Annotated in this window: 57 protein-coding genes and 1 riboswitch (1 of these 58 only partly in view); of the genes, 45 read left to right on the top strand and 12 right to left on the bottom strand. The window is 38.5% G+C overall.

The features are described from left to right. The 7 genes from WKH56_RS01185 to WKH56_RS01155 form a co-directional block, all read left to right on the top strand. Window positions 1-1,237 carry the 3' portion of a methionine gamma-lyase family protein gene (locus WKH56_RS01185; RefSeq protein ID WP_033579808.1) on the top strand. Its footprint begins 26 nt before the window's first position, so only the last 1,237 of its 1,263 coding nucleotides appear in the window; the start codon falls outside the window, past its left edge; it ends in the stop codon at window positions 1,235-1,237. A 181-nt stretch (window positions 1,238-1,418) separates the two neighbouring features. Further along, window positions 1,419-1,826: a MerR family transcriptional regulator gene (locus WKH56_RS01180; protein ID WP_014458504.1), complete on the top strand. Its 408-nt coding sequence runs from the start codon at window positions 1,419-1,421 to the stop codon at window positions 1,824-1,826. An 83-nt stretch (window positions 1,827-1,909) separates the two neighbouring features. Beyond that, window positions 1,910-3,244, top strand: a complete 1,335-nt coding sequence (glnA, locus tag WKH56_RS01175) for a type I glutamate--ammonia ligase (RefSeq protein ID WP_013084732.1) — start codon at window positions 1,910-1,912, stop codon at window positions 3,242-3,244. 615 nt (window positions 3,245-3,859) lie between these two features. Beyond that, window positions 3,860-4,015 carry a hypothetical protein gene (locus tag WKH56_RS01170; RefSeq protein WP_342834749.1) on the top strand — a complete coding sequence of 52 codons (156 nt, stop codon included), beginning with the start codon at window positions 3,860-3,862 and terminating at the stop codon, window positions 4,013-4,015. Between the two features lie 147 nt (window positions 4,016-4,162). Beyond that, a complete protein-coding gene (locus tag WKH56_RS01165) occupies window positions 4,163-5,215 on the top strand; it encodes an N-acetylmuramoyl-L-alanine amidase (RefSeq protein WP_048019868.1) in 1,053 nt (350 codons plus the stop codon). A 191-nt stretch (window positions 5,216-5,406) separates the two neighbouring features. Continuing rightward, window positions 5,407-5,548, top strand: a riboswitch (cyclic di-AMP (ydaO/yuaA leader). 162 nt (window positions 5,549-5,710) lie between these two features. After that, window positions 5,711-7,537 carry an APC family permease gene (locus WKH56_RS01160; protein ID WP_028411372.1) on the top strand — a complete coding sequence of 609 codons (1,827 nt, stop codon included), beginning with the start codon at window positions 5,711-5,713 and terminating at the stop codon, window positions 7,535-7,537. 109 nt (window positions 7,538-7,646) lie between these two features. Then, the gene (locus WKH56_RS01155; protein WP_028411371.1) at window positions 7,647-8,624 is read left to right on the top strand and encodes a cation diffusion facilitator family transporter; all 978 of its coding nucleotides are present in this window, start codon (window positions 7,647-7,649) and stop codon (window positions 8,622-8,624) included. A 39-nt stretch (window positions 8,625-8,663) separates the two neighbouring features. Here WKH56_RS01155 and WKH56_RS01150 read toward each other — a convergent pair whose 3' ends face one another. From WKH56_RS01150 to WKH56_RS01140, 3 genes are read right to left on the bottom strand one after another with little or no spacing between them, the layout of a single operon-like run. Further along, entirely contained in the window at window positions 8,664-9,641 is a 978-nt protein-coding gene (locus WKH56_RS01150; RefSeq protein WP_028411370.1) for a glycosyltransferase family 2 protein, read from the bottom strand. Then, entirely contained in the window at window positions 9,638-10,030 is a 393-nt protein-coding gene (locus tag WKH56_RS01145) for a GtrA family protein (protein WP_028411369.1), read from the bottom strand. Before WKH56_RS01145 ends, WKH56_RS01150 begins: the two co-directional genes overlap by 4 nt. Before the next feature lie 20 nt (window positions 10,031-10,050). After that, window positions 10,051-11,556 carry an ArnT family glycosyltransferase gene (locus WKH56_RS01140; protein ID WP_231099268.1) on the bottom strand — a complete coding sequence of 502 codons (1,506 nt, stop codon included), beginning with the start codon at window positions 11,554-11,556 and terminating at the stop codon, window positions 10,051-10,053. Between the two features lie 299 nt (window positions 11,557-11,855). On the opposite strand from WKH56_RS01140, the gene WKH56_RS01135 reads away from it, so the two are divergent. Then, window positions 11,856-12,035: a hypothetical protein gene (locus WKH56_RS01135; protein WP_080968627.1), complete on the top strand. Its 180-nt coding sequence runs from the start codon at window positions 11,856-11,858 to the stop codon at window positions 12,033-12,035. A 67-nt stretch (window positions 12,036-12,102) separates the two neighbouring features. Here WKH56_RS01135 and WKH56_RS01130 read toward each other — a convergent pair whose 3' ends face one another. After that, on the bottom strand, window positions 12,103-13,548 hold the full coding sequence (locus WKH56_RS01130) for a magnesium transporter CorA family protein (RefSeq protein ID WP_034270839.1): 1,446 nt from the start codon (window positions 13,546-13,548) through the stop codon (window positions 12,103-12,105). A 209-nt stretch (window positions 13,549-13,757) separates the two neighbouring features. Beyond that, window positions 13,758-14,375, bottom strand: a complete 618-nt coding sequence (gene lexA, locus WKH56_RS01125; RefSeq protein ID WP_013058778.1) for a transcriptional repressor LexA — start codon at window positions 14,373-14,375, stop codon at window positions 13,758-13,760. A 146-nt stretch (window positions 14,376-14,521) separates the two neighbouring features. Between lexA and yneA the strand changes: the two genes are divergently transcribed. The 8 genes from yneA (at window position 14,522) to WKH56_RS01085 (ending at window position 22,589) form a co-directional block, all read left to right on the top strand. Beyond that, entirely contained in the window at window positions 14,522-14,851 is a 330-nt protein-coding gene (yneA, locus tag WKH56_RS01120) for a cell division suppressor protein YneA (protein WP_028411366.1), read from the top strand. A 53-nt stretch (window positions 14,852-14,904) separates the two neighbouring features. Then, a complete protein-coding gene (locus WKH56_RS01115; protein WP_028411365.1) occupies window positions 14,905-15,573 on the top strand; it encodes a YneB family resolvase-like protein in 669 nt (222 codons plus the stop codon). Window positions 15,574-15,642: 69 nt separating this feature from the next. Further along, window positions 15,643-15,873: a DUF896 domain-containing protein gene (locus WKH56_RS01110; protein WP_013058775.1), complete on the top strand. Its 231-nt coding sequence runs from the start codon at window positions 15,643-15,645 to the stop codon at window positions 15,871-15,873. 167 nt (window positions 15,874-16,040) lie between these two features. Next, complete coding sequence (gene tkt / locus WKH56_RS01105; RefSeq protein WP_013058774.1) at window positions 16,041-18,047, top strand: transketolase; 2,007 nt, start codon at window positions 16,041-16,043, stop codon at window positions 18,045-18,047. 149 nt (window positions 18,048-18,196) lie between these two features. Further along, entirely contained in the window at window positions 18,197-18,637 is a 441-nt protein-coding gene (gene sirA, locus WKH56_RS01100; RefSeq protein WP_028411364.1) for a sporulation inhibitor of replication protein SirA, read from the top strand. 90 nt (window positions 18,638-18,727) lie between these two features. Further along, on the top strand, window positions 18,728-18,940 hold the full coding sequence (locus tag WKH56_RS01095) for a YneF family protein (protein WP_013058772.1): 213 nt from the start codon (window positions 18,728-18,730) through the stop codon (window positions 18,938-18,940). A gap of 90 nt (window positions 18,941-19,030) precedes the next feature. Next, window positions 19,031-20,794, top strand: a complete 1,764-nt coding sequence (locus tag WKH56_RS01090; RefSeq protein WP_048019870.1) for an ABC transporter transmembrane domain-containing protein — start codon at window positions 19,031-19,033, stop codon at window positions 20,792-20,794. Next, a complete protein-coding gene (locus WKH56_RS01085) occupies window positions 20,784-22,589 on the top strand; it encodes an ABC transporter ATP-binding protein (RefSeq protein WP_048019871.1) in 1,806 nt (601 codons plus the stop codon). Before WKH56_RS01090 ends, WKH56_RS01085 begins: the two co-directional genes overlap by 11 nt. A gap of 22 nt (window positions 22,590-22,611) precedes the next feature. Here WKH56_RS01085 and WKH56_RS01080 read toward each other — a convergent pair whose 3' ends face one another. Then, a complete protein-coding gene (locus tag WKH56_RS01080; RefSeq protein WP_013084718.1) occupies window positions 22,612-22,788 on the bottom strand; it encodes an aspartyl-phosphate phosphatase Spo0E family protein in 177 nt (58 codons plus the stop codon). A gap of 139 nt (window positions 22,789-22,927) precedes the next feature. Between WKH56_RS01080 and WKH56_RS01075 the strand changes: the two genes are divergently transcribed. From WKH56_RS01075 to WKH56_RS01065, 3 genes are all read left to right on the top strand, one after another. Next, window positions 22,928-23,635 carry a cytochrome c biogenesis CcdA family protein gene (locus WKH56_RS01075; RefSeq protein WP_033579815.1) on the top strand — a complete coding sequence of 236 codons (708 nt, stop codon included), beginning with the start codon at window positions 22,928-22,930 and terminating at the stop codon, window positions 23,633-23,635. A gap of 211 nt (window positions 23,636-23,846) precedes the next feature. After that, the gene (locus WKH56_RS01070; protein WP_013058767.1) at window positions 23,847-24,404 is read left to right on the top strand and encodes a DUF2179 domain-containing protein; all 558 of its coding nucleotides are present in this window, start codon (window positions 23,847-23,849) and stop codon (window positions 24,402-24,404) included. 103 nt (window positions 24,405-24,507) lie between these two features. Next, on the top strand, window positions 24,508-24,999 hold the full coding sequence (locus WKH56_RS01065) for a CcdC family protein (protein ID WP_013084715.1): 492 nt from the start codon (window positions 24,508-24,510) through the stop codon (window positions 24,997-24,999). Window positions 25,000-25,030: 31 nt separating this feature from the next. Here the strand turns inward: WKH56_RS01065 and WKH56_RS01060 are convergent, their stop codons facing one another. After that, the gene (locus tag WKH56_RS01060; RefSeq protein ID WP_028411360.1) at window positions 25,031-25,456 is read right to left on the bottom strand and encodes a DUF2621 domain-containing protein; all 426 of its coding nucleotides are present in this window, start codon (window positions 25,454-25,456) and stop codon (window positions 25,031-25,033) included. A 276-nt stretch (window positions 25,457-25,732) separates the two neighbouring features. On the opposite strand from WKH56_RS01060, the gene gabT reads away from it, so the two are divergent. The 3 genes from gabT to WKH56_RS01045 all read left to right on the top strand — a co-directional run bounded on the left by gabT (window position 25,733) and on the right by WKH56_RS01045 (window position 30,063). Next, a complete protein-coding gene (gene gabT, locus WKH56_RS01055; RefSeq protein ID WP_028411359.1) occupies window positions 25,733-27,088 on the top strand; it encodes a 4-aminobutyrate--2-oxoglutarate transaminase in 1,356 nt (451 codons plus the stop codon). 148 nt (window positions 27,089-27,236) lie between these two features. Then, complete coding sequence (locus WKH56_RS01050; protein ID WP_028411358.1) at window positions 27,237-28,607, top strand: sigma-54 interaction domain-containing protein; 1,371 nt, start codon at window positions 27,237-27,239, stop codon at window positions 28,605-28,607. Window positions 28,608-28,638: 31 nt separating this feature from the next. Continuing rightward, the gene (locus WKH56_RS01045) at window positions 28,639-30,063 is read left to right on the top strand and encodes an NAD-dependent succinate-semialdehyde dehydrogenase (RefSeq protein ID WP_028411357.1); all 1,425 of its coding nucleotides are present in this window, start codon (window positions 28,639-28,641) and stop codon (window positions 30,061-30,063) included. 36 nt (window positions 30,064-30,099) lie between these two features. Here the strand turns inward: WKH56_RS01045 and WKH56_RS01040 are convergent, their stop codons facing one another. Further along, complete coding sequence (locus WKH56_RS01040) at window positions 30,100-30,342, bottom strand: hypothetical protein (RefSeq protein WP_028411356.1); 243 nt, start codon at window positions 30,340-30,342, stop codon at window positions 30,100-30,102. A gap of 123 nt (window positions 30,343-30,465) precedes the next feature. Between WKH56_RS01040 and WKH56_RS01035 the strand changes: the two genes are divergently transcribed. Continuing rightward, entirely contained in the window at window positions 30,466-30,633 is a 168-nt protein-coding gene (locus tag WKH56_RS01035; RefSeq protein ID WP_165573659.1) for a hypothetical protein, read from the top strand. 116 nt (window positions 30,634-30,749) lie between these two features. Further along, complete coding sequence (locus WKH56_RS01030; protein WP_013084711.1) at window positions 30,750-31,235, top strand: metal-dependent hydrolase; 486 nt, start codon at window positions 30,750-30,752, stop codon at window positions 31,233-31,235. Between the two features lie 36 nt (window positions 31,236-31,271). Here the strand turns inward: WKH56_RS01030 and WKH56_RS01025 are convergent, their stop codons facing one another. Both WKH56_RS01025 and WKH56_RS01020 read right to left on the bottom strand, forming a co-directional pair. Further along, a complete protein-coding gene (locus tag WKH56_RS01025; RefSeq protein ID WP_342834716.1) occupies window positions 31,272-32,426 on the bottom strand; it encodes an ATP-binding protein in 1,155 nt (384 codons plus the stop codon). A gap of 290 nt (window positions 32,427-32,716) precedes the next feature. Further along, complete coding sequence (locus tag WKH56_RS01020) at window positions 32,717-34,144, bottom strand: cryptochrome/photolyase family protein (RefSeq protein WP_080968624.1); 1,428 nt, start codon at window positions 34,142-34,144, stop codon at window positions 32,717-32,719. Window positions 34,145-34,309: 165 nt separating this feature from the next. Here WKH56_RS01020 and WKH56_RS01015 point away from each other — a divergent pair, with 165 nt between their 5' ends. From WKH56_RS01015 to WKH56_RS00960, 12 genes are all read left to right on the top strand, one after another. Next, on the top strand, window positions 34,310-35,167 hold the full coding sequence (locus WKH56_RS01015; protein WP_048019874.1) for a hypothetical protein: 858 nt from the start codon (window positions 34,310-34,312) through the stop codon (window positions 35,165-35,167). 251 nt (window positions 35,168-35,418) lie between these two features. Beyond that, the gene (locus WKH56_RS01010) at window positions 35,419-36,111 is read left to right on the top strand and encodes a copper homeostasis protein CutC (RefSeq protein ID WP_342834715.1); all 693 of its coding nucleotides are present in this window, start codon (window positions 35,419-35,421) and stop codon (window positions 36,109-36,111) included. 262 nt (window positions 36,112-36,373) lie between these two features. Continuing rightward, the gene (locus WKH56_RS01005) at window positions 36,374-37,738 is read left to right on the top strand and encodes an aspartate aminotransferase family protein (protein WP_048019875.1); all 1,365 of its coding nucleotides are present in this window, start codon (window positions 36,374-36,376) and stop codon (window positions 37,736-37,738) included. A 1-nt stretch (window position 37,739) separates the two neighbouring features. Beyond that, window positions 37,740-39,260, top strand: coding sequence for a pyridoxal phosphate-dependent decarboxylase family protein (locus WKH56_RS01000; RefSeq protein ID WP_243495100.1), 1,521 nt, complete (start codon window positions 37,740-37,742; stop codon window positions 39,258-39,260). Continuing rightward, the gene (locus tag WKH56_RS00995) at window positions 39,238-40,992 is read left to right on the top strand and encodes an IucA/IucC family protein (protein WP_063248373.1); all 1,755 of its coding nucleotides are present in this window, start codon (window positions 39,238-39,240) and stop codon (window positions 40,990-40,992) included. The genes WKH56_RS01000 and WKH56_RS00995 overlap by 23 nt, the downstream gene beginning before the upstream one ends. Then, a complete protein-coding gene (locus WKH56_RS00990; RefSeq protein ID WP_310884070.1) occupies window positions 40,989-41,582 on the top strand; it encodes a GNAT family N-acetyltransferase in 594 nt (197 codons plus the stop codon). Before WKH56_RS00995 ends, WKH56_RS00990 begins: the two co-directional genes overlap by 4 nt. Further along, complete coding sequence (locus WKH56_RS00985) at window positions 41,561-42,850, top strand: lysine N(6)-hydroxylase/L-ornithine N(5)-oxygenase family protein (protein WP_063248371.1); 1,290 nt, start codon at window positions 41,561-41,563, stop codon at window positions 42,848-42,850. The genes WKH56_RS00990 and WKH56_RS00985 overlap by 22 nt, the downstream gene beginning before the upstream one ends. 3 nt (window positions 42,851-42,853) lie before the next feature. Continuing rightward, window positions 42,854-44,008, top strand: a complete 1,155-nt coding sequence (locus WKH56_RS00980; protein ID WP_221832095.1) for an MFS transporter — start codon at window positions 42,854-42,856, stop codon at window positions 44,006-44,008. Beyond that, window positions 44,005-45,810: an IucA/IucC family protein gene (locus WKH56_RS00975; RefSeq protein ID WP_221832097.1), complete on the top strand. Its 1,806-nt coding sequence runs from the start codon at window positions 44,005-44,007 to the stop codon at window positions 45,808-45,810. The genes WKH56_RS00980 and WKH56_RS00975 overlap by 4 nt, the downstream gene beginning before the upstream one ends. A gap of 284 nt (window positions 45,811-46,094) precedes the next feature. Beyond that, complete coding sequence (gene purU / locus WKH56_RS00970; RefSeq protein WP_063248368.1) at window positions 46,095-46,997, top strand: formyltetrahydrofolate deformylase; 903 nt, start codon at window positions 46,095-46,097, stop codon at window positions 46,995-46,997. Between the two features lie 268 nt (window positions 46,998-47,265). Next, entirely contained in the window at window positions 47,266-48,060 is a 795-nt protein-coding gene (locus tag WKH56_RS00965) for a thymidylate synthase (RefSeq protein ID WP_013058746.1), read from the top strand. Beyond that, window positions 48,057-48,542 carry a dihydrofolate reductase gene (locus WKH56_RS00960; protein WP_016765324.1) on the top strand — a complete coding sequence of 162 codons (486 nt, stop codon included), beginning with the start codon at window positions 48,057-48,059 and terminating at the stop codon, window positions 48,540-48,542. Before WKH56_RS00965 ends, WKH56_RS00960 begins: the two co-directional genes overlap by 4 nt. Before the next feature lie 294 nt (window positions 48,543-48,836). Here the strand turns inward: WKH56_RS00960 and WKH56_RS00955 are convergent, their stop codons facing one another. Beyond that, window positions 48,837-49,055, bottom strand: coding sequence for a hypothetical protein (locus WKH56_RS00955; RefSeq protein ID WP_048019884.1), 219 nt, complete (start codon window positions 49,053-49,055; stop codon window positions 48,837-48,839). Window positions 49,056-49,286: 231 nt separating this feature from the next. On the opposite strand from WKH56_RS00955, the gene ilvA reads away from it, so the two are divergent. The 7 genes from ilvA (at window position 49,287) to WKH56_RS00920 (ending at window position 56,059) form a co-directional block, all read left to right on the top strand. After that, window positions 49,287-50,558 (top strand): threonine ammonia-lyase IlvA, encoded by a 1,272-nt coding sequence (gene ilvA / locus WKH56_RS00950; RefSeq protein WP_013084697.1) that lies wholly within the window; start codon window positions 49,287-49,289, stop codon window positions 50,556-50,558. 161 nt (window positions 50,559-50,719) lie between these two features. After that, on the top strand, window positions 50,720-50,971 hold the full coding sequence (locus WKH56_RS00945) for a YpmP family protein (protein ID WP_013058743.1): 252 nt from the start codon (window positions 50,720-50,722) through the stop codon (window positions 50,969-50,971). 169 nt (window positions 50,972-51,140) lie between these two features. Beyond that, on the top strand, window positions 51,141-51,983 hold the full coding sequence (locus WKH56_RS00940; protein WP_048019885.1) for a DegV family protein: 843 nt from the start codon (window positions 51,141-51,143) through the stop codon (window positions 51,981-51,983). Window positions 51,984-52,133: 150 nt separating this feature from the next. Beyond that, window positions 52,134-53,750 (top strand): ATP-binding protein, encoded by a 1,617-nt coding sequence (locus WKH56_RS00935; RefSeq protein ID WP_168761227.1) that lies wholly within the window; start codon window positions 52,134-52,136, stop codon window positions 53,748-53,750. Between the two features lie 24 nt (window positions 53,751-53,774). Continuing rightward, window positions 53,775-54,353 carry an SCO family protein gene (locus WKH56_RS00930; RefSeq protein ID WP_028415127.1) on the top strand — a complete coding sequence of 193 codons (579 nt, stop codon included), beginning with the start codon at window positions 53,775-53,777 and terminating at the stop codon, window positions 54,351-54,353. Window positions 54,354-54,589: 236 nt separating this feature from the next. Further along, entirely contained in the window at window positions 54,590-55,474 is an 885-nt protein-coding gene (locus WKH56_RS00925; protein WP_048019887.1) for an SGNH/GDSL hydrolase family protein, read from the top strand. A gap of 12 nt (window positions 55,475-55,486) precedes the next feature. Continuing rightward, a complete protein-coding gene (locus WKH56_RS00920) occupies window positions 55,487-56,059 on the top strand; it encodes a YpmS family protein (protein ID WP_028415126.1) in 573 nt (190 codons plus the stop codon). Window positions 56,060-56,091: 32 nt separating this feature from the next. On the opposite strand, the gene WKH56_RS00915 is transcribed toward WKH56_RS00920, so the two are convergent. Continuing rightward, window positions 56,092-56,847, bottom strand: coding sequence for a DUF4397 domain-containing protein (locus WKH56_RS00915; RefSeq protein WP_014458542.1), 756 nt, complete (start codon window positions 56,845-56,847; stop codon window positions 56,092-56,094). A gap of 214 nt (window positions 56,848-57,061) precedes the next feature. Here WKH56_RS00915 and WKH56_RS00910 point away from each other — a divergent pair, with 214 nt between their 5' ends. Continuing rightward, window positions 57,062-57,223: a hypothetical protein gene (locus WKH56_RS00910; protein ID WP_168761226.1), complete on the top strand. Its 162-nt coding sequence runs from the start codon at window positions 57,062-57,064 to the stop codon at window positions 57,221-57,223. Then, window positions 57,213-57,638, top strand: coding sequence for a hypothetical protein (locus tag WKH56_RS00905; RefSeq protein WP_230624675.1), 426 nt, complete (start codon window positions 57,213-57,215; stop codon window positions 57,636-57,638). The genes WKH56_RS00910 and WKH56_RS00905 overlap by 11 nt, the downstream gene beginning before the upstream one ends. Window positions 57,639-57,671 lie beyond the last annotated feature (33 nt).

Here is a 57,671-nt window from a genome sequence, read left to right as displayed (position 1 = left end):
ACGCATTCGGGAACTTGCTGCAAAAGTAGAAAAGCAGATTAAGCCCGTACATGAGAAAATTGACGAGCGTATTGAAGCAAATCAATTTCGAGTGCTGCAAAGCTTTCAGCAAAACCGAGTGAGTGATTCACATTTTAATCCGACAACGGGGTATGGCTACGACGATCTAGGCCGCGATACGTTGGAGAAAGTATATGCGGACGTTTTTGGAACAGAAGCATGTCTAGTGCGTCCGCAAATTATTTCAGGCACGCATGCAATCGGCATTTCGCTGTTTGGTGTACTGCGTCCTGGAGATGAACTATTATATATAACCGGAAAGCCTTATGACACGCTTGAAGAAATCGTTGGCATACGAGGAAGCGGTGTAGGTTCTTTAAAAGAATATAACATTAGCTATAAATCAGTAGATTTAACTGAGGAAGGTCAAGTGGATTTTGAAGAAGTGAAAGCGTCTATTCATGAGCATACAAAGATGATAGGCATTCAGCGTTCAAAAGGGTACGGCATTCGTCCTTCTTTTACAGTCGCTCAAATAAAAGAAATGATTTCGTTTGTAAAGAGCATTAAGCCTGACGTTGTTGTATTTGTTGACAACTGCTACGGTGAATTTGTAGAAACAATCGAGCCAACGCATGTAGGAGCGGATTTGATGGCGGGGTCGCTTATTAAGAACCCTGGTGGAGGTCTCGCTAAAATCGGTGGCTATATTGCAGGACGAAAAGACCTAGTGGAAGCTTGTTCATACCGAATGACAACTCCTGGAATCGGTGCAGAAGCTGGAGCGACGCTGTATAGCTTGCAAGAAATGTATCAAGGGTTCTTCTTGGCGCCGCACGTAGTAGGTCAAGCCTTAAAAGGAGCGGTTTTCTCATCCGCTATGTTTGAAGAGCTTGGTATGCAAAGTGAACCGAAGTGGGACAGTGAACGAACAGATTTAATTCAATCCGTTCAGTTTGATGACCGCGATAAAATGGTGGCTTTTTGTCAGGCAATTCAATTCGCTTCGCCAATTAATTCACACGTAACGGCGTATCCTGCTTATATGCCAGGGTATGAAGATGATGTGATTATGGCAGCAGGAACGTTTATACAAGGAGCGAGCCTCGAGCTTACGGCAGATGGTCCTATCAGGCCGCCTTATGTCGCTTACGTGCAGGGCGGATTAACGTATGCTCATGTAAAAGTAGCAATATGCATGGCGGTAGATCAATTACTGACAAAAGAACTTTTATAACATAGAAAGATTATTTCTCCCCGTTAAGAAGGCAAAAATAAGCTATAAAAATAAACGAAGTGCTATTTATTTGTATAGAAAAAATGTTCAGAAAAATTTATGTTAGAATTACTAACATTCGGTTGACAGGTGAACTAACATAGCATACAATGTAAATAGTTAATCCAAAGGAGGAACTGAAATGAGTGACAACATTCGAAGAAATACGCCACTTTTCCCGATTGGAATTGTGATGCAGTTAACTGAGTTGTCTGCTCGCCAAATTCGCTACTATGAAGAACATGAATTAGTTGCACCGGTAAGAACAGAGGGAAATCGACGACTATTCTCATTTAACGATGTTGATAAGCTGCTTGAAATCCGCGATCTAATCGAACAAGGTGTAAACTTAGCAGGTGTAAAACAGCTGTTTCATCTTCAAAAGGAGCAAAAAGGGCATAAGCAAGAAGAAAAAGTTGTGGCAGAAACAGCAAAGCCAGAATTAACGGACGATGAGTTGCGAAAAATGCTTCGTGCAGAACTTATGCAAGCAGGCCGTTTTAATCGAGCAACTTTAAATCAAGGAGATATGTCCAGGTTCTTTCATTAATAAAGTTATCAATATTTATGCCGTTCGTATATGAGGGGTATAGATTATAAATATTATATAGAGATTTAGGGGAGGATCACACGATGGCAAAGTACACAAAAGAAGATATTTTCCGCAAAGTTCAAGAAGAGAATGTAAAATATATTCGTCTTCAGTTCACTGACATTTTAGGAACAATTAAAAACGTTGAAATTCCAGTAAGTCAATTAGAAAAAGCGTTAGACAACAAAATGATGTTTGACGGTTCTTCTATTGAAGGGTTTGTACGTATTGAAGAATCAGATATGTACCTATTCCCGGATATTGATACATTTGTTATTTTCCCTTGGACATCTGAAAAAGGTAAAGTAGCACGTTTTATTTGTGACATCTACAATGCAGATAGAACTCCGTTTGATGGCGATCCACGTAATAACTTAAAACGTGTGTTAAAAGAGATGGAAGAGTTAGGATTTACTGATTTTAACCTTGGACCTGAGCCAGAGTTCTTCTTATTCAAATTAGACGAAAAAGGCGAACCTACATTAGAATTAAATGATAAAGGTGGCTACTTCGACTTAGCGCCAACTGACCTTGGTGAAAACTGCCGTCGTGACATCGTATTAGAGCTTGAAGAAATGGGCTTTGAAATTGAAGCATCTCACCATGAGGTAGCTCCTGGACAACACGAGATCGACTTCAAATATGCTGCTGCATTAAAAGCTTGTGATGATATCCAAACGTTCAAACTTGTTGTAAAAACAATTGCACGTAAACATGGCTTACATGCTACATTTATGCCAAAACCATTATTTGGTGTGAACGGTTCAGGTATGCACTGTAACGTTTCATTATTCAAAGATGGCCAAAACGCATTTTATGATGAGAACGGTAATCTAGAGCTAAGTGATACTGCTCGTCAATTTATCGCAGGTATCATCAAGCACGCACACAGCTTTACAGCAGTAACAAATCCTACTGTAAACTCTTATAAGCGTCTAGTACCTGGATATGAGGCTCCTTGTTATGTTGCATGGTCTGCTCGCAACCGTAGCCCATTAATCCGTATCCCAGCTTCTCGCGGCGTAGGAACTCGTGTTGAAGTACGTAGCGTAGACCCAGCTGCTAACCCATATTTAGCAATGGCTGTTCTATTAAAAGCTGGTTTAGATGGAATCAAGAACAATCTTGAAGCTCCAAAACCTATTGATCGTAATATCTATGTAATGACAAAAGAAGAGCGTGTTGAAGAAGGTATCGTAGATTTACCTGCAACATTAGCTCAAGCTTTAGATAGCTTCCAATCAAACGAAGTGATGGTTTCTGCATTAGGTGAACACTTAGCAGAGCACTTCGTTGAAGCGAAAGAAATCGAGTGGGATATGTTCCGTACACAAGTTCATCCTTGGGAACGTGACCAATACATGAGCCAATATTAATTTTTAAAAGTCGGAGAGATCGTTTGTACGTTCTCTCCGACTTTTTTTGTTTTTCACAATGAATAAATAACATTCTGCATACGTAAATTGAATAATATAGCTTGTTTATAAAAAAGCTGCCTGTCGTATAATTTACAGGGAGCTTTTTTATTGTTTTGTTACATACAAGAAAGAATTTGTTTACATGAATCAAAAAGGATGAGCTTTTTGTCTCATTGAATCTATAAGTAAAAGTAGTGTATAACAGATAGTGAGATTGTTTATGTGTTCACTCTGCACTGTATTTCAGTATAACTTCAGAGAGTTTTCAGCCAATCATAGTATCGTTAGAAAATACTGTTGGAGAGGAATGTAATAAAAATGAAAGAAGGAAATTTCTTTAAAGGTTTAGTGATAGGGATATTGATAAGCATTCCAATTTGGATTATTCTCATTGTTGTAGGCGTTCTGCTTTTTAAATAGGTCCTAACGTTATAAATAATAGACCCTCCTGATCTATACTTTAATCAACCAGAATAGAATTTGGACCAAAAGTATGTTAGGGGGGAGGGAACCGCACGATGAATTGTGCGGATTTTTTTATTGGTAGGGTAAACGTAGATTTCATCTATTTAGTTGCTTCTAGCAGTTGATTGGAGGGACACCTGCGAGAAAAGCGGAATAGGTGAGACCCCGCAGGAGCGCACGCGACGAGGAGGCTCACCAGCCCCCCCGCGGAAAGCGAAGCCTTGCACGGAATTCAACAGCGATGTAACAAGCCATCCATACTAGCGCATTTATCCTATTTGTTCGTTTTTAGATTGAAGTGATTTCGTTATGTCTCAATCTCCTTTTTTAGTAATTTTTCACTAAGTAGGCTAGTATACGTAGCACTTTTTTCCCTCATGCATATGTTAACAATAAGGAGGGACAAGTAATATGAAAAAAATCTATCTTGATGCAGGACATGGTGGGGCAGATGCAGGAGCAGTTGGAGCAAGCGGACTGTATGAAAAAAACTTAGTGTTAAAAATTCAACAATATTTAATAAGCTATTTAAATAGCACTTACAGTGACTTTACGATTAAAACCACCCGTACCACAGATACTTTTTTATCGTTATCTCAGCGAGCTTCTCAAGCTAACTCGTGGGGAGCAGATGCATTTATGTCTATTCACGTAAATGCCGGTGGAGGAACAGGATACGAAGATTATGTTTATAGAAGCGCTAGCAATGCTAGTAAAACGTTTCAATCGATTGTGCACGGGCAAGTACAGCCAACGCTGCTGTCGTATAATCATCCGAATCGCGGACGAAAATCGGCCAATTATGCGGTGCTTCGCTTAACAAATATGCCTGCAGTATTAACTGAAATAGCTTTTATTGATAGGAGCGCCGATGCAGCACTTCTTCAAAATGAAGCTTTTTTAAAAAGCATGGGTGAATCGTATGCAAAAGGAATTGCCGTATATTTAAATTTACCTCGTCGTGCAGTTCCAAATCCATCGCCATCTCCAACACCGACACCAAATCCATCACCTTCTGAACCAGGTGAAAAAACGTATACAATTAAGCAAGGAGATACGCTGTACAGTGTTGCACAGAAGTACGGCATAACAGTACAGGAGCTTCAAGAAGCAAATACAGGGCTTTCGGATCCTTTAACCCTAAAGGTTGGAAAAACAATTGTTATTCCTTCAGGAACTTCACCAAACCCATCTCCAACACCGTCACCAACTCCACCTTCTGAACAATATCCACTTCCCAATGGAATTTTAAAACAAGGCGATTCTGGAGAAGCAGTGAAACAGCTTCAAAGAGCATTAAACGCGGTTAATTTTAAAGTAGGGTCAGTAGACGGAATATATGGAGTACAAACGAAAGATGCAGTCAGACGTTTTCAGCTTGTGTATCTTCCTTATGATGTAGATGGCATTTATGGTCCTCAAACGAAAAACAAGCTAGCAGCCGTTTTAAAAGCAAAAAGTTAAAGAAAGCAGGTCTTCTGTAAGCAGGCAGAAGGCCTTTTGTTTTCCCCTTAAAAGCGCCTTAAGTACTATTTTATCGTTTACGTAAAATAATGCTTTACAAACCATTTGTACGGGAGTATATTATCTAAGAACAAAGGATAGTTATGAAAGAAACATGTTATCGATCATACTCTTTAACCGAAAATTATATTGACCTGTTATCGCTTAATTCGTCAGAAGTGGGGGACCCAAATTTGTGCATTGTCACTTGGGGTGAATCCTTTTTTAAAAGGTAGGGCTACTCTCATAGCCCGAATCCGACAGCTAACCCCATAAGCGTTTTGGAGAGGAGGTTTAAGCTGTGTAAAAACGCTGAGAACCCTTAGTGTTTTTTTTGTGCGCTTTTTTAACATAAAAAGGTATTTTTTAGGGATAATATCACTTATTCATGAACTTGTAACGGAGCTTAGCAACGAACAGTGAATAGTAGCTAAGCAATCATCGGAGGGAAATTACGTGAACTATTCAGTTCTCAAGAGATTATTGATTGGAAAGCCGCTCAAAACAAAAGAGTTAGGCGATCAAAAGCTTAGTAAGCTTAAAGCGCTGGCTATTTTATCATCAGATGCCTTATCTTCAGTGGCTTATGGAACAGAACAGATTTTGATTGTCCTTGCAACAGTGGGCGTGCTTGCCTATTGGTATTCGATTCCAATTGCGATTGGGGTATTGGTGCTGCTGACGGCTTTAATTCTTTCATATCGTCAAATTATTTATGCGTATCCGCAAGGCGGAGGAGCTTATATTGTTTCGAAAACCAATTTAGGAGAAAATCCTGGACTTATCGCTGGGGGATCACTGTTAGTAGATTATATTTTAACAGTTGCCGTGAGTGTTTCAGCAGGAACCGATGCTTTAACTTCGGCTTTTCCAACGCTGCATCACTATAACGTAGTAATTGCGTGTTTGCTGGTGATTTTTATTACGGTTTTAAATTTACGAGGTGTAACAGAATCCGCTTCTGTCTTAGCTTATCCGGTTTATTTATTTGTGATTGCTCTTATTTTGTTAATAGCGGTGGGCTTCTTCAAAATAGTGACAGGTCAAGTTTCACCTGAGCTTCATACATCTCTCGGTACCGTGGTGCCAGGTATTAGTTTGTTTTTATTATTAAAAGCTTTTTCATCAGGCTGTTCGGCATTGACTGGTGTAGAAGCTATTTCGAATGCAGTGCCTAACTTTAAAGATCCAGGTGCAAAAAATGCTGTTCATACATTAATGCTGATGGGCGGTATTTTAGCCGTTTTATTTTCTGGCATCACGTTTTTAGCTTATTGGCTTGGCATTTCTCCAAAAGCAGATGAAACGGTTGTATCACAAATTGCATCGAGTGTATTTGGACGAAATGGGTTTTATTATTTTATTCAAGGCACCACAGCTCTGATTTTAGTGCTAGCGGCGAATACAGGTTTTTCAGCTTTCCCTTTGCTTGCCGTAAACTTATCGTCTGATAAATACATGCCAAGAATGTTTCAAATTCGCGGCGATCGACTAGGCTATTCAAATGGAATTGTGACCCTTGGAATTGCTTCTATTGTCTTACTTGTCGCTTTTAAAGGAGCGACGGAACAATTAATTCCTCTTTATGCAGTTGGAGTGTTCATTCCATTTACGCTTTCTCAAACAGGCATGATTGTCAAATGGCTTAGAGAAAAGCCGGCCGGCTGGCAAGGAAAGCTAACCATTAACTTAATTGGTGCCCTCATTACCTTAACGGTGCTAATCATTTTGTTTACAACGAAGTTTTCACAAGTATGGTCCGTGCTCGTTTTCTTACCGGTTATCGTTTATATTTTTCATCGCATTCATACGCATTATGAAGCGGTAGGAGAGCAGCTTCGTATTAAGCAAGGAGAAAAGATTGGAAAGCTTGAAGGAAGTGTGGTCATTGTTCCTGTAGCAGGAATGACAAAGGTAGTGGAAAATTCATTGAACTATGCAAGAACGATTGGTGATACCGTTATTGCGGTGCACGTTGCTTTTGACCGAGAAAGTGAAAAGAGAATGGAAGAGAAGTGGGAAAAGTGGCAGCCTGATATTCGTATTGTTACGTTTCACTCTCAATACCGCAGTCTTGTGCGTCCGCTGTTTCGATTCATCGATATGGCTGAAGAAAAAGCCCGGGAAAATAATATGGCTATTACGGTTGTTATTCCGCAGTTCATCACGAAAAAAAGCTGGCAAAACATCCTTCATAATCAGTCCAGTCTGCTGTTAAAAGCACATTTGCTTTACCGTAAAAACGTAATCGTTACAACGGTACCTTATCGTTTTAAAAAATAATGAAACATGACTAAAAACCTCCAACTTATATGTTGGAGGTTTTTAATTTTTAAATTCACATACACTAACCATAATTGAATCTCATCAAAGGCACAAACGGAGGGATTGCATGAGTGAATTAATTAAGTTATTGCGAAAAGGAAATAAATCGGCCATGATGGCCGCTATAGTTAATACCATTATATCCATTATTAAAGGGATTGCTTTTGCTTTAACGGGAAATGTAGCGATGTTTGCTGAAACGATGCACAGCTTAGGAGACGCAGCAAATCAGTTCTTTGTTTTTATAGGTTCAGCATTAAGCAAAAAAGCTCCGACCAAACGATTTCCAAACGGATTTGGACGATTGGTTAATCTCGTTTTATTAGGGGCGGTTCTTGTAGTAGGAATTATGGCATTTGAAACGATTAAAGAAGGGTATCATCATATTCTTCATCCGACGAAGTCTTCAGGCTTTATTTTAAATATTGCAGTACTTGGCATCTCGGTATTACTTGAGATGTTTGTCCTCTTTAAGGCAATGAAAGAAATTTTGCACGATGTCGGAATGAATACTGCAGAGGTCAATGTTTTTACGCAAAGCTTTGTTCATCTAAAGAAAGCAAAGCCAGCAACTAAGCTTGTTTTTATGGAAGATCTGGTAGCCACTGGAGGAGGCGTATTGGCTTTAATCGCCGTTTTTATTTCGCGATTTACGCCTTTTCATCAAGCTGAAGGAATTGCTTCTATGCTAATTGGTCTTATGATGTTTTTTGTAGTAGGACGAGTATTTTTAGATAACGCTGCCGGAGCGCTTGGTGAAGCAGATAAAGAAATGGAAATGAAAATTGGTGCCATTGTTATGCAAGATGTACAAGTGCGTGATATTCAAACGTTAATGGTGATGAAAGAAGGAGAAGAGCTTCACGTTGAATTAAAAGTAGAAATTGATCCTTCTTTAACAGTAGCAGAAGCGGATGATATTAAAGATCGTCTGGAAAATCGTATTTTACAGGAAAAAGGAATAACGGATGTCATTATTGAATTTGATGAAGATGATGGAATTCCTGACTGGGTGACAAGCGATTTACAGCTTCAAAAAGAATAAAAAACAAGGAAGAAAACAGTTGTTTTCTTCCTTGTTTTTTTAGCTATATACTTTTTCACGCACGTTTTGAGAATCTGTTGAAGCCGCAGAAAAGTTAATAGTTTCACGTACAACGTAAATAGGTCTATTTTTACTTTCATCGTAAATTCTTGCGATGTATTGTCCCACTAGACCTAAACCAAGTAGCTGAATACCGCTAAAGAAAGTGATAGCTACCATAATCGAAGTCCAGCCAGGCTGAATATTTTCACCTATCAGCCAAACAACAATCGAATAACTTAAAACGAGAAGTGATACAAAAACTGATAACAAGCCAATAACCATTACTAAACGTAAAGGTTTCGTTGAAAACCCAATAATTCCATCTGAAGCAAACTTGATCATCTTTTTTAAAGGATATTTTGTTTCACCAGCAAAACGCTCATCGCGCTCATATTCTACATATGTTTGCCTGAAGCCGATCCAAGACATCATTCCTCTTACGAAACGATTGCGTTCAGTCATTTTTTTGAATACGTCCGCAACTTTTCGGTCGATAATACGAAAATCTCCCGTGTCTTTTGGGATTTCAATATCGGACATATAATTTAAAAAGCGATAAAAATACTTAGCCGTTGTCAATTTAAAAAAGGTCTCTCCGCTTCGCTTCTTGCGCTTTGCGTATACAATTTCATAGCCTTGCTGCCATTTAGCAATTAATTCAGGAATCATTTCAGGCGGATCCTGTAAGTCAGCATCAATAATTACGATAGCATCACCTTGAGCATAGTCAATACCTGCTGTGACGGCAGTTTGGTGCCCGAAATTACGGGCAAAATCAATAATTTTTACGTTAGAATCCATAGCTGCTACGTCCTTTAAGATTTCAATTGTTCGGTCTGTACTGCCGTCATTGACGAAAATGAATTCATAGTTAATGTGATTTTCATGCATGACGGAAAGCAAGCGATTATAGCATTCATTAGCTACTTCTTCTTCAAAATACATAGGTACCACGATTGAAATTAGTTCTTTCATGCTTTACCTCCTATCGAGTGATTGTTTGTGTGCTTAAACGTCCATATTTTATTAAGAAAAAAATTAAAAAACATTCCTATACAAGTAGACAACAGTTGTCCAATTATCGGATTAGCAGGTGTATAGTGTACAAGAAGGAATAAGCAAGATGTATTAATTGCTAAAGTAATAAGGTTTACGATGAAAAATTGAGCTAACATCCATTTATGTACAGTTGCTTGAAACACCCACGATTTGTTCCAATAGTAGCTGTTTATGACGCCAATGAAATAGGATAGTACGTTAGCCAATATATAATTCATATCAAAATGAATGAGTGCTAAGTAACTGATAATAGTGAGCAGGGTATTCATTATACCTACGAATCCGAATTTCAGGAATTTTATCACGGTTGCATAATCCCTTCCATTTAATTTATCTCTTCACATTTTGCCTGTGGCTTATTTTTAGTAAACCGTACTAGTAAATAAGATAGAATCACTGAAATACCAAACCCTTCGAGCAGCATAAAGCTTGGAAAAATAAAGAATCGATAGCGAGTTTGAATTTCAATAAGCAAGTGAATAAGAACGTATCCTATGATTAGTAATAAAAACAGTGTATACGGATATTTATCCTGCTTCTTCAGGAATAAACATATAAGTCCAATAATGGAAAGAATAGTAGTTGAAACGTAAATGATTCTTTCATAACTTTGAGCAGCACTAATTAATTTCTCTTTATTAAAAGGTACATCTTCTTGAGGAGTTAATGAAATACTCCAAAATGTAGATGCATCCGTTCCTCCCCACATATTCAGGAATTTAATGTGAAAGAGATCTAAAAGTTGCTCTTTATCTGCTACTCGCTCTTTAATTACTTCTTTTTCTGCTTCAGCTCGTTTTTCTCCAATTGGCATACCCATAAAACGACTAGCATCCTCTGAAGAATAAGAACCGCTTGTTTCATAATTAAAGCCAATAACGAATTTCCATAAAGGATCTCTGTTACTTAAAGGATATTTAGAAATACCGCTCGCTACAAAAGAGTAGTTGATCAGCGCATTTGCAATAAAAAAAGTAGCCAGTACGCCTACGAGGTTTTTTCCTATTTTCTTTCGACGAGTTTTTAACTCAGCAGCATCCTTCGCTTCAATGTAAGGTTGAAGAATTTGCAAGATGAAATAAATGAAAACAGCAACGATAATAATGGGTCCCAGAGGGCGCATTAAATTTCCTAACGACAATAGAAGACCAATATAAAGCCAGCTAAACTTGTTATGAGCAAATCTTTTTATAATAAGGTAAAAAGCTGCATAAAATAAAAAAGTAGCTAAATGCTGATTGGTTAACACTGAGCTGTAGAGAATGTTCGGAATGTAGAACGCATATAGGAAAGCTGCCATTCTCCCAGCAAGTTCGTTAAATACTTTAGCGCCAATTAGATAAATAAAAATAACGGTTCCAGTAGAATAAAAAATATTTAACAATTTTAATGTGAAAATGCTATCTCCAAAACAGCGAATAACAATAGATTCATAGAATGAAAAGCCTAGCTGATATACCCATGTAGTGAAATAAACGCTTTGGTTAAATTCATAATTTCCTTTTGCGATATTACGTGCGGCATCTAGCATGACAAGAAAGTCAGATTTTACAGGTGTTTGAACAGAAAGCATCCATGCTAATCGAACACCTAAGGTCAAAACAATCAGTGAAATAAAAAAAACAGTTTTGTTCATGTATCTACTTGCAATAGCTATTAGAAAAATGACAAGGAAAGTGATACATATTCCTTCAATAATAAATGAATTACTTAAAGCCAAGCCTTTTAAGTCCAATGAATTTGTCATCGCACTATAACTGCCCCATAGAGACCATGTAAGAATCATGACACATAAAAGAATCAGGCTTTTGGATAAAAATGAGTTAAGCATATTACCTCCTGCAAATTATTTCAAAGATAAGGTACAAAATTCCTACCCTATGATACCATATTTTATTATTTTGTATATATTTTTCTTATAGAGTATAATATTAGATTGTTCTGAAATTACAACAGCGGCACAACGTGTAATAAAAGGTTCAGCGGAGTAGACAGTGATTTAGTAATAGATAAAAGAGGTTGGAAAAAAAGGATTTTAGTCGAAGGGAAAAACGAACCATTAATCATCATGTTTGATGGTTCGTTTTTTATGGTGAACGTAGGTTTCATTTGTTTAGTTCTTTCCAGCAGTTGATTGGAGGGCAAGACGAAGACTCCTGCGGGAAAAGCGGAAGGGGTGAGACCCCGCAGGAGCGCAAGCGACGAGGAGGCTCACCGGCCGCCCGCGGAAAGCGAAGTCTTGCACGGAAATCAACAGAGGTGTCACAAGCAATCCCTGCTAGCTTATTTATTTCATTTGTTTCCCTTTAGACTCGCTTGATTTAGTTATGTCTCAATCTCTTCTTTTTTATCATGTGTTTTCTGATGGGAACAGCTTTTATGTTTTAAATCGATCTTTTAATAAATTCCATAGGGAACTCACTCCGAGACTAATGCTGATCAGAATTCCTGATAAAGCTACTATTAAAGCGATATATTCAAAGATAGAAAACTGCTTCATACTATCCCAATTGATGTTTCCCTTTAGCTTGCTAATAACTAAATTCATTCCGTAAATACCGGAAAGAACGGTATAAATCGTTAAAATTAATAATAAGTAATTGTGACGCTTGGCCGCGATTTTCTCTTGATTTTGATACAAAGTACCAAGGGTTTCTTTGACTTCTTGATAAAGAGAATTGATGTGGAAGATTTTTTTAAAGAGCTCAGAAAACTCTTGACCTTCCGTGCGAGAGCTAATTTCTAAAAATAAATATTTACCTGAAAATACAGTAATAGAGCGAATTAGTCGCTCGATGCCCTCTGAATTTTTATGAAACGTGAGCTGAGAATACTCATAGGATAGTTTTAGCAACACGATTTTATAGAAAAAATGCAAAAATAAATTATAGTAATGCTGGCCAAATAGATGATTCATCAAAAGCTGATCCGTTTTAGAGTCTGTCGATTTAGAAATACACGAAAACACATGGTCTGTTATAACGTAATAGGTTTCAGGAGCCCATCTGGAATACACGTGTTTGGTATTATACGTTTTAATATACTCATGGTTGTGTGCAGAGATAAACGGTTTCCCGTCAGGCGTATAGCTATTTAGCTGCCCAGTACGAAATAAAGTTGTGGAGTTAATTTCTTGCTCTTGATTTACCGTTACATAACTTAATACAAACATCCGTTCATCGATAAAATAAGGAAGACTCCCGACGTGCTGTTCACGCGTCGCTTCTTTTTTGATGTGTTCGTTCAAAAATGGCGCGAGCTGTGAAAAAATATAATCCTGTACTTTGCTATAGCGATGATGTTCATAGGTAATGGTGGATCCATGCTCTTCAGCAAGCTTCGGTTCTAATACACGAAAATGATTCATGAATTCTAAAATGTCATCATAGGTGTAATGATTATGACTCATCTCAGTGCGAATGGTCATGACGCCAATTTCAAAAGGACATAAAAAAACATCCACAGACAGCACGTTGCTAGACACGGTGGTGGAGGAAGTTTGTAGCGTAACGGTATGGTCTATTTTTTTTGAAAATCGAAGCAAGCCTTCTTTTTCGCACGAATCAGGAAATAGAATACATTCAATGTAAGGAAGAAAATATTGATCCAAGCTATCATGAGATACGTAATACTGTTCTCCGTAGTATTCTTTTTCTACATGTTTGTTTTGAATGGAAAAAAACTCAAACATATTTGCTTCTAGTGCATGAACAAGCTGCTCTTTATTTTTTCGATCAAAGGAAAAAGGAAAAAGAAACATGTTCATTGCTTTGGTAGGCATAATAGTTTGAAATGGTTCTGTTTTCCTTGGTGTATTGGTCATAAACTACATCCTTCTTATAGTCGGTTGTATTTTTTTTGAGAGTCGAAAAAATGCAGACAGAAAGTAAAAGGTAAAACAGGCTTTATAAAAACCGCTCTACCTGCCTGTAATGATTCGACGTATCATTTATAATATGCCAATTTTTTTAGAAAACAAACGTAAAAAACCAACTAACATCATGATTAGTTGGTTTTACATACAGTGTGTAATTAGTGAATCGTGCGATATACACCAGTGACTTTTCCTAAAATCGTTACGTGGCGAAGAATAATAGGCGCCATCGTTGAATTTTCAGGCTGTAAACGAACGAAATTTTCTTCTTTAAAGAAACGTTTTACCGTTGCTTCGTTGTCCTCGGTCATAGCGACCACAATATCTCCGTTATTAGCAGTTTGCTGCTGACGTACGATTACCATATCGCCATCTAGAATACCTGCTTCAATCATACTTTCTCCCATAATTTCAAGCATAAATACATGATCATCTGGAGAAACGAATTTATCTGGAAGAGGGAAATATTCTTCCACATTTTCAACGGCTGTTATAGGAAGACCCGCTGTTACTTTACCGATAACAGGAACATTAATGACATTGCTTTTAGGGATGTTTACTTCGTCTAGTTGAAGAACTTCGATTGCTCTTGGTTTTGTTGGATCTCTGCGAATTAACCCTTTGCTTTCTAAACGAGCTAAATGCCCGTGTACAGTGGAGCTAGAGGCTAATCCCACCGCTTCCCCAATCTCACGAACAGAAGGCGGATAACCTTTTAATTTTACTTCGTGCTTAATAAAATCTAGTATGTCTTGTTGACGTTTTGATAGCTTCATATTTTTCACCTCGATTTTAGCTATTCTTTAGGTGAATTATACCACGTGATGTGTCAATATACAAACATAAGTTCGAAGAATTCCATTGACAGAAACAAATGTTCTCAATAAAATAAGAACATATATTCTGATAGGGGGATCATAATATGCACCAATTCTTACATTCTATGAAACATTACGCTATTTTTTTTGCAGTTATCGCTGCACTTACATATGTATTGACGCTGGTTTTAGGAGCGGATAAAGTAGATTTAGACAAATATTCAACGGTTACTATTACAAAAGGAGATACGCTTTGGGACTTGTCCAACAAGTATCATAATCACCATCATTTGACCACCAATGAATTTGTCAAATGGGTTGAAGACGTCAATGATCTAAACTCAGACACTGCCCAGTCTTTATCTCCTGGAGATAAATTATATATTCCTGTTTTAAAAAAAGAGTTACATAATCAAGTGGCAATTGAACAGTAGTGTGTAACGGCCGTTCCTGAATATTGTTAGAAGCCGAAAAGGTCGTGATAAAAGTGGACGCCATTATTTATTGCCGTGTAAGTACGGATAAAAAAACCCAAGAAACATCTTTACAGCGCCAGCAAGAAGAATTAAAAAAGCTTGCTGATCTTCACCATCTAAACGTAAAAAAAGTCGTAATGGAAAAAGCAAGCGGATATGACGTAGACAGAGAGGGTATATTGGATGTTCTTCATACAATGAAAGAAGAAAAAATATCTGTGCTGCTCATTCAAGACGAAACGCGATTAGGCAGAGGAAATGCCCGAATCGCGCTTCTTCATGCTTTTCATAAAGAAAATGCTACGATCTATACGATTAGTCATCAAGGTCAGCTTCAGCTTTCAGAATCTGATTCGATGGTGTTAGATATTATTAGCTTAGTGGAAGAGCATCAGCGGAAATTACATAACGCTAAAATTAAAAGAGGAATGAAAAGAGCCGTAGAAAACGGTTATCGTCCGCAGCAAAATTTAAAAAATCAAGGAGTTAACTCAGGAAGAGAAAAAAAAGAAGCGCCGATTGAAGAAATTGTCCGCCTTCGTCATAACGGCTTAACCTTTGCTGAAATTTCAGTTACGCTAAAAGGTTTTGGTTATAATATTTCAAAAGCAACGGTACATCGTCGCTATCAAGAGTATCAAGAGAGTGCTCAATCTCTTGATAAAACGAAAGAGATTTAGTAAGATGACTACATGTTGCCGGAACTGTTCGGTAATTTTAATTATTGATTATAAGGAGATAGGTTTTATATGCTATCAAAAGATAAACTTGCTCGTATTAATGCTCTTTCAAAAAAGGCAAAGGCTGAAGGTCTGACAGAATCTGAAGCGAAAGAACAGCAAGAGCTACGTCAGGAATATTTAAAAGTTTTCCGACAATCTATGACAAACCACCTTCATACGATTAAAGTTGTGGACGAGGAAGGTAAAGATGTTACGCCTAAGAAGTTAAAAGAGAGCAAAAAGAAGCGTCTTCACTAAGACGTTCTAGTAAAACTAGAGGGAGAGTTCCCTCTAGTTTTTTGTATATTTTTAATAAGGCACACAAAAACTGTAAAAGTGGAAATTTTTTTGGTTCAAGTATTGTACAAATAAGCAAATCATTAGTATGATAACATATGTACATAGTTTTGAAAGGAATGAAGAGTATGACACAACGTATTGAAGATCTTTCGATTGCAACAATTCGTACTTTATCAATCGATGCGATTGAGAAAGCAAATTCAGGTCACCCAGGTATGCCAATGGGAGCTGCTCCAATGGCGTATACATTGTGGACAAAATTTATGAACATCAATCCAAAGAATCCAAACTGGTTCAACCGTGACCGCTTTGTATTATCAGCAGGACACGGATCGGCACTATTATACAGCTTGCTTCATTTAGCTGGATATGACTTATCAATTGAAGACCTTAAAAACTTCCGTCAATGGGGAAGCAAAACACCAGGTCATCCAGAGTTCGGTCATACAGCAGGTGTTGATGCAACAACTGGTCCACTAGGACAAGGTATTGCAATGGCTGTTGGTAAAGCAATGGCAGAACGTCATTTAGCTGAAACATACAACAAAGAAGGTTTAGAAATTGTAGACCACTTTACGTATGGTATTTGTGGTGACGGAGACTTAATGGAAGGTGTATCTGCTGAAGCAGCTTCATTAGCGGCACACTTAAAATTAGGACGCTTAGTTGTTTTATACGATTCAAATGATATTTCTTTAGACGGAGATTTAGATCGCTCGTTCTCTGAGAACGTAGAAGATCGTTTCAAGGCTTACGGATGGCAAGTAATTCGTGTTGAAGACGGCAATGACTTGACAGCGATTGCAAACGCAATTGAAGAAGCAAAAGGCGATTTAACACGCCCAACGCTAATTGAAGTAAAAACAACAATCGGATTTGGTTCTCCAAACCACGCGGGTACTTCTGGCGTGCACGGTTCTCCATTAGGTTCCGATGAAACAAAATTAACAAAAGAAGCTTATGCATGGACATTTGAAGAAGATTTCTATGTGCCAGAAGAAGTGTATGCTCACTTCAAAGCTACAATTGCTGAAGATGGCCAAAAGAAAGAAAACGAATGGAACGATGTATTTGCACAGTATAAAGAAAAATATCCTGAACTAGGTCGTCAATTTGAACTAGCAGTAGAAGGAAAGTTACCGGAAGGCTGGGAAGAAACGCTTCCAGCATACGAAACGGGTTCAAGCCTAGCTAGCCGTGCTTCTTCTGGAGAAGTATTAAACGCAGTAGCACAAGCTGTACCTCAATTCTTCGGCGGTTCAGCTGACTTAGCTGGGTCAAATAAAACAATGATTAAAGGTTCAGAAGACTTCACTGCAGCTGATTACAGCGGACGTAATATTTGGTTCGGTGTACGTGAATTTGCAATGGGAGCTGCATTAAACGGTATGGCTCTACACGGCGGTGTAAAAGTATTCGGAGGAACATTCTTTGTATTCTCTGATTATCTTCGCCCAGCAATTCGCTTAGCAGCTTTAATGAAGCTTCCTGTAACATATGTATTCACACATGACAGTATCGCAGTTGGAGAAGACGGCCCAACACATGAGCCAATTGAACAATTGCCATCACTTCGTGCAATGCCAGGTCTTTCAGTGGTTCGTCCTGCAGATGCAAATGAAACAGCTGCTGCATGGCGCTTAGCATTAGAATCAACTGACCGCCCAACGGCGCTTGTATTGACTCGTCAAAACTTGCCAACGCTTGAAGGTACAAAAGAAAATGCATACGAAGGCGTGTCTAAAGGCGCGTACGTTGTATCTAAAGCTGGTAAAGACCAAGCGGATGCATTAATACTTGCAACAGGCTCTGAAGTAAGCCTAGCAGTAGAAGCACAAAAAGCATTAGCTGCAGAAGGCATTGATGTATCTGTAGTAAGTATGCCTGCATGGGATCGTTTCGAAGAGCAATCTGCTGAGTACAAAGAAAGTGTTATCCCTAAATCAGTGAAAAAACGTTTAGGTATTGAAATGGCTTCTACACTTGGCTGGGAACGCTATGTTGGAGACGAGGGACAAGTTCTTGGTATTAATCACTTCGGTGCATCTGCTCCTGGTGAAACAATCATGAAAGAATTTGGTTTTACAGTTGAAAATGTAGTAGCAAAAGTGAAAAGCTTGCTTAATGCATAATTCTTTTTCACAAGAAAGAGCAGACTCCTATGGTCTGCTCTTTTTTTTCGACAAAAAAACAAAGAAATTTTTTCATCGATAGACAAGCATTGCGTACACCATTCGGTATAATAGTACAAAAAAGAACGAGCCGAAAGGGAGGATGAATCGTGAGAACGTATGAAGTATATTTAATGGAGGAAGAAGTTGCATCATCCTATTTTCGAAGAGAAAAGCTCATTTATCAGCTGCTGATTGAATATAAAATGAAACGTCACTTGCAGGAAACGCATTTACAAAAACAAGTTCATTACATTACTCGCCAACTGCCCAATTCATTTATTCAACGAGAATTACTTCAGGCGTTTTCTCATTATCCTCATTTTTTTACTCATCAAGAGACGTTTGTGCTGGAGTATCCTCATAAAAAAAGTCGAGCATCTATAAAATTAACGAATCGCTGTATAACAATTGAAGGAGATGGCAATGTTGATGCTGAGACAGCTTTTTTTGAAGTATTACGCAAGCTAGATCCTTGTTTTTTAGCAGTGAATTATGGAACGGATGAATACGGCTGGCTGAGGCCTGTGAAAACAAGAAAATTTGTGTAATTATTTAAGGAAATTGGAACGGAAATATTGTATAATAGCGTATGGTCTAGTACACTGTAAGTTAGACAACACGAAGGAGGAAGTAATACCATGGGAATGTATATTCTAGTTGGTGTTCTAGCATTAATTGTTGGGATAGCGCTAGGATTTTTCATTGCTCGTAAGTATATGATGAGCTATCTGAAGAAAAATCCACCAATTAATGAACAAATGTTAAAAATGATGATGATGCAAATGGGCATGAAACCATCGCAGAAAAAAATTAACCAAATGATGAAAGCAATGAACGGCCAAATTAAATAATGGTTAATTGGACAGACACTCTCTATTCAGAAGGGTGTCTTTTGTTTTATGATAGAGATAAGAAAATGGTTGTAGGGCTAGGGGGATACGATGAAAATTTTTCGAGAGTTATGGTGGTTTTTCAAACAGGAAAAAAAGTCTTACATAACGGGGATAGCGCTGCTTATTATTGTGGCAGCATTAGAACTTCTCCCGCCTAAAATTATTGGTTTAACGGTAGATGGCATTAAAGAAGGGACGCTGAATGGAAAGCGCTTAATGCAGATGGTTGGCATTTTGCTAGGAGCTGCTGTTGTGGCCTATTTCACAAGATACATATGGCGTATTATGATATTTGGTTCATCTGTTAAACTAGCCAAGCAGCTGAGAAATACCCTCTACACTCATTTTACCAGGATGAATCAGGCCTTTTATCAGCGGCGGCGAATTGGGGATTTGATGGCCCATGCAACAAATGATATTCAAGCTATTCAACAAACTGCAGGTTCGGGCGTTTTGACGCTCGTGGATTCCATTGTCACAGGAGGGCTTGTTCTATGCACAATGGCCCTAACAATCAGCTGGAAATTAACGCTTATTTGCCTTATTCCTATGCCGCTTATGGCCGTTTTAACAAGTTACTATGGTACATTGCTTCATGCGCGGTTTCATCACGCACAAGCAGCATTTTCTACTTTAAATGATAAGGTTCAAGAAAGCATTAGCGGAATTAAAGTCATTAAGACGTTTGGGGAAGAAGCAGCTGATGTCGAAGAATTTCGTATGAAGTCTGCAGATGTTGTTCAAAAGAACATGAAAGTAGCACGAGTAGATGCATTGTTTGATCCGACCATTTCGATTATTGTAGCACTTTCTTTTTTACTTGCTCTTATTTTTGGCAGCAAGATGGTGATTAGTGAAGAGTTAACACTGGGACAGCTTGTTACCTTTACAACTTATTTGGGCCTTCTTATTTGGCCGATGCTCGCGTTTGGCTGGCTATTTAACATTGTGGAACGAGGAAGAGCATCATATGACAGGGTATTTTCTTTATTAAAAGAAGAAAATTCGATTGAAGAAGCAGCGCATCCTAGTGTTGAACTGCCAACAGGAAATATTGAAGCTGTTATTCATAGGTTTTCGTATGGTAAAGAAGACGAATACACGTTAAACGAAATTTACTTTACACTTTCTCGCGGTCAAACGTTAGGGATTGTCGGAAAGACGGGTGCTGGGAAAACCACGCTTTTAAAGCTGTTGCTTCGTGAATTTGATGTAAGCGACGGAGCTGTTTTATGGGGAGGAAAAGACATTAAAGATTATGCTTTTGATTCACTGTACAAAAGCATTGGATATGTTCCTCAAGATCACTTTTTGTTTTCAACAACAGTCGCTGCTAATATCGCGTTCGGAAAAGAAGACGCAAGCAATCAAGAAATCCAAGAAGCGGCTAAAGTTGCAAATGTACATAAAGACATCCTCGATTTTACAGATGGCTATCAAACAATAGTAGGTGAAAAAGGCGTTTCGTTATCTGGTGGACAAAAACAGCGTATCTCGATTGCAAGAGCTCTTCTATTAGATCCTGAGCTTTTAATTTTAGATGACTCGCTATCAGCGGTAGATGGAAAAACGGAAGCGGGTATTTTACAAGCGTTGAGGCAAAAACGTCAAAATCGAACAACGATTATTACAGCGCATCGGCTGAGCTCGGTTACTCATGCAGACCTGATTCTTGTCCTTGATAAAGGGAAAATTATTCAGCGAGGAACTCATGAGGAACTGCTTAGCGTGAGCGGCTGGTATCAGGATATGTACGATAGACAGCAGCTTGAACGTGCGGTAGAAGAAGGAGAGACGAAAAATGAAAATTGAGCATTCTTCGGTACATAAACGTCTGTTTCACTATACAATTCCGCATAAAAAATCATTTTTTTTAGCGTTCACTCTATTATTAATTGCTACGGCTGCTGATTTATTAGGGCCCATTTTGATTAAAATTTTCATTGACGATTATTTAACTCCTAAGTATTTGCCTTTTCAGCCTCTGGTGTGGCTTGCAAGCAGTTATTTGCTTTTACAGCTTTTAAAAATTGTCGTTCAATACTTTCAGCTTCTGCAGTTTCAGAAAATTGCGCTTCAAATTATTCAGCAGATTCGAATTGACGTTTTTTCTCATGTTCATCGTCTGGCGCTTCGCTTTTTTGACAACACGCCAACGGGAAGCCTTGTTTCTCGAATTACAAATGACACGGAAGCTATGAAAGAAATGTTTGTAGAAGTCATCGCGGTTTTTATTCAAAATGGGGTATTTTTGATTGGTATTTTTATAGCGATGTTTATGCTAGATGTGAAGCTGGCTTTTTACTGTTTAGTTCTTCTCCCGTTTATTTGGGGACTTATGAAGCTTTATCAGCATTACAGCGCTATTTACTACGGACAGCTCCGAGAAAAGCTAAGTCAGTTAAATGCCAAGCTTCATGAGTCTTTGCAAGGCATGTCCATTATTCAATTATTTCGTCAAGAAAAGCGGCTTCGCTCGGAATTTGAAGAAATTAATGATGAGCACTACAAAGCGGGCATGCGCAATATTAAGTTAGATGGTTTGCTACTGAGGCCTGCTGTCGAAATTCTTTATATTTTAGCCGTTATTCTTGTGCTCAGTTATTTTGGCATTTCCGTAGCTGACAGTCCTGTTAAAATTGGTGTTCTTTACGCGTTTATCAACTATTTGGATCGTTTTTTTGAGCCCGTTAATGAAATGATGCAGCGTCTTTCTATGTATCAGCAAGCGATGGTATCAGCCTCCCGGGTATTTGATTTGATGGATGAGGAAGAAAAAAATCCAGTGATGACAGGAGAACAAAAGCAGGGGGTACAAAAAGGAACGGTAGAATTCAAAAACGTCACGTTTTCCTATGACGGTGTTCGAGATGTGCTTTCTGATATATCATTTACGGTAAACGAAGGAGAAACAGTGGCTTTAGTAGGCCATACTGGAAGCGGGAAAAGCTCCATCATTAATTTATTAATGCGTTTTTATGAGCAGCAAAAAGGAGACATTTTGATCGATAATAAACCACTGTCGTCCTTTTCAAATAAACAGCTTCGAGATCAGGTAGGGCTGGTGCTGCAAGATGCCTTTTTATTTGCCGATACCGTAAAGCGAAATATTACGCTGCATGAAGACCATTTTTCTGATGAGCAAGTAAAAGCAGCGGCGAAATTTGTGCAAGCTCACGCATTTATCGAAGCTCTTCCTAATAAGTATAATGAAGTGCTAGTGGAAAGAGGTTCAACTTTATCAAGCGGTCAGCGTCAGCTCTTAGCATTTGCAAGAACGGTGATTCGAAACCCTAAAATCCTTATTCTTGATGAAGCAACAGCCCATATCGATACAGAAACGGAAGAAGCGATTCAAGAAGTGTTAAGAGATATGGGAAAAGGCCGCACAACGATTGCGATTGCACATCGTTTATCAACTATTCAACACGCCGATTGTATTTTAGTATTGCATAAAGGGAAAATCGTCGAAAAAGGAACGCATGCTGAACTGCTAGATAAAGGCGGTTTGTACTATAATATGTATCAGCTTCAGCACAGTGAAAAAGAGGAAAATTTCAATAAAGAAACAGGAGTAAAAGAGATTTATAAAGAATTGATAGAGTGAAGGTGAAAAAAAGAAACAACCTTCATGAAGAGGTTGTTTCTGTTGTTTGAGCAGGGAATTCATTGTAAACGTTTAATAAATGATCTAATTCTTGACTATGTTTAATAGCAGGTGGAGAGTTTAATCCACTTACTCGGACTATGCGGATGAGTTCTTCTCGTTTCTTTTCAATCGCTAATAGAATATCTTTTTTGGCCAATGCTATGTATCCCTTCTAACAAGTCGTTTACCTAATTATACAAGATAATGGTACTATTTGAAAGAAGTGAGATAAGACAATTTGGTTACAAAATGGTAACGAAAAAGAACAAAAAGAACAAAAAAGGGAAGTGGGAAATGTGGGAGATTTAAATTTATTTTTGGCATTTGGCGCAGGCTTTTTATCGTTTATTTCACCCTGCTGTTTGCCTTTGTATCCAGCTTTTTTATCGTACATAACGGGAGTATCAGTCAGCGAGCTAAAGGAAGGCGCTAAGTCACATCAGCGCAAAGCTTTTATTCACACAGCTTTTTTTCTTCTGGGATTTTCTGTTATCTTTATTATGATTGGTTTTGCGACATCCTTTATTGGTCAGTGGTTTTTTAACTATAAAGATTTAATTCGGCAGATTGGCGCTATTCTTATTATTTTCTTTGGTCTAGTTGTACTAGGGATTTTTAAGCCTCGAATTCTTATGCAGGAACATAAAGTTCAATTCGCCAATAAGCCGGCTGGACTCTTAGGTTCTTCTTTTATTGGTATGGCTTTTGCTGCCGGCTGGACTCCTTGCACGGGACCTATTTTAGTATCGGTTATGGCGCTTGCAGCGACAAACCCAGGCTCCGGTCTTTTGTACATGATAACGTATTCACTTGGGTTTTCTATTCCGTTCTTTATCATGACATTCTTTATTGGAAAAATGAACTGGTTAAAAAAACATATGAATTCCATGATGAAAGTTGGCGGATACGCAATGATTGGCATGGGGTTTATTTTATATTTTGACTGGATGACAAAAATTATTATTTATACAACGAGCGTATTTGGAGGGTTTACGGGCTTTTAAAAAGGGAAAATGATACAAAAAAGAATCTGGAAGTTGGCAGGTTCTTTTTTGTTTTTTAAAGACCAAACGTTCATTTTAGCTCTTAGGAAATAAGCAAGAATATGACTCGAAAAAATATATAGAAAAAATTTATTTTTACTATATCTTCTATAAATACGGAGTGATACAATGAAATCGTCATATTTTTAATTGTTAAAAAGAGGTGTATAAATTGAAAGATATTTTGTTAATCTTGCTTTTGCAACTGATCTATGTACCGATCTTGACGCTGCGCACAATTTTTTTAGTCAAAGGTATGAGTATGTATGCCTCGGTTTTTGGATTTGTTGAAGCGTTAATTTATGTATTTGGCTTATCCCTAGTATTTTCAGGAGATCAAAGCACGCTTGCTATGGTTGTATACGCAGTTGGATTTGGAGTGGGAATTATACTTGGAAGTTATATCGAATCTAGGCTTGCTATCGGATATACAACATTCTTAGTTAACCTTATGACCAAAAATGAAGAGTTAATTAACCGCCTTCGACAGGAAGGTTTTGGTGTTACTGTGTATCAAGGTGAAGGAAGAGACAGTGCACGCTATAGATTAGACATTTTAACAAAAAGAAGTAGAGAAGAAGAGCTATTAGCATTCATTGAAGAATATGAGCCTCGTGCTTTCATTATTTCATACGAGCCGCGTAAATTTAAAGGCGGGTTCTTACTAAAAGCAATGAAAAAGCAAAAACAAAAGCAAAAAGCAAAAGCAGATATTACCTCTACTAAATAAAAACAGAAGAGATCCTCTTCTGTTTTTTGTTGCACTTTTACTTCTGATGTTTTTTGGATTATAATATAAGTACACACTAAACTATAGTAAAGGAAGGATTTCATTGGTTATTGCTTCAACACTTGTCGCAATTTTTATGGCTTCTTTCATATTAGTTGTTCGAATGAAAGCCGCTGATAAACCAACGAATGCAAAAAAAATTATACTTCCGCCTTTTTTTATGAGTACGGGAGCGTTAATGTTTATCTTTCCAATGTTTCGAGTAACGGGTGCAGAACTGCTTGAGGCGTTAATAGCAGGCATGATCTTCTCAATCCTGTTAATTAAAACGTCTAAATTTGAAATTCGTGACGATCATATTTACTTGAAGCGTTCAAAAGCTTTTGCATTCATTATTATTGGTTTGCTTATTATTCGAATTGCAATGAAAATATATTTAAGTTCTTCAATTGATGTTGGCCAGCTTGGCGGTATGTTCTGGATTTTAGCATTTGGTATGATTGTACCTTGGCGCATTGCGATGTACACATCGTACAAAAAGCTCGAACGAAAGCTGCACAATGATCGTCTTGGAAATACAACGATATTAAATTAAAAAAGGTGGCTACGCAGCCACCTTTTTTGATTTAAAATAAATGCTGATAGGGGACGGCATCTATTTTTTGCTTTTTTAATGTTTTTAATAAAAATTTATGATCACGTTTAGGCGTAGCTAAGATGTATCCACGTACGATTAAGTCTTCTGTTATAGAGGCGGCTTGTTCCTCAAGTGCGAGTTCCCCAATTTTCCCTGCAATTTTTTGTTTGGCCACATCGCGAAATAGTTCAGGTACTGGTTCAACAAGAACGTTTAATAGCTGCTTTTGATCCGCTGACCAAAGGTGAATGGTTTTGGAAAGATAGTGATCTTGCCAATCAAGTTCAGACATGCCGTCTTCTTTTGGTAAGCGCTTTAAAAATTTTCTGAACATAAAAAATCCGCCGATAGCAAACATGCTCATTAAAAAGACAACCCAAAATAAAATAACCCATAAAAACCAGCCCTCTAGCATATTTTTCACTCCTTTATAAAGAGATTAATCATAACATTACTATATTTATACATTTATTATAAAAGCCTTGTTCCTTTTATGGCAATATAAAATTCCTGCACTTTATGTGAAAAGAGAGTCATTTTTGACTTATCGATAAGTTTATATTGACTTATAGATAAGTGAATTATCGTTAGAATTATCTAAAAATGCTTATTTTTCCGCCTTTTAAAAGTTGGCACGATTTTTGCATATAAACTAATTGAAGAATTATTTAATATGAGAGGAAGATAAAAAATGAGTCAAACTTTTAGCAAAGTAGCAACAAATTTACCGGGAGAAAATGCAAAGCAATTATTAGATAGAAGACACCGTGCCATTCCGAAAGGTGTAAGTTATGGCATTCCGACATTTGCTGATACGGCTGAAGGGGCGATCGTTAAAGATGTCGATGGCAATACGTTTATTGATTTCGTAGGGGCAATTGGCACAATCAATGTAGGTCATAGTCATCCAAAAGTGAAAGAAGCGCTTCACAAGCAAGTAGACCGTTTTATTCACACAGGATTTAATGTCATGATGTATGAGTCATATGTAGAGCTTGCAGAAAGACTAGCAGCAATTGCTCCTGGTGAATTTGACAAGAAAGTATTACTTTTAAATAGCGGAGCAGAAGCTGTAGAAAATGCAGTGAAAATTGCTCGTAAATATACAAAGCGTCAAGGAATTATTTCATTTAACCGCGGTTTCCACGGCCGTACATTAATGACAATGACAATGACAAGTAAAGTAAAGCCATATAAATATGAATTTGGACCGTTTGCTCCTGAAGTATACAAAGCTCCATATCCTTATGAGTATCGCCGCCCACAAGGATTATCAGTTGAAGCATACGAAGAGTTTATGATTACTGAATTCAAAAACTTCTTAAATACAGAAGTAGCACCAGAAACGATTGCAGCTGTTGTAATGGAGCCAATTCAAGGTGAAGGTGGTTTCATTGTTCCAGGTAAACGTTTTGTGCAAGAAGTGTATCAATTATGTAAAGAGCACGGAATTTTATTTGTATCAGATGAAATTCAAGCTGGTTTTGCACGTACGGGCCGCTACTTCGGTATTGAACACTTTGACGTTGCACCAGATTTAATTACAGTATCTAAATCACTAGGAGCTGGTGTACCGATTAGTGGTGTCATCGGCCGCGCTGAAATCATGGATGAATCTAATCCTGGTGAGCTTGGCGGAACGTACTGCGGAAGCCCTCTTGGATGTGAAGCGGCTTTAGCTGTACTTGATATCATTGAAGAAGAAAAGCTAAATGAACGCGGTGAGTACCTTGGAAAAGTGGTAACATCACGATTTGAAAAATTAGCAGAAAAATATGACTGTATCGGTGATATCCGCGGATTAGGAGCTATGTCTGCTATCGAGCTTGTGAAAGACCGCGAAACAAAAGAAGCGGATAAAGAGCTTACACAGCGCATCGTAAAAGAAGCAAACAAACGTGGATTATTACTGCTTAGCGCGGGAGTATTCGGAAACGTTCTTCGTATCTTAATGCCGATTGTTATTACAGATGAGCAGCTAGAAGAAGGCTTAGCTATTTTTGAAGCAGCACTAGAAGCAAGCGTGCAGCAAACGGTTGAAGTATAAGAGAAATTGAGGCATGAGTGAAGAGAGAACTCTTCACTCATTCTTCATGAATCACAAAGAATGGATATGTTTGGACACTCTATTTATAGATTTTTCATTTTCTGATAAAATAAAATAATAATTATTTTTTGACGAAAAGGTGATTCAAATGACCATTCATAAAAAGCAGATTCAGCAAATTAACGACGAACTTTACGATATATTTGAGTCATCATTTGATGAAATCTTTGTAACTGATGCAAATGGGTATGTATTAGTTGTAAATTCAGAGTGTGAAAAAAATTATGCTTTGAAAGTGGAAGATTTTATTGGAAAGCACGTAAAAGAACTTCAGGAAATGGGCATCTTTTATCCTTCGGCCACGTTAAAGGTGATTGAATCTAATCAAGCAATTGAATTGGTTCAAAAAACAAACTCAGGCCGATATCTTCATGTGCGGACTAGGCCAGTATTTACTAATGACGGGCAATTGAAAAGTGTTATTAGCTATTCTCGAGATCTCACAGACTTAATGGAATTAAAACGAAAAGTAGAAGAGATGGAAGAACAGCTTGAAAACTATAAAAAAGAGTTAAACGAATCCGTAGATTTAGAAGGAATCGTAACAAAAAGCGAAGCGATGAAAAAAGTTTTTTCAACCATTCAACGAGTGGCTTCTGTAAATACAACCGTTCTCTTACTTGGAGAAACAGGGGTAGGAAAAAGCAGAGTAGCAAAACTGCTTCATCAGCTTAGTACAAGAAAACAGCAGCCGTATCATGAGCTTAATTGTGCAGCGCTTCCTGAACAGCTTATTGAGTCAGAGCTATTTGGCTATGAAGGCGGTACGTTCACTGGAGCATTTCGCGAAGGGAAAAAAGGGATCATTGAGCTTTCGAACGAAGGCACGCTTTTTCTAGATGAGATTGGTGAACTTTCTCTTTCAGCACAAAGTAAGTTGCTCCATGTACTGCAAGACCGTACAATTCGTCCCGTGGGCTCAACAAGAGCAGTATCAATAGACGTACGAATTATTGCTGCTACGAATCAAAACCTGGAGCAAATGGTCGAAGAAGGAAAGTTTAGACGTGATTTGTACTATCGACTTAACGTGGTGCCAATTACGATCCCACCTTTACGAGAGCGAAAAGAAGATATTCTGCCTCTTGTCTATCAGTTTCTTCATCATTTTAATACGGTATACGAACGTAATGTACGCTTATCACCAAAGGCATTAGACGCATTTTTAGGGCAGGAATGGAAAGGAAACGTTCGCGAAGTGGAAAATATCATTGAGCGTCTGGTTGTTACAGGAGAAGAAATGATTACGCTTAAAGACTTGCCATTTGCAAAAGAGTTTGCTATCGATCCACCTGTGCATACGCTTCCTGAAATGATTGAACATGTGGAAAAAGAAATGGTCATCAAGGCGTTTGAACAGCATAGGTCATCTTACAAAGTAGCCGAACAGCTTGGTATTAGTCAATCACAAGCGAGCCGTAAAATTCGAAAATATGTGTCGGACAGTACCGAACAGTGAGTAGATAAATTTAAGCAGGGAGTGAAGAAATATGAAGCAAGCAAACTTATATATTAACGGAGAATTTGTTTCGGCAAATGATACATACGAAGTGGTAAATCCAGCAACAAATGAAGTAGTAGCTACCGTTGCAAAAGGCGGAGAAAAAGAAGCAAAGCTAGCAGCAGATGCTGCTTATGAAGCGTTTCAAACATGGTCTAAAAAAACAGCAGAAGAGCGCGGTAAATTATTATTTAAATGGCATCAGCTGATCGAAGAACACACGGATGAACTGGCTGAAATCATGACAGTCGAGCAAGGTAAGCCTCTTAAAGAAGCAAAAGGTGAAATTGGCTATGCCAACGGATTCGTTTCATGGTACGCAGAAGAAGGAAAACGCATTTACGGAGAAACAATTCCAGCTTCTTCTCCTAATAAACGATTATTTGCTCATAAGCAGCCTGTGGGAGTTATGGCAGCTATTACACCTTGGAACTTCCCGGCAGCTATGATTACGCGTAAAGTAGCCCCAGCTCTAGCAGCTGGATGTACAGCGGTTATTAAACCGGCAGAACAAACGCCACTAACGGCTCTTCGTCTAGCAGAGTTGGCGCAGGAAGCAGGTATTCCAAAAGGCGTAATGAATGTAGTTACAGGAGATGCAAAAGCGATTGGAGAAGCGTGGCTTCAAGATGGACGCGTACGCAAACTATCGTTTACGGGCTCTACAGAAGTAGGTAAACTGTTAATGCGCGGAGCAGCTGATACGGTTAAAAAAGTGTCTTTAGAATTAGGAGGACACGCTCCGTTTATCGTAACAGCAAATGCTGATTTAGATAAAGCAGTAACAAATGCAATTGCTTCTAAATTCCGTAACGCTGGTCAAACATGCGTATGTACAAACCGCATCTACGTGCACGAGTCTATTGCTAAACCGTTCGCAGAGCAGTTTGCAGCAGCCGTTAGTCAGCTGAAAGTCGGAAACGGCTTAGAAGAAGGTACGGATATCGGACCTTTAATCGATGAAAAAGCGTTAGAAAAAGTAAAGCGCCACTTAGATGATGTTGTAGCAAAAGGTGGAAACGTCTTAACTGGAGGGGCTGTACGCGAAGAGGGAAGCGGACTTTTTGTTGAGCCTACGGTTGTAGATGGTGCAACGGATGATATGCTTTGTATGTACGAAGAAACATTCGGACCGATTGCTCCAATTGCGACGTATCAAACAGAAGAAGAAGTTATTCGCCGTGCAAATAACTCGCCTTACGGATTAGCAGCTTATGTGTTCACTGAAAATATTTCAGAAGCTATTCGTATTGCTGAAGCTTTAGAATATGGTATTGTAGGACTAAATGATGGACTACCTTCTACACCACAAGCGCCGTTTGGCGGCTTTAAAGAAAGTGGACTTGGACGTGAAGGCGGACATTACGGAATTGAAGAATATTTAGAAGTAAAATATATTTCTTTAGGCTTTTAATAAAAAGTGATTTCGCTTTCCTGCGAAATCACTTTTTTAGTAATAGTACACGTGGGGAATTTGTGCATGGATTGATTGAAAATTCATGAATAAAAAACAAAACTCCTCAAGAGTACAGCATGCAAGGTCTTCGCAATCGTGAGAATTAAAAAAATCTTCTAGTATAGTTGGTTCGGCGTCTTTAAATAACCAGTGGTGTTCAACATCTTCAAATTTGCCTCGATAAACCTCGCTCAGTCCATAAAAGTCAAATATATCTTCCAACTGCTTTTGGTGCATAGCCATCCCTCCTCTTCTTAGTATAAGAAAAAGAAAGAGATATTAAACAAGCCGTCATACTACTTTGTTTTTTTGAAAAAATCTCGTATAGTTAATAGTAATGACAAGCAAAGGAGTTTCGGCATGTTTACATATATTACGTTATTTGGTTTTCTTGGATTCGCTGTGTATTCGAGTACGTGGATTTATTCCATTGTCAAAAAAGATGGAAGAGCAAAGAAAAATGGAAAGGGTACTCTTATTAGTTTTCTTGTGATGCTTATCGGGTTAGTCGGTATGCAGTTTACATAACTATAGATTATTTTGACATTTTTACCACCTTCACTTATAGTTAACGTTGGGCGAACATATGTATGATTTTGGTTACGGTGCTTGCCTTAAGTTGAAAAAGAAAGAAGGTGGCATATTTGAGATATCACACACATATTGCAACATCGATTGCTGCCGGTGCCGGTGTGGCTATAACAGGAGACGCTTCGTTTACATTTCCTTATGTTGTAGGCATTGCGATTGGAGCGCTGCTTCCTGATATAGATGAACCAAATTCATATATTGGTAGAAGATCTCTTGGTCTCGCAAAAGTCATTAAATCTATTTTTGGACACCGAGGTATCACGCATTCTATTCTTGCAAGTGGACTTATTTTTTATTTACATACGATGTATAACAACGATTTTACATTAGGGATAGCCTATGGATACGCTTTTCATATTCTTGGAGATTTCTTTTCTAAACGAGGGGTACCTTTTTTCTCTCCTCTTAGCAAGAAGAAGTTTAAGCCTCCTTTAACATATGAAACAGGTGGTGGAGCAGAGACTCTCATCTTTTACCTGGCAGTGATAGGAAGTTTCTATATGCTTTATAAGTATCAGCTGTACACCCAGCTGTTTTAAAGAAAGAAGCCATCTGAGTAAATTAGATGGCTTCTTTTACACTTCTACCACATAAAGTTCAGGCGTTTTCATAGGCAGGGTAATGGTAATGCTTGTGCCGTCATTTTCTTCACTTGATACGTGGAAAAAACCATTATGCTCGTTAATAATTTTGTTGCAAATGGTTAGTCCAAGGCCTATTCCTCGTTCTTTGGTTGTATAAAAAGGCTCTCCTATATGAGGGATACGCTTTGAGTCAATTCCACATCCGCTATCTTTTATCACAATGCATAGCGTTTCTCTAGCTGATTTTTCAATCGATACAGCCAGCTTGCCGCCGCTTTCCATAGAATCAATGGCATTTTGTATAATATGAATAAATGCTTGGGTTAGCTGTGTTTTTTGCCCACTAATGAGCAGGGGATATTCTTTTGGATAATGGCGAATGATGTGGATGTTTTTGACTTCGGTAACCGGTTCAAATTGCTTTAATACCTCATCTAGCAAGTCTGTCATAATAAGGCTTTCTGTATAAGCGTACTCTCGTTTAGCTAAGCTCATAAATTCTGCGATAATATGTTCAATTTGTGAGAGTTCGTGCTGAATGAGATCTCGATAAATCATTGTTTTTTTCGGCTGCTGTGTCTCACTGAACAGTTGTATAAACCCTTTAATGGTTGTCAAAGGATTTCTAACCTCGTGTGCGATACTTGCAGCAAGGTGACCAATGACAGAGAGTTTTTCTGAATTCTGGATCTTTTTCTCTGCTTGTCTTTTCTCTGTTACGTCTCGTGAGATAAATACAAACCCTTCGATTTCTCCAGTAGCTGTAATAATTGGAGCGCCTTTACATTCTAATAAAACGATGGTGCCATTCACGTGAAACTTTCGGTATTCAAATGTGGAGGCATCTTTTGTTTTGCTCATGTTAGCTAAAATAGTCGAGATTAGGTGCTTGTCTTCAGGATACGCATTGATAAGCACATGTTGTCCAATAAGTTCATCAGGATAAACCCCTAATGTTTTAGCGTAAGAAGGAGAAGCGTATTCATAAATGCCATCTTCAGTAATAGCACATACTAAATCATGGGTATGAGATAAAATAGCTTGATGCTTTGGTTCATTGTCATCGGCAATGATTCGATCTTTTAATGGATAAAAAAGCTGATCTTCTTGGTTGGTGAAGGTGTGACGAACTTGAGTGCCGCACATTCTGCAAAAATTATAATCTTCCTTATAGTTACAAGAAGGACAAACGGGCATCGAATCACTCCAATCAGATCTATGCAGTGAGAGAGTTCTCAAGCACATATAATCATTATTATATATTCAAATTATAGGAAAAAATATGAAAAATCAAATGTGCTATAGAGAGGGAAACTGGGCTTGAAAACCCTATAAATGGATTTCAAATACATGTTTTTAGTTGCAAATAGATGCGAAATGGGAATTTTTACACATTTAAAAAATTAAGACGTCAAATAAGAGGTGAATAATACCTCTTATTTGATGTCTTGATAATGCTCTAGCGCACGCTCTCTAGCTGCTTTATGATCGACAATTGGAGTCGGATATGTTTTATCAAGCGTAACGTTTGCTTTTTCTAATACGTCTGCTGGAGCCTCCCAAGGTTTATGAATGTAGGAGGAAGGCAGATCTCTAAGCTCTGGAAGCCACTTTTTAATATATTCTCCTTCTTTATCAAATTTTTCTGATTGAGCAGTTGGATTAAAGATACGAAAATATGGCGCGGCGTCTGCTCCCGAGCCTGCAACCCACTGCCAGCCCATTGTGTTGTTAGCTAAATCTGCATCTACTAAGGTATCCAAAAACCAATTGGCTCCGTGTTTCCAATGAATTAAAAGATGCTTTACTAAAAAGGAAGCAGCTACCATTCGAACTCGATTGTGCATAAAACCTGTTTCCCACAGCTCCCGCATTCCGGCATCGACAAGGGGATAGCCGGTTTTTCCATTTTTCCAAGCTTGAAGCTCTTCATTGCCGTCCGCCCACTGAAATTGCTTGAATTTTTCATTCAGCGGTTCACTTGTAGTATGTGGGAAATGATAAAGCAGCTGATAAGCAAAATCTCTCCATACAAGTTGACGAACAAACATTTCAGCTTGATGGTCAAAGGCATCAGAGCTTACTTTTTCTGCTTTAGTTCTCAAATAATGATAAAGTACTCGAACTGAGAGCTGTCCTGTAGAAAAATAAGGAGATAGAAATGAATTTAATGCTTCAGCGGGAAAATCTCGTCCTTTTTCATAGTGAAGCAACTTCTTCTTTAAAAACGTTTTAAAGGCATTAACAGCGCCTTTTTCCGTAGCTTCCCACGTCGACTTAATCGTTTCGTCCCAGGGGATGCTTGGAAGTAAATCGAGATCTGAGACCGAAAGAGATTCAATTGGTTTAGAGAAGGCCTGTATGGAAGTAACTTTTTTTACAGCAGAAGATACGGAATGTTTTTGAGAAGCTTTATAGTAAGCTGTAAATACTTTATAAGGATCTCCATTTTCTTTTGTGATTTTCCAAGGTTCATGAAGGAGAAATCCTTCAAATGTGCGAATATTTATTTGTTGCTCTGAAAAAAAAGCTTGAAGCTCTTTATCTCTTTTGAGCGCATGTGGTTCATAGCGTCTGTTCCAATAAATATCTTGTGCATTCGTTTCATGGAGTAATTTTTGCAACACATCTGTAGGGTTTCCTTTTTGTACAATTAGCGTTCCTTGTATTTGTTCGATCGAAGTTTTAAAGTCATTTAGCGCATGGTGAAGCCACCATTTACTTGCACTTCCCATTGAGTTTTCTTCATGGTCGTCATGGATATAAACAGGTACAACCATTCCTTCTTTAGCTGCGTGAAATAGAGCTGGGTTATCAACCAGCCGAAAATCTTTTCGAATCCATACGATAATGGTTTTATTCATCATGTGCCACCTTTCTATCTGCAATTTGCCTCGATTATAGCTTTTTTCTCATACGTTATACAATTTTGAATGTGTAGAAGGCCTATTTTCTTATGGACGAATTTCAGATTGATGGTAAAAAGAATAACGTAAACAGAGTAAGAGAATGGGAAGGAGCCCTTAAAAATGAGAAATTCGTATGGAATGAAACAAACCGGACAACCGATATCCAATCCATATATGCAAGCAGCACCTAAGCCTGCTAAAATGCCGCCGATGCCTTCTGCAAAGGAAATGCAGGCAATGCCGATGCACGGAGAAATGCCGCCGATGAAAGACGGAATGCCGTCGATGCATGGCGGAATGAGTCAAATGCCAACTATGCAAAAAGACATGAATCAAATGCCAATGTACGGAGAACTACCGCCAATGCATGGAGGGATGGATCAAATGCCCATGAAAGACGGAATGCCGCCAATGCATGGAGGGATGGATCAAATGCCCATGAAAGACGGAATGCCGCCAATGCATGGAGGGATGGGTCAAATGCCAATGCATGGAGGAATGCCGCCAATGCACGGAGGGATGGGTCAAATGCCGATGCAAGGTGGAATGCCGCCAATGCACGGAGGGATGGGTCAAATGCCGATGCAAGGTGGAATGCCGCCAATGCACGAAGGAATGTGCCAAATGCCGATGCAAGGTGGAATGCCGCCAATGCACGGAGGAATGGGTCAAATGCCGATGCATGGAGGAATGCCGCCAATGCACGGAGGAATGGGTCAAATGCCAATTCAAGGTGGAATGCCGCCAATGTACGGAGGAATGGGTCAAATGCCGATGCAAGAAGGAATGCCGCCAATGCACGGAGGAATGGGTCAAATGCCGATGCAAGGTGGAATGCCGCCAATGCACGGAGGGATGGGTCAAATGCCGATGCATGATTGCGGATGCCGCGATGTCTCAGCACCTGTTGGTCATCAGCAGCCTCATTCTTTAAATGAGTGGATGTTCATGCAACAAACAAATCCACGCTCTTTTTAATAAACCCTTTACCCTAGATAAAAGGGATGTATTTTTGGATCTTTAGTATAAATATAGAATTTTATTGATTGAAACGTCATGAGAAAAAGAATAGTTCTTACTCTTTTTCCATGACATTCAATTTTTTGAAAATATTAATCACATCTTTTGGGTGTTTTCTTACATAAGAGAGTTTGGTAGAGTTTTTTAAGTATAAATACAGGGAAAAGAAGGCAAAAGCTCTATATTAAAGGGGAAAGGGTGTTTTTAGAATGATATTAGAAGTCACAGCTGCAACCTTGCATGATGCTAAAGTTGCCCAGGAACATGGTGCCGATCGTATAAGTCTTGTAACTGGAATCGGTGAAGGCGGCTTAACCCCAAGCTACGGTTTGATGAAAAAAGTGAAAGAAACGATACATATCCCAATATTTGTGATGATTCGTCCACATAATCAATCTTTTCAATATGATGAAGATGATTTGCAAACAATGATTGAAGATATTCACTATGCAAGAGAAATTGGCATTGATGGAATTGAAATTGGCTGTTTAACAGAAGACAAAATTATCGATGAGCAAGCTTTAAAGCGACTGCTGGATGCGGCAGGAGAAATGAACGTAACGTTCCACTTAGCATTTGATGAAATCAGTGATCAAGAAAAGGCGCTTGAAACGCTTTTAAGCTATAAGCAAATTCAGCGTGTCATGACTTCAGGAGCGGATAAAAGTGCGCTAAACGGTATTCCTCATATTAAAAAGCTGTTAAGAAGAATGAAAGATAAAGATATTATTTTAATCGGGACAAAAGGGCTGAAGCCTGAAAATCTTCAAGCGTTCTTATCCGTTACTCCCGTGAAAGAAATTCGTATTGGTTTAGGGGTTCGAGTAAATTGTCAATATACGAAACCGCTTGACCCAAGGAGTGTAAAAGCTGCAAAAGAAACGATGAATAAGCAAAAGTAACAGAAGTGCTACAAGAAATTGTAGCACTTTTTTATTTGGAAATAGAAAGGGACTTATTACATAGTTTTCCCTAATTGGAAAACAACATAAAACTCTTTCAACCCTTGATACACAAGAGAAATACTGAGTTTTTGCGACTGTAGAGTGAAATAGGAATAATTTCATATTTTCAGAATAATTATTGACAGTGATAATCATTATCATTTATTGTTGTAATTGTTAATGAAAATCATTATCAATTGAACAAACAGGAGGATATGATATGTCAACGTCAACGAAACAACTTACATCAAACGAAATGCTGCTTGCTATGCAAAATGAACGAGAATCCAATGCAAGATCTTATCCTAGACGCCTTCCTATTGCGATTAAACAGGCAAAAGGCGCCGTGATCACGGATATGGATGGAAAAGAGTATATTGATTGTTTAGCAGGAGCCGGCACACTTGCTCTTGGTCATAACCATCACGTAGTTCATGAAGCAATTCAAGACGTTTTAGCAAAATCTATTCCTTTACATACATTAGATTTAACAACGCCTGTAAAAGAAGCTTTTATCGATGAAGTATTCGCTAGTTTGCCGGAAAATTTCGCAAGCAAAGCGAAAATTCAGTTTTGCGGTCCCACTGGAGGAGACGCAATTGAAGCGGCTTTGAAACTTGTGAAAACAGCAACAGGCAACCGAACGATTTTATCTTTTCAAGGGGGATATCACGGCTCCACACACGGAACATTAAGCATCAGCGGTACAACGAGTCCAAAAAAGCACATTCATGCGCTAGTGCCAGATACACATTTTTTACCCTACCCATATGAATATCGCTGCCCTTTTGGCGTAGGTGCTGAAGGACACACGTATATTAGTACATATATTGAAAATATGCTGGATGATCCTGAGAGCGGAATTGTTACTCCTGCCGGTGTTGTAGTAGAAATTGTACAAGGAGAAGGAGGCTCTGTTCCAGCACCGATTCCATGGTTAAAAGAGCTTCGGCGAATTACAAAAGAACGAAATATTCCGCTTATTGTGGATGAAGTTCAAACTGGAATTGGACGAACAGGAAAACTGTATGCATTTGAGCACGCTGATATCGAACCAGATGTATTAGTACTGTCTAAAGCCATTGGAGGAAGCCTTCCATTATCCGTTGTTCTGTATGATAAAAGGCTTGATCAATGGGAAGCAGGTGCACATATCGGCACCTTTAGAGGAAATCAGCTTGCAATGGCTACAGGACGGGCTACTCTGCAATTTATAAAACAAGAAAACTTACCTGCGCATGCTCACGAGTTGGGAGCCTACATTCAAAGCCAGCTAAGACATATTCAAAAGCAAGTATTGTCGATTGGAGATGTACGCGGAAGAGGTTTGATGCTGGGTGTTGAAATCATCGACGCGACAAAGCCGGCTAATAAAATCGGCAGTCATCCTGCAAACGGTGAGTTAGCTAAGCTGATTCAAAAAGAATGTTTTAACAGAGGCGTCATTTTAGAAGTCGGTGGAAGGCATGGTGCTGTTATTCGTTTGCTTCCTCCATTAATTTTAACGAAACAACAAACGGATGAAATATTAACGAAATTTGAAGAAGCGGTAAAAGCAGCAGAAGAGAAGTGGGTGAATAAATAGAATGGCACCGTTTGAAAAGTGGTTTTTATCATCATCAAAGGAAAGCCTCGAGAATTATGAAGCGATGATAGGCGGAATGACTGAGATGATCAAACGTCACTACTATGAATTAAAGTCCGCTTATACTCACATCGACGTTGAAGAGCTGTCAAACTTAGTCAATCGTTCTGTCTATTTTAGCAAGCACGAACAGCCGCTAGAAGATTTATTTGATAACGTACAAGCAGTAGTGATGAATCATTCGCTTCATATTTCGCATCCCGGAGCAATGGCGCACTTGCATTGCCCTCCGATTATACCCGCTCTTGCTGCGGAAGTGATGATTTCTGCTTTGAATCAATCTATGGACTCGTGGGATCAAAGTCCGGCAGCTACGTATATAGAAGATAAAGTGATTGATGAGTTAACACAACAAATTGGTTATCCAAGCTCATCTTCAGGCATTTTTACAAGCGGAGGGACGCAGTCAAATTATATGGGACTCCTGCTTGCTCGTAATGAATATTGCCATTCTGCCTTTTCAATGGATGTTAGTAAAGAAGGCTTACCGTTCCAAGCTAAAAAACTGCGGATTTTCTGCTCGGAAAAAGCGCACTTTACGGTGCAACAATCTGCAGCTCAGCTTGGGCTGGGCATGCGTGCAGTGGTGAGTGTAAAGTGCAATGAGCAGCATGAAATGGATATAAAAAGCTTAGAAGAAGCAATACAGGAAGTGAAAGCTCAGGGCAACCTTCCCTTTGCTATTGTAGCAACGGCAGGTACAACAGATTTTGGCAGTGTAGATCCTCTTTTTGAAATAAGTGAGCTTGCTAAAAAAGAAGGGCTCTGGCTCCATGCTGACGCCGCTTATGGAGGAGGGCTGCTGTTTTCCCATAAGTACCGTGAACGCTTACAAGCTCTTGAACAAGCGGATTCTATCACGATGGATTTTCATAAATGGTTTTATCAGCCTGTAAGCTGCGGAGCATTTTTGCTGAAAAATTCAGCTATGTTTAAACACATTCAGCTTCATGCAGATTATTTAAATCCTGAAGAAGATGAGCATGTGCACTTAGTAGACCGCAGCATTCAAACGACAAAGCGGTTTGACGCCTTGAAGCTCTGGCTTACTTTCGGTGCAGTAGGTGCAAATGAATACGGAGAAATGGTTGACCACACGATTGAAACTGCTAAGCAAACAGCTGACTACTTACAAAAACAAAGGAATGTAGAAGTGTTAAATGACCCTTATATGAACGCGGTTGTCTTTCGCTATGTACCAGATATTTTATATAGTGATTGTCAAAAGCAGCAGCATTATGAAAATAGGTTGAATCAGCGTATTCAGCAGCACTTATACGAAAAAGGCACGTTTATCATGGCAAAAACAAAGCATAAAGAACGAGTCTATTTAAAACTAACGATGTTAAATCCTATGATTACATTTGATTCTGTTGTCACTCATTTAGAAGAAGTTGTTGCTTTAGGCAAACAGTTGGAGAAAAAGGAGGAGCGATTACGTGAACGCTCAGTTATCGGCTAATTTTATTACGATGCAAAACATTATTAATTGCTATATTCGAGAGACAGGTAAGGGAGTATGGCAGTCCGTTTCAGAAATAAAAAGTGAGGAAACGCTCGTTCTTAGACTAGAAAAACAGCCGGTAACTCTTTACTTTCCAGTAAAGTACCGCTCAGCCACCGGACGTCACTTGTTCTTTTCAAACTTTTCTTATCGTATTCAGCAAGAGGAGATTAAGGAGTTAGATATCGTCACTCTTTTGGCCTTTCTTTTAAAAGAAGTAACGGATCATTTAGTACAAGTAAATGAGCTAATTATACGTGTTCTATTAAGCTATGAAAATATGAAATTATTCATTGAAAAAAGGCAGAAAGAGTTAGAGACGTGCTATAAATGGGACAAAACGTTCTTAGAATCTGAACAGTCCCTGCTTATTGGGCACCAGCTGCATCCAACACCTAAAAGCCGCCAAGGGATATTACCTGAAGAAGAAGAGGTATTTGGACCTGAAGTGAACGGGGAATTTCAGCTTCATTATTTTAAAGCGCATGCATCTCTCGTTGCAGAACAGTCCGCTGGAAATCAAACCGCTTCACAGCTTATTAAAGAGCAGCTGAAAAAAGATAAGACGGTTTCTGAAGAATTCATACATTCTTATTGCCAAGCGGACGATTATTCACTTATACCTATGCATCCGCTGCAAGCTCGTTATCTTTTAGGAAAAGAAGAAGTGTGCCAATGGATTCAAAAAGGCAGGCTTGCTTATCTAGGGCCACACGGTCAGCCGTTTTATCCGACTTCGTCTGTTCGAACCGTATACAGTAACAATGCAGATGTGATGTACAAATTTTCCATTCCGGTAAAGATCACTAATTCACTGAGAGTGAACAAACGCAAAGAATTAAGCAGAGGGGTAGAAGTTAGCCGTTTATTGCAAAAGGGATTACAGGCGGAGCTTCACGAAAATCATCCGGCTTTTCAAGTAATTGAAGACCCTGCTTACATCACGCTTGGAGAAAAGGAGCTTGGATTTGAAGTTATGATTCGAAGCAATCCTTTTCAAGGTAAGCAAGGGGATCGTACAACACTTCTAGCCAGTTTGTGTCAAGATCATGTGTTTGGAGAAGCTTCTCAAATTGAAAATATTATTCATCACATTGCTGCAAGTGAAAATAGCACGACTGAAGATGTAAGCAAGCGCTGGTTTAAACGCTATTTAGACGTATCTTTTCATCCTATGATGTGGCTTTACACTCAAAAAGGAATTGCGCTGGAAGCTCATCAGCAAAACTCCGTTATTAAACTTGATGAAAACGGACATCCATCGGTGTTTTACTACCGCGATAACCAAGGCTATTACTTTATGAAATCAAAGGAACAAGAGCTTCGCAAGCTGCTTCCTTTCTTAAACGGAGAAAGCGATACGGTCTGTGATGACGCTATAGCAGAAGAAAGATTTCGTTATTACGTATTTTTTAATCATATTTTAGGATTAGTTAACGCTTTTGGTGCAGCTGGCCTCACTCAAGAATCAGATCTGCTATTGATTTTGCGACAAGAGATCGAGATGTACAAAGAAAAAGATCATACAGGGCTTGTTTCATCAATGTTAGAAGAGAAAGTGCTTCCTTGCAAAGCCAACTTCTTAACGCGCGTTCATGATATGGATGAGCTGGTAGGATCTCTTGAAACACAGTCTGTTTATGTAAATGTCGAGAATCCATTGTTCGAATCTGCAGGTGTACGTGTATGAAATCAGCCTTGCAAACGCAGTATCCATTTATGATTCAGCAAAAGGAGCAGAGCATTACCTTTCGCTCTGTTTCTTTTGCAAAAGATTTCGAACGGCTGTACAAGTGGATGCATGAACCGCATGTTATTCCGTATTGGAATTTAAATATTTCAAAACAGGCGTACGAGCAGCATTTAAAAACATTTCTCGCTGATTCCCATCAAAAACTGCTAATCGGAGAAATTGATGGTGTACCTATGAGCTATTGGGAATCTTATATGGTTGAAGGCGACATAATCAGTAACTATTATCCTTATGAAAAAGGAGATCAAGGGATTCATTTATTAATTGGAGAACCTGATTTTTTAGGAAAAGGCTATATTTATCCGCTCCTTCTTAGTTTACTAAAGCACAAGTTCGAGGTAGCGGATACTGCTAAAGTAATAGCGGAGCCAGATAGACGAAATGAAAAAATGATTGCAGTATTTAAAAAATGTGGGTTTCAATTCATGAAAGAAGTGTCGCTGCCTGATAAAACGGGTGTACTGCTGAAATGTGAAAGAGAAGTATTTGAAAGAAGGTGGAGCGAATGGAACAACGGGACATTTTAGACGTAATTGGAGTAGGAGTTGGTCCATTTAATTTAGGATTAGCCGCTTTAATCGATAAAACAGATTGTACATATAAATGTTTTGAACAAAAGAATGAGTTTAATTGGCATCCAGGAATGCTTTTGGAAGGAACAACACTTCAAGTGCCGTTTATGGCAGATGTGGTCACGATGGTGGATCCGAAGAGTCCATACACCTTCTTGAATTATTTGCATGAGCATGAGCGCTTGTATCAGTTTTATTTCTTTGAAAAGTTTCATATTCCGAGAAATGAATACAATCACTATTGCCGCTGGGTAGCGAGCCAGCTGAGTGGGCTTGAATTTAACAGCACAGTAAAAGAAGTAAAAATGCATGAAGACGCTAAGCCTTACTACGAAGTAACAGTTGAAAAAGAAGGAAAGCTTTATACCTATTACAGCTATCATCTTGTTACTGGAGTAGGTACGCAGCCCGTAGTGCCAAGAGACTTTCAAACAGTGGCAAGCGATACGTTTTATCACTCCGCTCATTACAAAATGAAGCGTCAGCAAACGCTGCAGGCTAAAAGCATAACCGTAATTGGCTCTGGTCAAAGTGCAGCTGAAATTGTCTATGATTTACTTCAACAGCAGCCTGAGTTTGAGTATAAGCTGAATTGGTATACGCGCTCAAAAGGTTTTTATCCAATGGAATATTCAAAGCTTGGTCTTGAACATTTTTCACCGGATTATACCCGCTATTTTTACAGATTGCCCGAAGAGAAAAAAGAGAGCGTTTTACGAAATCAAGCTCTCCTCTATAAAGGAATAAGCTTTGAAACAATCGGGAATATTTATGATTTGATTTACGAACGAACAATTGGAGGAAAAGAAGTGCCTCTAACGATGCGCGCGCTTACGGAACTTGCAGGTGTTGAAAAGATAAACGATACACATCTTCTGACTCTTCACCAATACGAGCAGGACTCATTTGAAAAAGAAGAAAGTGAAATTGTCATTATGGCTACTGGCTATCATGCAAAAGAGCCTGCTTTTATGGAAGGTTTAAAAGAACATGTACTATTCGATGAAAAAGGCCAGCTGAAAATTAACGAACGCTATCAAGTTGAGATGAAGAAGAAAGGAGCCCCGCTATTTGTGCAAAACGGAGAGCTTCATACACACGGAGTTGGAGCACCGGACTTAGGTTTAGGCGCTCATCGCAATGCTGTTTTGATTAACCAAATTGCAGGCAAAAGCGTGTACAAAATATATAAAAATACTGTTTTCCAAAAGTTCGGATTTTAAGAAATGATTTCTCCGCGCTTTGTTTTTATCTGCTTGTTTATGACCATGACGTCAGAAGTATTATTATCACCATTTTATCCACAGTATTTTACACATGCATTTCATGTAGATGGAGTGGCGATGACGTCTTTTTTCATTATTTGCTGCCGGATTGTGGTCATTGTTATGACACCTTTATGGGGAATGCTGTTTAAGAAATGGAACGTAAAATATGTAGTTGTAACGTCACTTTTAATGACGGCCTTAATTAAAGTCATTTTGAGCGAAGTTTCTACTTTTTATGGATTTTTAGCTACTTCCTTAGTGCTGCTCCTATTTCAAAGCAGTTTATATCTTTTGTACCCCTATTTAGTAGGCGGCATGAAAAAAGGACAGAAAAAGGCAAGTGCTGCAACAACGTATGTATTTATTGTTCATACGGCGATTATTGTCGCTAGCTTGTTTGGAAGTACGGTTATTGCATGGGAAATGCCGCTTAACGTATATCAATACTTTGCTTTAATTGATATGGTACTGGCCGTATGGCTCTTAACAAGAAAAGCATTACCTTTAAAAGCAGAAAAAACGCCATCCATTCAAAGCATAAACGAGCCCATCTTTTTTTATTTGCTGGCGATTTTCTTTTTTTACCTTGGGCACAATGTCATTCGCCCTTATTTTACATTGTTTACACATGAAACATATGGCATGAGCAGTCAAGGCGGCGCTTTGCTGTATGCGATGCCGAGTATTATGGCGATTGTCTTAAAGCTTACGGTACCTACCAAACTATTGAACGGCAACGTTATACCGCTTTTTTATGGCATAACGGGTGCTAGTGTTTTGGTGCTGTGTTTGCAGGCATATGCTGATCATCTCAGCGTGTTTATTATCAGCCGAATTTTATATGGATCCGGGTTTTATCTCAGCATGGTTATACTGGATATCTATTTATTTCGAAAAAGTAAAGAAGCGGCTGCTTACTATTACAGCTGGCTTATTGCTGTTCAAAATATCGCTCTGCTGATTGCACCGATTGTAGCATTAGAAATCAGCAAAGTGGATTTGGCATTTCCTTTAGTAGCGGGAGCAGCTGCTTTGCTAGCTGCTAGCGCTGTAATGCCGCTGCGTAATAAAACAATCCCTATTCTAAGACAAGTAAAGGAGAATGAAGGATGAAAATCAAAGAAACGAATCTTTCCGTATTTAATAAGCAATCATGGGAAAAAGCAAATCGACAGCTTTTAGCTAAAATGCTGCAGGAATTTATGTATGAAAATATTATTGAGCCGAAACAACTGCAAAAACAGGGTGCGATTGCTATGTATCAATGGGAAGACCATCGGGGCGTTACGTATACATATCAAGCTCAACAGCGAATGTTTGATAGTTTTTCTGTACTGCCAGAAAGTATTAAACTAACATCTCAAACGTCAAACCCCACATTTTCAGAAGCACTGCAGCTGTTAATTAGCTTATCTGAAGACAAAGGAATGTCTAGCTCAACTGCAGGCCACTTAGCAAAAGAATATTTTCATACATTAGTAGCAGATTTGCATTTACAAAATCGAAAATCAGCTGATGAATTAGCAGATATGGATTATGCAGAGCTAGAAGGTGAAATGACGGGACATCCTTGGATTACGTATAATAAAGGGCGCATTGGGTTTGGTTATGATGACTATCTTCGGTTTGCGCCTGAGCAAAAACAAGAAATTCAGCTTTCATGGATTGCTGTAGAGAAGCAAATTGCTTCATTTCATTCGTTGGATACCCTTGGTTTTGATGATGTCATGAAGAAGGAGTTAAGCGCTGAGACGCTAGCTGAATTTGAAAAAGAGTTAACAAGCCAAAGTTTTTTACCTGCGGACTATTATTATATTCCCGTCCATGAATGGCAGTGGCTGAATGTAATTGTTCCTTTATTCGCTGAATACATTGCAAATAATTTAATTGTTCCGTTAGGAGAAGGTGAAGATCAATACTTGCCTCAGCAGTCGATTCGTACATTTGTGAATACAACAAATCGAGATAAATATCATGTAAAGCTTCCCATGAGTATATTAAATACCCTTGTATACAGAGGGCTTCCAAGTGAGCGGACGGTCATTGCACCTCAAGTCACTCAGCACATTAAAGGCATACGAGATCGCGATGCGTTTTTAAAAGATACGTGCAAAGTAGGACTTTTAGGTGAAGTGGCTACGTTAAACGTAACTCAGCCGACGTTCGCTTCTATTAAAAATGCGCCTTATCAGTATCTAGAGATGCTTGGAGTCGTTTGGCGTGAAAGCATTTATCAAGAGCTAGAAGAAGGAGAGCATGCGATTACGCTAGCTGCGCTTTTACATGTTGACAGTAAAGGGAAAGCTTTAGTTTCGTCATATATTGAAAAGTCAGGCTTAACTCCTAACGAGTGGATTGATGCGCTAACCAGCGCTGTGTTGCCGCCGCTACTTCATTACTTGTATCAATACGGCACTGTATTTTCCCCGCACGGTCAAAATACGGTACTGGTTCTTAAAAACAACAAGCCCGTTCGAATTATTATGAAGGATTTTGTAGACGACGTGAATATTAGCGATCAGCCGTTTGAAGAACTGCAGCAGCTATCTTTTGAATTAAAAGAAGTGCTGCGCAGCGAAGAGCCGGAAGGATTGACGCAGTTTATTTTAACAGGGTTATTTGTTTGTCACTTCCGCTATTTAGCAAGCATCTTAGAAGAGCATGAAGGTGTAGAAGAAGCAGACTTTTGGAAAAGTGTACGAGCAGAAATCTTGCATTATCAAGCATCATTTCCACATTTGAAAAAACGATTTGAACTGTTTGATTTATTACGTCCAACCATTACGAAATTAACGTTAAATCGAAATCGAATGTTTGATTACGGATACGAAGATGACGGAGATCGTCCTCACGCAAGCGAATATGGTACGGTGAGGAATGCCTTGCATGAAGTTAGTGAAAAAGCCGTGCAATAATAAGGAAAAGCCGCTGGTGTTGTGCCAGCGGCTTTTTATGGTTAATTCAAAAGCAGGAAGCGAAGGGGATGAGCTGCAGCACTTTAGGAAACACTCATTTTATGTATGTGTAGAACGTAAAGATCAGTGAATGAACGATTTGATGGAGTAGATGGTAGAACAACAAATACGCAAGCCGAAGCAAACGTTTCGGCTTTCTTTTGTCAAAGCCTTATTTCAATGTCGCATCGCTACAAGGATAATGGTACAATTGTCTGTATATTTAAAAAAAGAGAGGGAATTACATGAAATCGCATATTCAAAAACATTTAACTTCATATAAAGAGAAATATAAAAACCGAGGTCGGCTGCTAATTAGCTGTCCGGACAAACCGGGTATTGTAGCCGCTGTGTCTACGTTTTTACATGAGCACGGTGCAAATATTGTAGAATCAAGTCAACATTCAACAAACCATGAAGGCGGCATGTTTTTTATCCGTTTCGAATTTGAATGTGAGGATTTATTAGCTAAAGAAGTAAAGCTAGAAGAAAGCTTCAAAAAGATTGCCGATACATTTTCGATGAACTGGCAGTTTACATATGCTCATAATTTGAAAAAAACAGCTATTTTTGTGTCAAAAGAGCCTCACTGTCTGCTAGAGCTGCTGTGGGCGTGGGAAAGCGGAGACTTGATGACAGACATCGCTGTCGTTGTAAGCAATCACGAAGATGCGCGCGAAGTAGTTGAATCGTTTGGCATTCCATTTAAGTATATACCAGCGACAAAAGACATTCGTCAAGAAGCAGAAGCAAAACAGCTTCAAGTATTAAAAGATTATGATATTGATGTAATTATCTTAGCGCGTTATATGCAAATTTTAACGCCGACCTTTGTGGCTGAAAATCCGTATCGCATTATTAATATTCACCATTCATTCTTACCGGCATTCATTGGAGCACGTCCATATGAACGTGCATATCAACGAGGCGTAAAATTAATTGGTGCTACGTCTCACTATGTAACGGACGACTTGGATGAAGGACCAATTATTGAACAAGATATTGAACGCGTGAATCACCGTGATGATGCGGATGACTTAAAGAAAAAAGGCCGCTTAATTGAACGTACGGTGCTTGCACGCGCTGTGAAATGGCACTTAGAAGACCGCATTTTAGTGCATGAAAACCGCACAATTGTATTTAATTAACAAAGATTAAGCTGTTAAAAAGTAGTTTAGCCGAAGGAAGATCCGAACGATGAATTGAGATTCTTGAGAGAGAATGAAATTCGTTCGGATTTTTTTATGGTCATGGTAAACGTAGGTTTCATTAGGTCTCATTCTCGTTTTTTTTTTAGGGGAAATCGCGTACCTACATGATAAAGAACTTTTCTATATGAGCTGAGATTTAGTTGTTTACTTAGCCCGTGAACACTTATACAATAGAAAAGGACTTTTAATAAAGGAAGTGTCGGAAGTGAAACAATATCTTGAACTTTGCGAGCATGTGTTAGCAAATGGAACAAAAAAAGAAGATCGGACAGGAACAGGTACAATTAGCACATTTGGCTATCAAATGCGTTTTAATTTACAAGAAGGTTTCCCGGTATTAACGACAAAAAAACTTCATTTGAAATCAATTATTCATGAACTGCTTTGGTTTTTACAAGGAGATACAAACGTTAAGTATTTACAAGATAACGGCGTGCGCATTTGGAATGAATGGGCGGATGAAAACGGCGAGCTTGGCCCTGTATATGGTCATCAGTGGCGTTCATGGCCAACGCCGGACGGCGAAAAAATTGATCAAATTACAAATGTTATTAATCAAATCAAAAACAATCCTGATTCGCGCCGCTTAATGGTAAGCGCCTGGAATGTATCTGATGTAGACAATATGGCTTTGCCGCCTTGTCACTGCTTATTTCAGTTTTATGTAGCGGACGGCAAATTGTCTTGTCAATTGTATCAGCGCTCAGCTGATATTTTCCTAGGCGTACCGTTTAATATAGCTTCATATGCGCTGCTTACAATGATGGTGGCACAAGTGTGTGATTTAGAGCCAGGTGATTTTGTTCATACGTTTGGTGATGCGCATATCTACAGCAATCACATCGAACAAGTAAACCTGCAGTTAACGCGTGAGCCTCATGCATTACCAAAAATGAAAATTAATCCAGACGTAAAGTCAATTTTTGACTTTAAATTTGAAGACTTTGAGTTAGTAGATTATAATGCGCATCCTCATATCAAAGGAGCTGTGAGCGTATGATTTCCCTCATTGTCGCAATGGATCAAAATAGGCTGATAGGTAAAGAGAATGATTTGCCATGGCGTCTTCCGGAAGATTTAAAGTATTTCAAGCGCATCACAACGAGTCATACGATTGTAATGGGAAGAAAAACATTTGAATCAATTGGACGACCGCTCCCTAATCGCGAAAATGTGGTTCTTACGCGTCAAAAAGATTATCAGCAAGAAGGAGCTACCGTTATTCATTCAGTTGAGGAACTAGAAGCATTAGATGCTGAAAAAGAAGACGAGCTCTTTGTGATTGGTGGAGCTACTCTATATGAGCAAACATTAGACGTTGCAAACCGACTTTATATTACGCATATTGAAGAATCGTTCGAAGGAGATACACATTTTCCTGCGATTGATTTGAGCGAATGGAAAGTTATTTCGAAGCAGCAAGGAATTAAAGATGAAAAAAATCCCTACACGTATTATTTTACCGTATACGAGCGAAGCTGATTTCCCTTATTAAAAAAATGCGAGTCTGGGACAAAAGTATGGTAGTTGAAGAAAGATCCGAACGATTTATCGTTTGGATCTTTTTTTGTAATGGTCAACGTAGGTTTCATGTATGTAGGTGCTTTTAGCAGTTGATTGAAGGGCAAGGCGAAGACTCAGGCGGGAGCGGAAGCAATGAGGAGGCTCACCGTCCGCGGAAAGCGAAGTCTTGCACGGAAATCAACTGCGGTGTAAAAACCGATTCATATTAGACGTCTTTAGGTGGGAATGATTTCGTTATGTCTCAATCTCTTTTTATATGGATTTTAATTGCCTTATCATTTCGTGAAAAGCGGCTGTGCTAACAAACTGTTCAGCGCTCCAGTTTGCTTCAATCCATTGAATCAGCTCGCTTGGTGTATTAAAAACTTCTCCGCTTGTGTCTGCTTTGCGAAGCATATATCTACCGTTTTCTTCATCTGCAACTACTTCGCACGGAATGGCACTTTCATAACTTTGAAGTGAAAACTCCATTTATTCCACAACCTTTCTTAATTTATACCTGTTATAGCATCAGCTGCATGTAGAAAGTATGGGCAATTTTGTAAGTCTATTTAGCGTTTGCTAAACATATGTAAAGTATGTGGACAGTAAAATAGTTGGAAAAGTTTTTTTAGTCATTATTAATGAAAAATAATGATTTTTCTAAATTTTATGTGATATAATGTACAAATTAATAATGGTAGAACAGGAAGGAAGTTGGTTATGAAACAACAAGTAGATAATCGAACAAAACACGTACATTTAGAGGACATCATGATTGCAAATCAATTGATTAAAGATGTTGTTGTGCATACACCACTACAGCGTAATGACGTTTTGTCTGAACGATATGAATGTAATATCTATTTAAAACGTGAGGATTTACAGGTGGTGCGCTCATTTAAAATCCGCGGTGCGTACAATCGAATCAAAAAGTTATCCCCAGAAGAATTAGAAAATGGAATTGCCTGTGCAAGTGCAGGAAACCACGCACAAGGTGTAGCGTATGCGTGCCGTCATTTAAATATCGATGGTAAAATCTTTATGCCGAGCACAACGCCACGCCAAAAAATTAATCAAGTGAAATTTCTGGGCAAAGATAACGTAAAGGTCGTGCTAATCGGGGATACGTTTGATGATTCTTATGAACAAGCTATTGCATGCAGTGAAGAGGAGCATCGAACATTTATTCATCCATTTAATGATGTAGACGTTATTGCAGGACAGGGTACAGTAGCCGTTGAAATGTTCAATGACTGTGAAGATGAAATTGACTACGTATTTGCGGGTATCGGCGGGGGCGGATTAATTTCCGGTGTCGGCACATACGTAAAAAGCATCTCGCCTCAAACAGCTGTGATTGGGGTAGAACCAGCAGGCGCGCCTGGTATGCAGACATCTTTAGCAAATGGAAATGTAGTGACGCTACCGGCAATCGATCCATTTGTAGACGGAGCGGCTGTTAAAACAGTTGGAACGCTTCCGTATGACATCAGTAAAGAGCTTGTGGACGATATTGTAGTTGTTCCTGAAGGCAAGGTTTGCACAACCATTTTATCTCTATACAATGAAAATGCGATTGTAGCAGAACCAGCAGGAGCTCTTTCGATTGCTGCTCTTGACTCATACCGTGAGCAAATTAAAGGAAAAACGGTTGTTTGCGTCATCAGCGGAGGCAACAATGACATTGGACGTATGCAAGAAATCAAAGAACGTTCGATGATTTATGAAGGATTACAGCATTATTTTATCGTTAACTTCCCTCAGCGCGCAGGAGCTCTTCGTGAATTTTTAGACGAAGTGCTTGGACCGACAGACGATATTTCACGCTTCGAGTATACGAAAAAGAATAACAAAGACAGCGGGCCTGCACTTGTGGGAATCGAGCTTAAGCATAAAGAAGATTATTATCCACTAATTAATCGTATGGATAAAAAAGGATTTCCTTACACAGAAATTAATAAAGAAAGCAACTTGTTTCACTTATTTATTTAAATAGAAGGTCGTTTTAAAAAGGAATGCTTCATCAACTGTCGAATAAGTTGATGAAGCATTTTTATTTTAAAAAATATTTGTGTTTTCTTTTTGTTTTATCAAGACAGAAAGTACCTCAAGCATTATAATAAAATAAACGGGTAAAAAGAGGGTTGATCGCCTTGCTATTAAAAAGCCTTGAATTTAAACATGTCAGTGGTCAAAAAGTAAAAATTACTGAAATTCCAGTTTTAGAGGAAAATAGCACGTTTCGGTTCATGTTATCTGCAAAACTTGATTTATTTATTAGACAAATCACGAACGAATCAGTTCCGAAGCAAACCTACTCGTTTCAAGAATATTTAAAACGCGTGCTGAAATGGAAAGATTACGAACAGCTCTTTAAGTCTCATGTATTAAAGCATAATGCATAAACGTAAAAGTTGACTTTTCTGAATATTTCAGCAGAGTCAACTTTTTTTGTTGACCTAAAAGGTTGAACATGCATTTTACGAATTAGCAAAACTTGCATTCTATTATAACTATATTGTTGTAAGCGTTCATGTTATACTAGTTTGCAATGCATCTTATAGGGGTGAACACATGTCGAAAATTAAAGTGGTAACGGATTCAACAATTGATTTAACGTTGGAAGAAGCTGAAAAATACGGTATTGAGATGATACCTTTATGTATTAATATTGATAATGAAACATATTTGGATCGCGTGGAATTAACGCCGACAGATTTTATTGAAAAAATGAAAAATTCAAAAGAATTACCAAAAAGCTCTCAGCCGGCTATTGGTTCTTTTGTTGAAGTATATGAACGATTAGTGAGTGAAGGGTATGACGTCATTTCCATTCATATGACTGGAGGAATGAGCGGAACCGTTCGAGCAGCTGAAAGCGCGGCTCAAATGGTGGAAGGAAATATCACCGTTGTTGATTCTATGTACATTACAAAAGCTCTTTCTTTTCAAGTCTTTGAAGCGGTGAAAATGATTGAAGAGGGGCATATGGTAGAAGAAATTGTCGCGCGCTTGGAAGAGGTGCGTCAAAATACGAATCTTTTTGTCGTAGTCGATACGCTTGAAAATTTGGTTAAAGGTGGACGTATTGGACGTGGAAAAGGGCTAATCGGTTCTCTTTTAAATATTAAGCCAATTGCTTCCCTAGCTGACGGAGTATACACTCCTGTTGCTAAAGTGCGCAGTCATTCTCAAATTGTTAAGTTTTTAACGAAGCAGTTCGAAGAGCATACAGAAGGAAAAAGTATTAAAGGAGTAGGGCTTGTACATGCAGATGGACTTGGGCTCGCTTCTAAGCTAAAAGAATCAATCGTGAAGGCAAGAGGCTATACGCAATTTTCGATTGAAGATACGACGCCTATTATCTCGACGCATACGGGTATTGGTGCAATTGGTTTTATGTATTTTGCTGAATAAAGTGAGTTGCTTTTTGCAAGTCACTTTTTTGGCTTTCTCTTTTTTGGAAAAAGGAGAAAGAGAAGTGGACGAACGTGTGATATAATAGAATCAACTTTCTACCAGCGAATGCTGTGCTGGTTACTATTCTTTTGAATCCGGAGTATACCGATGAAAAAATATATTCGAAATTTGAGTGTGTTTAACAAAACGGTTTTATTTTCTACTTTAATTGTAGTTGCCCTTGGAGTCATTTCTTTAGCCATTAGCTATCAAGTTCAAAAAAAAATGGCAAAAGAGACGTTAACGCAGCATGTGTTAATTATGGCCGATTTATGGAGGGAGTCTTTATCTAAACAAGACGTAATAGCAGCAGTGGATTCAAGGAACGGGCCGATTCCTGAAAAAGACGAGCTAGAAAAGCAGTTCAGAAAGATTTATGAATTGCATCCGTCGTACTTGCAGGGATATATTATGACGACCGAAAAATTCAAATCGCATGGAAATAAGATTATCGTAACAGCGAATAAGAAAATTAAGCAATCGCTAGAGCCGTCCATGATTTATTATGGGGGAGAAGAATTTTACAAATCATTTAAGGAAGCAGAACGAAAAAAGAAAAATATCGTAACATCTACATACAAAGACGAATTCGGGACGTGGATAACCGTTTTATCGCCTATTACAAACAGCTCTGGAAAAGTTGTGGCTATTCTTGGTGTAGATGTAGATGCAAGCGCTATCTATATCTATCAAAAACGTTTAATTGTGTGTTTGGTCGTTGCGTTTACGCTTCTGTTTACCTTCATTATTGTGATTCAAGACTGGGGACTAAGGCGATTAATGTCACCCCTTGGGGAATTAATAGAAGGAATTCAAGCGGTGAGTCAAGGGAAATTTGATGTGAAGCTGACACACGAAGATGATTCTGAGTTAGGGAATGTACACACAAGATTTAATGAAATGACCGAGCGGCTGCAGCAGCTTTTTCATCAAGTGTCAGTAACAAAAGAACACCTGAATGTAGAAACAGATCTCAGTCATACAAAAGACGGAATTACCAAAGCGATTGATGAATTGGAAGTTATTATGGAAAAAACGAGGATGCAAAAGGAATTGCAGCGAGCGGAGAAAATGAATGCAATTGGCCAATTAGCTGCTTCTGTAGCGCATGAAATTCGAAATCCTATGACGGTGGTAAAAGGGTTTTTGCAGCTGTTTCAAGATAACACAAAGCTTTCAAACACTGAATTAAGTTACATTCATCTTATGATTAATGAAATGGACAGAGCAGAAGCGATTATTCATGACTATTTATCGTTAGCCAAGCCGGATGTTCACCAGCATCGTTTTATTAACTGCTTGGAGTGTATTACAAGCTTAGTAGATTTATTATCTTCTTATGCTTTATTAACAAACAATATACTCATAGAATTAGACGCAAAAGAAGAGATGTATGTTCGCGGCAGCCGAAACGAATTGAATCAAGTTCTGCTTAATATTATGAAAAATGGAATTGAAGCCATGAGAGCTGGGGGAACGCTTCGAGTGGGGCTTTACAAGCGAGAAGGGCATGTACATATTCAAATTGAAGATACTGGTATAGGCATGACCAGTGAACAAGTAAAGCGGCTGGGAACAGCGTTTTATTCTTTAAAAGAAAAAGGAACAGGGATTGGTCTGATGGTTTCTTATCAACTGGTGGAACAAATGAATGGAAGAATTGAAGTGGAAAGCATACCAGGAAAAGGTTCAACGTTTATCTTGATTTTCCCTAGCTATGACTAAACTTTAACCGTGCAGGAGGAACATATGAAAAGCTGGTCTTATAAATTGTTTTTTTTACTGCTTATTAGTTGCATGATGTTAACAGCCTGTGGTTCCAAAATAGAAAATCCGCTTAATTGGAAGATGGACTCTTTTTCTTATGTTAACCAAGATCAAAAGAAAGTAGGGCTAAGTCAGCTGAAAGGGAACGTTTGGGTAGCTAACTTTATCTTCACAAGCTGCGAAACCGTATGTCCCCCAATGACGGCTCATATGGCTAAATTACAAAAAATGGCTAAAGATGAAGGCCTGGACGTTCGCTTTGTTTCATTTAGCGTAGACCCTGAAGTGGACACTCCTCAGAAAATGAAGGACTATGCGACTAAATTTGGCGCTGATTTTTCGAATTGGGATTTCTTAACGGGCTATAAACAAGCGGAAATTGAAAAGTTTGCGCTGGATCAATTTAAGATGATTGTGAAAAAGCCGCAAGAAGATCCGCAGGTTATTCACGGTACGTATTTTTTTCTAATTGACAAAGATGGAGTGGTTCAAAAATCTTATCAGGGAGTGACTGATCCTCCTTATGATGATATGATAAAAGATATTAAAACCCTTCAGTAAGAGCTATAAAATCGTCAAATCTATCCGCCAAACACAGCTATCTTTACAGTGATGTGTGAGCGGATATTTTTATGAAAGAAACATGCTTATCCTTTTTTTTACATATACTATATATAAGAAACGTAGTAAAATATCAACTTGACATAGTATGATAAGATATAAAGATATAGTTATTCAGAGCGGTAAGCAGTATTGCTTGTGACAGCGAGAATACAGCATAGTTAGTAGGTGTTATGATGAGAAAATGGAAAAGTATAGTGATAAGCAGTATGAGTGCGGTGGTGTTAGCGAGCTGTTCGACGACGACTTTTTTGCCAACGGACAATAAAGAAGAAGCCGTTCAGAAAGAAGTGGATTTAACACCTAAAAAGCATATTCCGAAAGGCTTTTTCCCTGTAGATTTAGATATTGTAGCCATTGGCGACTCATTAACTGAAGGAGTAGGAGATGAGTCTAAAAAAGGCGGTTATGTACCATACTTAACTAAATACCTTTCTAAACAAAATGAAGTGCAAAATGTACGAACAGAGAATCTAGGCAAAAGAGGAAACCGGACGGATCAGCTATTAGCGAGGTTAAATCAGCCGGGAGTAGCAGCTGAAGTATCAAGAGCAGACATCGTTTTCTTGACGATTGGCGGCAATGACGTGATGAAAGTGGTAAGGGATTACTTTTACAATATCTCAATTAAGACGTTTGAATCACAGCAGTCAAAATATGAAAAACGTCTAAATGACGTGTTTTCACGCATACGTAAGCTTAATCCTAATGCCCATATTTATTTAATCGGTTTTTATAATCCATTCTTTAAATCGTTAAGTGATGTGAAAGAAATTAATGTCGTTATTAATGAATGGAATGCGGCAAGCGAGAAAATTGCTTCTAAATATGATAATGTAAGTTATGTAAAAATTGATGATATTTTTTATGATTCTGACGTAAATTTATTAGGGAAAGACGAGTTTCACCCTAATAAAAAAGGGTACAAACTAATGGCTGAGCGCATTAGTAAATCAATGGAGGAAGAAGATCCTCTCGTTGGAGACCAGAAAAAGGAAACAGCAGAAGAAGTTACATCTGATGAAAAAGAGAAAAACACGAAAGAGAGTGGGAACGAGTAAGGAGATTGTTATATGAAGAAGTGGAAAACCCTATTTATCGCGTTATTAGGGATTAATGTTCTAGGGGCTATCCTTATTATTGCGTTTATTTTTCAACCGGTTGACAAGGTCAATCCAACTCCCTCTGAAAAAGTAGAAGGAGACGCAGAACTAACTATTTTGGCTAAAAAAGCGGACTTAAATGTACTGATTGATAAATATTTAAAAAAAGAATTTAAGAATCAGCCGCTTAACTACAAAATTACTCTTACCGATGTAGTAAGAGTAGACGGAACGATTCAAGTATTCGGCGATGATATTAATATTCGAATGACATTTGATCCGATCGTACAAAAAAATGGAGATATTGTGCTTGAACAGCAGTCACTTTCTGTTGGGAAGCTGCAGCTGCCTGTCCGCACAGTGCTTCGATACGTAAATAATAATTTTGCGCTACCAGAATGGGTAACAATCGATCCAAAGAATGAATCAGTATACGTAGCGTTACAGCAGATGAAGTTAGAGAGTGATTTTGCTGTAAAAGTACAAAAGTTTGATTTAAAAAATGATGATATTCGCGTACGTTTAATTTCGCGCAGTGAATAAAAAAAACCTTCCAATTTGGAAGGTTTTTTTTGTTAACGGTCTTGGGAAATCAGCGCTTCTAATGCAGGACGGTTTTTAGCAAATCCGACGGCATATACCGTATATGTTCGATTCGGGCGAAGGTTCAGTGCCGGGATTTCGAGTACTACATTTTTGGTTCCTGCTATGCGCACACTAAGTTGAACATGCATGGGGGATAAAGGCAAATATTTTGTGACTTCTTTAAACTGTACGCCAGAAAAAATGACGTCTCCGCCTCTAGCCGCAATATCCACAGCAGGAGCATCAGGAGAAAGGTGCACAAACCGAAGCTTCGTTTCTCCACTTGGTACATCCGTATTATCATAGATAAATAATAAATCAAGCTTGTTTAGCTCATCTACCGCCGCTACCGTGTAATTTTGGTTTCCTTCAAATGTAAATGATTCCGTTAAAACAGGTCTTCCCGTTTCTCCAGCGGGATAAATAGAAATTGTGTATCTTCCAGGTTCTTGTAATTCAATATAATCTGTTTCTTGTTTATAAGTTAAGTTGCGAATCACTCGTTTGTTGTTAATATAAATATCTACAGATGGAGAATCTGGAGAAGCGTGAAGTATACGAATTTGCGGCGGATTTACGCGTAAATTCGTATTTTCAGAAGAAGTTAAGATGGCCTGCTGGATATAGTACAAATGCTTTTGATAATAATGAATATGCTTAGATGGATCACTATACTTATAGTAGTTAGCTAGAAAATCGTATTTCATTGCTTTTTTAATATATTGATCAAAGGAATAATTAGCCATATGTTCAGCTCCCTTATTGTCGGAGTATAAAAACATTTCCATACGTAACCAAACATATGCTAAAACTCATAATTTATGCCGATCACTGATCACTCCCGAGACCTCCAAGAAGAAACAATGAGCCAAACGCCCTCTATGTGCATATACTGAATCAAATTATTGACTGAAGGCTTATTGTACGACCGAATTTAGTATAGAAAAAAGGAGTGAGAGCATGCGTGATTTTTATGCTCGGATGCTACGGTTAATCATGTTAAGTTTTTTACTGCTGCTACTTTTAATTCAATTTACAGAGCGCTCTACTTCATTTAATCACATTACCCCCGCGCTAAATAAAGTAACCGAGCGAATTGAGATGATTACCTATGATCAATAAATGTATGTTTTCTGCGTTTCGATATGTACTTGTTCTTTATGCAATTTGCTTTACATTTTTATTTGTTAGTACAGTTCCAAGCCTATTTGGTTTCACCGTGACCGTTCAAGAAACGGATTATCACCACCTGCATCGCGGAGATATAGTTGTCTTTAGAGACGAATCATCTTCTTCAAAGAATGAACTTGTACTGGCCCATAATCAAGACCCTGATGTACTGGTTACAGCTCAAAGAAATTCTTTGCCTGCTTCTTTTAAAGTGATTGGAAGCTACGCATACCATCTCCCGTATATAGGGGTCATTATTGAGTTTATGAAAGATTTTACTACGCTACTGGTGATGGGCAGTATTTTACTTTTGTTGTTTTCGTATACGCTGCAGCCCAAAAGGCGAATATGGCGTAAGAGAAAGTAAAAAATGGGCGAATGCACATACAGGACAATCAAC

This window comes from Priestia sp. SB1 (genome assembly GCF_038898415.1).
This window is presented reverse-complemented; position numbering and strand designations above follow the sequence as displayed.

Bases quoted from the DNA above. Each gene is read 5' to 3' on its own strand.
- WKH56_RS01020 (WP_080968624.1), bottom strand. From the start codon at position 34,144: ATGAATAAAACCATTATCGTATGGATTCGAAAAGATTTTCGGCTGGTT.
- WKH56_RS00925 (WP_048019887.1), top strand. From the start codon at position 54,590: ATGAGAAAATGGAAAAGTATAGTGATAAGCAGTATGAGTGCGGTGGTG.
- WKH56_RS00935 (WP_168761227.1), top strand. From the start codon at position 52,134: ATGAAAAAATATATTCGAAATTTGAGTGTGTTTAACAAAACGGTTTTA.
- WKH56_RS00905 (WP_230624675.1), top strand. From the start codon at position 57,213: ATGATCAATAAATGTATGTTTTCTGCGTTTCGATATGTACTTGTTCTT.
- WKH56_RS01155 (WP_028411371.1), top strand. From the start codon at position 7,647: ATGAGTGAATTAATTAAGTTATTGCGAAAAGGAAATAAATCGGCCATG.
- yneA (WP_028411366.1), top strand. From the start codon at position 14,522: ATGCACCAATTCTTACATTCTATGAAACATTACGCTATTTTTTTTGCA.
- WKH56_RS01000 (WP_243495100.1), top strand. From the start codon at position 37,740: ATGGCACCGTTTGAAAAGTGGTTTTTATCATCATCAAAGGAAAGCCTC.
- lexA (WP_013058778.1), bottom strand. From the start codon at position 14,375: ATGAAGCTATCAAAACGTCAACAAGACATACTAGATTTTATTAAGCAC.
- WKH56_RS01090 (WP_048019870.1), top strand. From the start codon at position 19,031: ATGAAAATTTTTCGAGAGTTATGGTGGTTTTTCAAACAGGAAAAAAAG.
- WKH56_RS00915 (WP_014458542.1), bottom strand. From the start codon at position 56,847: ATGGCTAATTATTCCTTTGATCAATATATTAAAAAAGCAATGAAATAC.
- WKH56_RS00940 (WP_048019885.1), top strand. From the start codon at position 51,141: ATGTCGAAAATTAAAGTGGTAACGGATTCAACAATTGATTTAACGTTG.
- WKH56_RS01095 (WP_013058772.1), top strand. From the start codon at position 18,728: ATGGGAATGTATATTCTAGTTGGTGTTCTAGCATTAATTGTTGGGATA.
- WKH56_RS01140 (WP_231099268.1), bottom strand. From the start codon at position 11,556: ATGCTTAACTCATTTTTATCCAAAAGCCTGATTCTTTTATGTGTCATG.
- WKH56_RS01015 (WP_048019874.1), top strand. From the start codon at position 34,310: ATGAGAAATTCGTATGGAATGAAACAAACCGGACAACCGATATCCAAT.
- WKH56_RS00910 (WP_168761226.1), top strand. From the start codon at position 57,062: ATGCGTGATTTTTATGCTCGGATGCTACGGTTAATCATGTTAAGTTTT.
- WKH56_RS00990 (WP_310884070.1), top strand. From the start codon at position 40,989: ATGAAATCAGCCTTGCAAACGCAGTATCCATTTATGATTCAGCAAAAG.
- WKH56_RS01040 (WP_028411356.1), bottom strand. From the start codon at position 30,342: ATGCACCAAAAGCAGTTGGAAGATATATTTGACTTTTATGGACTGAGC.
- WKH56_RS01150 (WP_028411370.1), bottom strand. From the start codon at position 9,641: ATGAAAGAACTAATTTCAATCGTGGTACCTATGTATTTTGAAGAAGAA.
- glnA (WP_013084732.1), top strand. From the start codon at position 1,910: ATGGCAAAGTACACAAAAGAAGATATTTTCCGCAAAGTTCAAGAAGAG.
- WKH56_RS01010 (WP_342834715.1), top strand. From the start codon at position 35,419: ATGATATTAGAAGTCACAGCTGCAACCTTGCATGATGCTAAAGTTGCC.
- gabT (WP_028411359.1), top strand. From the start codon at position 25,733: ATGAGTCAAACTTTTAGCAAAGTAGCAACAAATTTACCGGGAGAAAAT.
- WKH56_RS01085 (WP_048019871.1), top strand. From the start codon at position 20,784: ATGAAAATTGAGCATTCTTCGGTACATAAACGTCTGTTTCACTATACA.
- WKH56_RS00975 (WP_221832097.1), top strand. From the start codon at position 44,005: ATGAAAATCAAAGAAACGAATCTTTCCGTATTTAATAAGCAATCATGG.
- WKH56_RS01180 (WP_014458504.1), top strand. From the start codon at position 1,419: ATGAGTGACAACATTCGAAGAAATACGCCACTTTTCCCGATTGGAATT.
- purU (WP_063248368.1), top strand. From the start codon at position 46,095: ATGAAATCGCATATTCAAAAACATTTAACTTCATATAAAGAGAAATAT.
- WKH56_RS01050 (WP_028411358.1), top strand. From the start codon at position 27,237: ATGACCATTCATAAAAAGCAGATTCAGCAAATTAACGACGAACTTTAC.
- WKH56_RS00920 (WP_028415126.1), top strand. From the start codon at position 55,487: ATGAAGAAGTGGAAAACCCTATTTATCGCGTTATTAGGGATTAATGTT.
- WKH56_RS01035 (WP_165573659.1), top strand. From the start codon at position 30,466: ATGTTTACATATATTACGTTATTTGGTTTTCTTGGATTCGCTGTGTAT.
- WKH56_RS00930 (WP_028415127.1), top strand. From the start codon at position 53,775: ATGAAAAGCTGGTCTTATAAATTGTTTTTTTTACTGCTTATTAGTTGC.
- WKH56_RS01110 (WP_013058775.1), top strand. From the start codon at position 15,643: ATGCTATCAAAAGATAAACTTGCTCGTATTAATGCTCTTTCAAAAAAG.
- WKH56_RS01005 (WP_048019875.1), top strand. From the start codon at position 36,374: ATGTCAACGTCAACGAAACAACTTACATCAAACGAAATGCTGCTTGCT.
- WKH56_RS01060 (WP_028411360.1), bottom strand. From the start codon at position 25,456: ATGCTAGAGGGCTGGTTTTTATGGGTTATTTTATTTTGGGTTGTCTTT.
- WKH56_RS01045 (WP_028411357.1), top strand. From the start codon at position 28,639: ATGAAGCAAGCAAACTTATATATTAACGGAGAATTTGTTTCGGCAAAT.
- WKH56_RS00980 (WP_221832095.1), top strand. From the start codon at position 42,854: ATGATTTCTCCGCGCTTTGTTTTTATCTGCTTGTTTATGACCATGACG.
- ilvA (WP_013084697.1), top strand. From the start codon at position 49,287: ATGAAACAACAAGTAGATAATCGAACAAAACACGTACATTTAGAGGAC.
- WKH56_RS01130 (WP_034270839.1), bottom strand. From the start codon at position 13,548: ATGACCAATACACCAAGGAAAACAGAACCATTTCAAACTATTATGCCT.
- tkt (WP_013058774.1), top strand. From the start codon at position 16,041: ATGACACAACGTATTGAAGATCTTTCGATTGCAACAATTCGTACTTTA.
- WKH56_RS01025 (WP_342834716.1), bottom strand. From the start codon at position 32,426: ATGTGCGGCACTCAAGTTCGTCACACCTTCACCAACCAAGAAGATCAG.
- WKH56_RS00960 (WP_016765324.1), top strand. From the start codon at position 48,057: ATGATTTCCCTCATTGTCGCAATGGATCAAAATAGGCTGATAGGTAAA.
- WKH56_RS00955 (WP_048019884.1), bottom strand. From the start codon at position 49,055: ATGGAGTTTTCACTTCAAAGTTATGAAAGTGCCATTCCGTGCGAAGTA.
- WKH56_RS00985 (WP_063248371.1), top strand. From the start codon at position 41,561: ATGGAACAACGGGACATTTTAGACGTAATTGGAGTAGGAGTTGGTCCA.
- WKH56_RS01165 (WP_048019868.1), top strand. From the start codon at position 4,163: ATGAAAAAAATCTATCTTGATGCAGGACATGGTGGGGCAGATGCAGGA.